This window comes from Variovorax sp. 10N412, assembly GCF_056394985.1.
On the sequence record NZ_JBFTIO010000001.1, the window covers coordinates 883,056 to 938,176 of the forward strand.

Here is a 55,121-nt window from a genome sequence, read left to right on the forward strand (position 1 = left end):
AAGGCGTTGTGAACGGCCAGCGGCGATTCGATGAGCACATGCAGCGGCAGCGTGCCGGCATCGGCCGCATCGAGCGCCGCGACGGCCTGCAACACGTCGGCCACCGACTCGACCTTCGGCACCATCAGGTGGCTCAGGCGCTCGGCGGCACGGCCCGCGATGGTGATCACGTCGCCGACGAATGCCGGGTGGTCGACCGGGTGCACGCGCACGCCGACACGCATGCCGGGCGCGGCGGCCAGCGCCAGTTCGGTGACGAGCGCGGCATGCTCTGCCTCGCCGCCCACGGGGGCGCCGTCTTCGCAGTCGAGGGTGACGTCGAACACGCAGGCGCCGAACTCCTGGGCCATCTCGGCCTGGAGCGCGAGGCTCTTCCTCATGCGCGCCTCGACGCCGCTGTAGTGGTCGCACACGGGCAGCGTCACCGCGCCGGCCTGCGCGCCGAGCAGCACCTGGGCGGGATGGACTGCGTTCGTCATGCCTTGTCGCCCTTTTGCGCCACGATGAACATCCGCGGAAAGGCAAGCAGCCGCTTGCCGTCGGCCCGTGCCGGGTAGGCCTCGTCCACGCGGCGCAGGTACTCGGCCAGGTAGCTGGCCTGCAGGTCTGCCGGCAGGCGGTCGACGAAGGGCTTCAGCCCCGTGCCGCGCACCCATTCGACGATGGATGCGGCATCGGCCATGCGGTGCTGGTAGATGGTGTGCCATACGTCCACGTGGGCCGCGCGCGGCGCCAGCAGGTCGTAGTAGCCGCCCAGGTCGAGCAACAGGGTGCGCAGCCGGTCGGCATCGCCGATGGCCTCGGCCCAGGGGGGTTCGGCGGCCACCGCGCGCATCAGCCGGTGCGTGGGCTCCTGGCGGTTGTCGGGCATCTGGATGGCGAGCACGCCACCCGGGGCCAGCGCGTCGAACAGGCGCGGGATCAGCATTGCGTGATCGGGCACCCATTGCAGGGACGCGTTGGCGTAAATGAGATCGGGCGCTTCTTCCTTGGAACGCGGCGCCCAGGTCGCGATATCGCTCAACTCGAAGGTCGCCTGCGGCAGCCGCTCGCGCGCGCTGGCCAGCATGGCCTCGGAGTTGTCGGTCCCGACGGCCTGCGCCGCCGGGAACCGCCTGACCAGCAGCTCGGTGGAATTGCCCGGTCCGCAGCCGAGGTCGACCACGCGGGCCGCCCCGGTGAGCGGCACCCGCGCCAGGAGTTCCTGTGCGGGCCGGGTGCGCTCGTCCTCGTAGCGACGGTAGAGCGCGGGATTCCAGTCGAGCATGCGGTCGGATTCGCTCAGATCAGGTGAGCGACGCCGGCTTGCTCGCCTTGCAGCTCTTCCAGCGTCTTGTTGATGCGTTCCTGGCTGAATGCGTCGATCTCGAGGCCTTCGACCAGCTTGTACTCACCGTTTTCGCAGGTGACGGGGAAGCCGAACATGGTGTCCTTCGGAATGCCGTACTGGCCGTCCGACGGGATGCCCATGGTGACCCACTTGCCGTTGGTGCCCAGGGCCCAGTCGCGCATGTGGTCGATGGCGGCGTTGGCAGCCGAAGCAGCCGACGACAGGCCGCGGGCCTCGATGATGGCCGCGCCGCGCTTGCCGACGGTCGGCAGGAACGTGTTGGCGTTCCATTCCTGGTCGTTGATCATCTTGGCGACGCTTTCGCCGTTGATGGTGGCGAAACGGTAGTCGGCGTACATCGTGGGCGAGTGGTTGCCCCACACGGTGAGCTTCTCGATGTCGGCCACGGCCTTGCCGGTCTTGGCGGCGATCTGGCTGGCGGCACGGTTGTGGTCCAGGCGCAGCATGGCGGTGAAGTTCTTGCGCGGCAGGTCAGGCGCGCTCTTCATGGCGATGTAGGCGTTGGTGTTGGCCGGGTTGCCGACCACCAGCACCTTGACGTTGCGGCTGGCGACGGCGTTCAGGGCCTTGCCTTGCGCGGTGAAGATGGCGCCGTTGACGGCCAGCAGCTCGGCGCGTTCCATGCCGGGGCCGCGGGGACGCGAGCCGACCAGCAGTGCGTAGTCGGCGTCCTTGAAGGCGGTCATCGGGTCGCCGTGGGCTTCCATGCCGGCCAGCAGCGGGAAGGCGCAGTCGTCGAGCTCCATCATCACGCCCTTGAGCGCCTTCTGGGCCTTCTCGTCGGGGATTTCAAGCAGTTGCAGGATGACCGGCTGGTCTTTGCCGAGCATTTCGCCGGAAGCGATACGGAACAACAGGGCGTAACCGATTTGACCGGCGGCGCCGGTGACGGCAACGCGAACGGGCTTTTTGCTCATGGGAAGACTCCAGAAGGTAATGAAAACGGTGTTGGCGCTCTCGTGGGGCGCCAGGGGTCCTGCGGGACGAAATACCTTCCCGCAGCGCGAGACCCGCAATATTTTAAGCCGATTCAATGAGGGCCGTCTTATGTCTTATATAAGATATCCTCCACGGGCCCGCAAAGGCGCACCCCACCGCTGCCATGAACACGCCCACCACCCTCGACGAGCCCACGACTCCGTCCTTCAGCCCGCTCTACCAGCAGATCAAGACGTTGATCCTGCAGAGCCTGCAGGCGGGCGAGTGGAAGCCGGGCGAGCCCATCCCGAGCGAGATGGACCTGGCGGCGCGCTACCGCGTGAGCCAGGGCACCGTGCGCAAGGCCATCGACGAACTCGCTGCCGAAAACCTGGTGGTGCGCCGCCAGGGCAAGGGCACCTTCGTCGCCACCCATGCCGAACAGCACGTGCAGTACCGGTTCCTGAAGCTCGTGCCCGACGCGGGCGACCCGAGCACCGAAGGCCCCGCCGTGCGCACCATCGTCGACTGCAAGCGCCTGCGCGCCTCGGCCGACGTGGCGCGCGCCCTGGGCCTGCGAACCGGCGATGCGGTGCTGCAGGTGCGCCGCGTGCTGGCCTACGGCGGCGTGCCGACCATCCTCGAAGACCTCTGGCTGCCCGGCACGCCCTTCAAGGGCCTTACCGCGGAGCGGTTGCGCGCCTGGCCCGGCCCGATGTACGCGCTGTTCGAGACCGAATTCGGCGTGCGCATGGTGCGCGCGGAAGAAAGAATTCGCGCCGTGCTGCCCGACGCCGAGCAGGCGCAACTGCTCGACGTGCCCGCGCAGATGCCCCTGCTGAGCGTGGAACGCGTCGCACACACCTACCATGACATGCCGATGGAGCTGCGCCGCGGGCTCTATCGCACCGACACGCACCACTACAGGAACCAGCTGGGCTGAGCCGATGCAAAAGAAGAAAGACGGAATTTGCCACGCCGACTTGCGCACACAAGCTGTGCAGCGTGCTACGAAGTCAATAGCATCCGACTGCAACGGTGCGCTGACTTGGGCGCGTCCGCTGTCCGATGGTGCATTGCAATAGAATTTTGCGTTGTTTGCATTTCCGCATAAGAAACAAAAGCGTTCGCTCTCAGAACAAGCCAACAAGTCTCCAAGCCACGAAAGCACTTCCCCCATGACAGAGCTTGCAACTCCCCCCAGGCCGCCGCGCCGCGAATTCCGCAACATCAACGCCTTCACTGATCTCAGGACCTACCGGCTCCCGCCGGCCGGCATCGTGTCGATCCTGCACCGCGTCAGCGGCGTGATCATGTTCCTGCTGCTGCCGTTCATCATCTGGATGTTCGACACGTCGCTGTCATCCGACTACTCGTTCGCCAGGTTCAAGGGCGCATTCAACGCAGGCATCGGTTTCGCTCCGGGGTGGTTCTTCAAGCTGGTTGCGCTGGCACTCATCTGGGCCTACCTGCATCACTTCATCGCCGGGCTGCGCCACCTCTGGATGGACGTGAGCCACGCCGCGGTCACCAAGGAATTCGGTCACAGCTCCGCCCTGGTCACGCTGTCCCTGAGCATCCTGCTCACCGTGGTGCTCGGCGCCAAGTTGTTCGGCCTGTACTGAGAAGGAGTCACCCCATGTCTGTGAACTACGGCTCCAAGCGCATCGTCGTCGGCGCGCATTACGGTTTGCGCGACTGGCTCAGCCAGCGCATCACGGGCGGCCTGATGGCGCTCTTCACGATCATCCTGCTCGCGCAACTGATCTTCACCCGCGGCCCCATCGGCTACGACCTGTGGGCCGGCATCTTCGCCGCCCAGTGGATGAAGGTGCTGACCTTCTCCGTCATCGTCGCCCTGCTCTATCACGTGTGGGTCGGCATGCGCGACGTGTGGATGGACTACGTCCAGCCCGTCGGCATCCGTCTCGTGCTGCAAATCTTCACGATCGTCTGGCTGGTCGGTTGTGCGGGTTGGGCCATTCAAGTGCTCTGGAAGATCTGACCTGACATCCCCACCATGACCTATACAAAAGAACAAATCACCAAGCGCAAGTTCGACGTCGTGATCGTCGGTGCCGGCGGCTCCGGCATGCGCGCCTCGCTGCAGCTCGCACGCGCCGGCCTCAACGTGGCCGTGCTGTCCAAGGTGTTCCCCACCCGTTCGCACACCGTCGCTGCACAAGGCGGCGTGGGCGCATCGCTGGGCAACATGAGCGAGGACAACTGGCACTACCACTTCTACGACACGATCAAGGGTTCCGACTGGCTCGGCGACCAGGACGCGATTGAGTTCATGTGCCGTGAGGCCCCGAAGGTCGTGTACGAGCTCGAACACTTCGGCATGCCGTTCGACCGCAACCCCGACGGCACCATCTACCAGCGTCCGTTCGGCGGCCACACGGCCAACTACGGCGAGAAGCCCGTGCAACGCGCCTGCGCCGCGGCCGACCGCACCGGCCACGCGATGCTGCACACGCTCTACCAGAAGAACGTCGAAGCACGCACGCAGTTCTTCGTCGAATGGATGGCGCTCGACCTCATCCGCGACGACGACGGCGACGTGGTCGGCGTGACCGCGCTCGAAATGGAAACCGGCGACCTGCACATCCTGCAGGCCAAGACCGTGCTGCTGGCGACCGGCGGCGCAGGCCGCATCTTCGGCGCGTCCACCAACGCCTTCATCAACACCGGCGACGGCCTGGGCATGGCGGCCCGCTCGGGCATTCCGCTGCAGGACATGGAGTTCTGGCAGTTCCACCCCACCGGCGTGGCCGGCGCGGGCGTGCTGCTGACCGAAGGCTGCCGCGGCGAAGGTGCCATCCTGCTGAACAGCAACGGCGAACGCTTCATGGAGCGCTACGCCCCCACCCTGAAGGACCTGGCACCGCGCGACTTCGTGTCGCGCTCGATGGACCAGGAAATCAAGGAAGGTCGCGGCTGCGGTCCCAACAAGGACTACATCCACATGAAGCTGGACCACCTCGGCGCCGACACCATCCACAAGCGTCTGCCGTCGGTCTACGAGATCGGCATCAACTTCGCGAACGTCGACGTCACCAAGGAGCCGATCCCGGTGGTGCCCACCATCCACTACCAGATGGGCGGCATTCCGACCAACATCAACGGCCAGGTCGTCATCCAGCAGGGTGAAGACAACAGCGCCGTGGTGAACGGCCTCTACGCCGTGGGCGAATGCTCCTGCGTGAGCGTGCACGGCGCCAACCGCCTGGGCACCAACTCGCTGCTCGACCTGCTGGTGTTCGGGCGCGCGGCGGGCAACCACATCGTCCAGTTCAACGACAAGCTCAAGGAACACAAGGCGCTGCCGGCCAACGCCGCCGACCGCACGCTGCAACGCCTGAACGAGCTCGAAAACAGCACCGACGGCGAATACGCGCAGGACGTGGCGGGCGAGATCCGCGCCGTCATGCAGCAGCACGCCGCCGTGTTCCGCAAGCAGTCCTCGATGGACGAAGGCGTGGTCAAGATCGCCGCTGTGCGCGAGCGCGTCAAGGCGATTGGCCTGAAGGACAAGTCCAAGGTGTTCAACACCGCGCGCATCGAAGCACTGGAAGTCGACAACCTGATCGAAGTGGCGCAGGCCACCATGGTCTCGGCGGCCGCCCGCAAGGAGTGCCGCGGCGCCCACACGGTGGAAGACTACGAGCGTCCCTCGGACGATCCGGTCGCGCCGCTGGGCCGCGACGACGCCAACTGGATGAAGCACACGCTCTGGTACAGCCAGGGCAACCGCCTCTCGTACAAGCCGGTCAAGCTGCAGCCACTCACCGTGGCCTCGGTTCCCCCGAAGGTCCGCACGTTCTAAGCCACGGCTAACCGTCAGCCAAGTAAAAGCATCACAAGGTCACCACGATGAAGCGCACATTCCAGATCTACCGCTACGACCCGGACAAGGACGCCAAGCCCTACATGCAGACCATCGAGGTCGAACTCGACGGCCACGAACGCATGCTGCTCGACGCGCTCATGAAGCTCAAGGCGCAGGACCCGACGCTGTCGTTCCGCCGCTCGTGCCGTGAAGGTGTCTGCGGTTCCGACGCGATGAACATCAACGGCAAGAACGGTCTGGCCTGCCTGACCAACATGAACACGCTCAAGGGCACCGTCGTGCTCAAGCCGCTGCCGGGCCTGCCCGTCATTCGCGACCTGATCGTGGACATGACGCAGTTCTTCAAGCAGTACAACTCGATCAAGCCGTACCTGCAGAACGACAGCGTGCCGCCCGAGAAGGAGCGCCTGCAGTCGCCCGAAGAGCGCGAAGAGCTCGACGGCCTGTACGAGTGCATCCTGTGCGCGAGCTGCTCCACGAGCTGCCCGAGCTTCTGGTGGAACCCCGACAAGTTCGTGGGCCCGGCCGGCCTGCTGCAGGCCTACCGCTTCATCGCCGACAGCCGCGACGAAGCCACCGCCGAGCGCCTGGACAACCTGGAAGACCCGTACCGCCTGTTCCGCTGCCACACGATCATGAACTGCGTGGACGTGTGCCCGAAGAACCTGAATCCGACCAAGGCCATCGGCAAGATCAAGGAATTGATGGTGCGCCGCGCCATCTAAGCCCTGACTCATTGCCTAGAGACGCCACCATGCAAACCGCCGCCGACTCCGACCAGCCGCTCAGCGAACGTGCGCTGAGCAAGCTGAAATGGCGCTGCCGGCGCGGACTGCTCGAGAACGACCTGTTCATCGCCCGCTTCTTCGAGCGGCACGAATCCCACATGACCAACGGTCAGGCGGGAGCGATGGAGACACTGATGGACCTGTCGGACAACGACCTCCTCGACCTCCTTCTCCGTAGAAAGGAGCCCGAGCCCGAATGGGCCGGGGCCGAGGTGGTCGCATTGCTGCAGCTGATGCGCACCGACGGCGCGCAGCGCCCCGTCATCTCTCCTTCGTCCTGAATCCACCTCTGAAAGTAAACCGAAATGAAAGCATCCGATACCAAGGCCACGCTGTCGTTCAGCAATGGCGGCGACAGCGTCGACCTGCCGATCTACAAGGGCACCGTGGGCCCCGACGTGATCGACATCCGCAAGCTGTACGCACAGACCGGCATGTTCACGTACGACCCGGGCTTCATGTCGACCGCGGCCTGCCAGTCGGCCATCACGTACATCGACGGCGACAAGGGCGAGCTGCTGTACCGCGGCTACCCCATCGAGCAGCTCGCGACCAACTGCGACTTCCTCGAGACCTGTCACCTGCTGCTGTACGGTGAACTGCCGGACCAGGCCAAGAAGGAAGACTTCACCAAGGTCGTGACGAACCACACCATGGTGAACGAGCAGATGCAGTTCTTCCTGCGCGGCTTCCGCCGTGATGCCCACCCGATGGCCATCATGACCGGCCTCGTGGGCGCCCTGTCGGCCTTCTATCACGACAGCACGGACATCAACAATCCGGAGCACCGCGAGATCGCCGCGATCCGCCTGATCGCGAAGATGCCCACGCTCGTGGCCATGGCCTACAAGTACACGATCGGCCAGCCGTACATGTACCCGAAGAACGACCTGAGCTATGCAGGCAACTTCCTGCACATGATGTTCGCCACGCCGTGCGAAGAGTACAAGGTGAATCCGGTGCTCGAGCGCGCGCTCGACCGCATCTTCATCCTGCACGCAGACCACGAGCAGAACGCCTCGACCTCGACGGTGCGCCTGTGCGGCTCGTCGGGCACGAACCCCTTCGCGGCCATTGCGGCCGGCGTGGCCTGCCTCTGGGGCCCGGCCCACGGCGGCGCCAACGAAGCAGCACTCAACATGCTGTACGACATCCAGAAGGAAGGCGGCGTCGAGAAGATCGGCGAGTTCATCAAGAAGGTCAAGGACAAGAACTCGAACGTCAAGCTGATGGGCTTCGGCCACCGCGTGTACAAGAACTACGACCCGCGCGCCAAGCTGATGCAGGAAACCTGCAACGAAGTGCTGACCGAGCTGGGCCTGGAACAAGACCCGCTGTTCAAGCTCGCCAAGGAACTGGAAAAGATCGCCCTGGAAGACGAGTACTTCGTGTCGCGCAAGCTGTACCCGAACGTCGACTTCTACTCGGGCATCGTGCAGCGCGCCATCGGCATCCCGGTGCCGCTGTTCACCGCGATCTTCGCGCTGGCCCGCACGGTCGGCTGGATCGCCCAGCTGAACGAAATGATCGGCGACCCCGAGTACAAGATCGGCCGCCCGCGCCAGCTGTTCGAAGGCTCGCCCAAGCGTGATGTGAAGCCGATCTCGGCCCGCTGATCGATTCGCGAACCTTTCGCACCCCCAAGAAAGCTGCCTCCGGGCAGCTTTTTTATTGCCCGTTCGGCAGACCCCTCTTCGCCAGCGGGCAGCAATGCCATCTCAGATCACGATGGCAATGACATGAAAACAGTAAGAAAATAGCCGGCTCATCGCCAGACGCGATGCCCAAGCCCCGATCCAGCCCCATGAGCACGTCCGAACGCAACTTTGCCCGCCGCATCGACCTCACGTCGCTGCAGCTGTTCGTGGCCGTGTGCGAGCTGGGCAGCATCGGCCGCGCGGCGGAGCGCGAGTTCATTGCGGCGTCGGCCATCAGCAAGCGGCTGTCGGACCTCGAGGCCACGCTGGGCACCACGCTGCTCTACCGCCATGCGCGCGGCGTCGACCTGACACCGGCCGGCGAAAGCCTGCTGCACCATGCGCGCTCGGTGCTCTACAGCCTGGAGAAGATGCAGGGCGAACTCAGCGAATACGCGGACGGCGTGCGCGGCCACGTGCGGGTGCACGCGAACATCTCGGCCATCGTGCAGTTCCTGCCGGAGGACCTGGGCGTGTTCACAAGGGCGCACGAGGCCATCAAGATCGACCTGGAAGAGCACCTCAGCAGCGAGGTGATCCGCGCGGTGCAGGAGGGCGCGGCCGACCTCGGCGTGTGCCACGTGGCCGGCGGCGCGGGCGAGCTGCAGAGCCTGTCGTACCGGCACGACCGCCTCGCGCTGATCGTGCCCACAGGCCATGTGCTGGCCGCGCAGGGCGCGATCGACTTCATCGACTCGCTGGCCTTCGACCACGTCGGCCTGCACACCAACAGCTCGATCTACGTCGCGATGCACGAGGCTGCGCTGAACGCGGGCCGCAGCGTCAAGCTGCGCATCCACGTCACCGGCCTGGACGCCATGTGCCGGATGATCGAGAACGGGCTGGGCATCGGCGTGATGCCGCAGCGCGCCTTCGAGCTCATGCGCAACGGCATCGGCAGAGGCCTCGTGAGCGTGGCCCTCAATGACGCCTGGGCCGCGCGCGAAATCCGCCTGGTGGCCCGCGACTTCTCCACGCTGCCGGTGGCGGCGCGCTCGCTGGTGAACCACCTGCATGCCGCGGCGGACGGCACGGAACAACTTGCGGCTTGAAACCAATTCGAAGCCGCACAGACAAGACAATCCATTTCCCCACGAAAGACAAAGAGACCGACATGGCACGCACGCTCTACGACAAGATCTGGGACGAACACGTCGTCCACACCGAGGAAGACGGCACCGCGATCCTCTACATCGACCGCCACCTGGTGCACGAAGTGACCAGCCCGCAGGCCTTCGAAGGCCTGCGCGAAGCCGGCCGCAAGCTGTGGCGCATCAGCTCGGTCGTGGCCACGGCCGACCACAACACGCCGACCACCGGCTGGGAGCGCGGCTATGCGGGCATCGCCGATCCGACCAGCAAGGAACAGGTCACCACGCTGGACAACAACATCGCGGAATTCGGCGCCGCCGCGTTCTTTCCGTTCCTGAGCAAGCGCCAAGGCATCGTGCACGTGATCGGTCCCGAGAGCGGCGCGACGCTGCCGGGCATGACGGTGGTGTGCGGCGACTCGCACACCTCCACGCACGGCGCGTTCGGTGCGCTGGCGCACGGCATCGGCACCAGCGAGGTCGAGCACGTGATGGCCACGCAGACGCTGCTGGGCAAGAAGGCCAGGAACATGCTCGTGAAGGTCGAAGGCAAGCTGCCCCTGGGCTGCACGGCGAAAGACATCGTGCTGGCCATCATCGGCAAGATCGGCACGGCCGGCGGCACGGGCTACACCATCGAGTTCGCAGGCTCGGCCATTCGCGACCTGAGCATGGAAGGCCGCATGACGGTCTGCAACATGGCCATCGAGGCGGGCGCGCGCGCAGGCCTCGTGGCGGTGGACGAAAAGACCATCAGCTACGTCAAGGGCCGCCCGCTCGCGCCCACCGGCGTGGAATGGGAGCAGGCAGCCGCCTACTGGCGCACGCTGCAGTCGGACCCGGGCGCGAGCTTCGACGCCGTGGTCGAGCTCGACGCCACGCAGATCCCGCCGCAAGTGACCTGGGGCACCTCGCCCGAAATGGTGGTCGACATCAACGGGCGCGTGCCCGATCCGGACAAGGAAAAGGACGCCAGCAAGCGCGGCGCCATCGAGCGCGCGCTGGTCTACATGGGCCTGGAACCCAACAAGGCCATGAACGACATCTTCATCGACAAGGTGTTCATCGGCTCGTGCACCAACAGCCGCATCGAGGACATGCGCGAAGCCGCTGCCGTGGTGAAGAAGCTCGGCCAGAAGGTGGCGAAGAACGTGAAGCTCGCGATGGTCGTGCCCGGCTCGGGCATGGTGAAGGAACAGGCCGAGCGCGAAGGCCTCGACGTGATCTTCAAGGCCGCGGGTTTCGAATGGCGCGAGCCCGGCTGCTCGATGTGCCTGGCGATGAACGCCGACCGGCTCGAGCCGGGCGAGCGCTGCGCCTCCACCAGCAACCGCAACTTCGAAGGCCGCCAGGGCGCGGGCGGGCGCACCCATCTCGTGAGCCCGGCCATGGCCGCCGCCGCCGCGGTGCACGGCCACTTCGTCGACGTCCGTACGTTCGCCTGAACACACAAGAGATTCACATGCAGAAATTCACCGTGCACAAGGGCCTCGTGGCCCCGATGGACCGCGAGAACGTCGACACCGACGCAATCATTCCGAAGCAGTTCCTCAAGTCGATCAAGAAGACCGGCTTCGGCGTGAACCTGTTCGACGAATGGCGCTACCTCGACGCCGGCTTTCCGGGCCAGGACCCGGCCAGCCGCAAGCCGAACCCCGACTTCGTGCTGAACCAGCCGCGCTACGCGGGCGCCTCGGTGCTGCTGGCGCGCAAGAACTTCGGCTGCGGCTCGTCGCGCGAACATGCGCCGTGGGCGCTCGACCAGTACGGCTTTCGCGCGATCATCGCGCCGAGCTACGCCGACATCTTCTTCAACAACAGCTTCAAGAACGGCCTGCTGCCGATCGTGCTGCCCGAAGCCCAGGTGGCGCAGCTGTTCGACGAAGCCTTCGCGTTCCCGGGCTACACCCTGACCATCGACCTGGAACGCCAGGTGGTGGTGAAGCCGGACGGCGGCGAGCTGGCGTTCGACGTGCAGGCGTTCCGCAAGTACTGCCTGATCAACGGGCTGGACGACATCGGCCTCACGCTGCGGCACAAGGACAAGATCAAGGCGTTCGAAGCCGAGCGCCTGGCGCAGAAGCCGTGGCTCGCGCATACGATGCTCGCCAACGCCTGAGCGCGCACTCTTTACTCTCTTCAACACACGACAAAAATGAAAATCGCAGTTCTCCCGGGTGACGGCATCGGCACCGAAATCGTGGCGGAAGCCGTCAAGGTGCTCGAGGTGCTCGACCTGAAGTTCGAGATGGAATCGGCGCTGGTCGGCGGCGCGGCCTACGAGGCGCACGGCCATCCGCTGCCCGAAGCGACGCTCAAGCTCGCCAAGGAATCCGACGCGGTGCTGTTCGGCGCCGTCGGCGACTGGAAGTACGACAAGCTCGACCGGCCGCTGCGGCCCGAGCAGGCCATCCTGGGGCTGCGCAAGAACCTCGGGCTGTTCGCCAATTTCCGTCCGGCGATCTGCTACGAAGAGCTGGTGGACGCCTCGAGCCTGAAGCCCGAGCTGATCGCGGGCCTCGACATCCTGATCATTCGCGAGCTGACCGGCGACATCTACTTCGGCCAGCCGCGCGGCCGCCGCACGGCTGTCGACGGCCACTTCCCGGGCGCCGAAGAGGCCTTCGACACGATGCGCTACTCGCGCCCCGAGGTCGAGCGCATCGCCCGCGTCGCCTTCGAGGCGGCTCGCAAGCGCAGCAAGCGCGTGACCAGCGTGGACAAGAACAACGTGCTGGAAACCTCGCAGCTGTGGAAAGACGTGATGGTCGACATCGCGAAGGAATATCCGGACGTCGAACTCGACCACATGCTGGTCGACAACGCGGCCATGCAACTCGTGAAGGCGCCCAAGAAGTTCGACGTGGTGGTCACCGGCAACATGTTCGGCGACATCCTCTCGGACGAGGCCGCGATGCTCACCGGCTCGATCGGCATGCTGCCCTCGGCGTCGCTCAATGCGAGCAACCAGGGCCTGTACGAGCCCAGCCACGGCAGCGCGCCCGACATTGCCGGCAAAGGGGTTGCCAATCCTTTGGCTACAATCCTGTCCGCTGCCATGATGCTCCGCTTCTCACTCAACCAACCCGAGGCTGCCGACCGAATCGAGTCGGCGGTGAAGCACGTGCTTGCCTCCGGGCTGCGCACGGGCGACATCTGGTCGGAAGGCACGAAGCGCGTCGGCACCCGCGAAATGGGCGACGCGGTCGTAGCAGCGATCACCAAAAAGACGATTACCGGCTAACCGCAGCCCGCTTCGTCACGCCCCTCCCCGGCTCGACGAGTCGGGGGCAAAAAAGACAACTTCTTTCTTTTTTCACAAGGGCAAACTGAAATGGCGAACGCATCCCAACAACCTCTGGTCGGCCTCGTAGGCTGGCGCGGCATGGTCGGCTCGGTCCTGATGGACCGCATGCAGGCCGAAGGCGACTTCGGCCTCATCGAACCGGTGTTCTTCTCGACCTCCAACGCCGGCGGCAAGGCCCCGGCGATGGCCAAGAACGAAACCGCGCTGAAGGATGCGAACGACATCGACGCACTGAAGAAGTGCGACATCGTCATTACCTGCCAGGGCGGCGACTACACCAGCGAGGTGTTCCCCAAGCTGCGCGCCGCCGGCTGGAACGGCCACTGGATCGACGCCGCCTCCACCCTGCGCATGCAGGACGACGCGGTCATCGTGCTGGACCCCGTCAACCTGCCCGTGATCCAGAACGCGCTCACCAACGGCGGCAAGAACTGGATCGGCGGCAACTGCACCGTGAGCTGCATGCTCATGGGTGTGGGCGCCCTCTACAAGGCCGGCCTGGTCGAATGGATGACCAGCATGACCTACCAGGCAGCCTCGGGCGGCGGCGCGCAGCACATGCGTGAGCTGCTGACCCAGTTCGGCACCCTGAACGCCGAAGTGCGCGCCCTGCTGGACGACCCGAAGTCGGCCATCCTCGAAATCGACCGCAAGGTGCTGCACAAGCAGCAGAACCTGAGCGCTGCTGAAACGGCGAACTTCGGCGCACCGCTGGGCGGCTCGCTGATTCCCTGGATCGACAAGGACTTGAGCGACGGAATGTCCAAGGAAGAGTGGAAGGCCGGCGCCGAAACCAACAAGATCCTGGGTCAGGGCGCGGGCTTCGGCACCGCCGCCGTGCCGGTCGACGGCTTCTGCGTGCGCATCGGCGCGATGCGCTGCCACAGCCAGGCGCTGACCTTCAAGCTCAAGAAGGATGTGCCGGTCGCCGACATCGAAGCGCTGATCGCCGCCGACAACCCGTGGGCGAAGGTCGTGCCGAACACCCGCGAAGCGACCGTGAAGGACCTGACGCCGGTGGCGGTGACGGGCACCATGAACATTCCGGTCGGCCGCATCCGCAAGCTGGCAATGGGCCCGGAGTATGTCGGCGCTTTCACCATCGGCGACCAGCTGCTGTGGGGTGCCGCAGAACCGCTGCGCCGCATGCTGCGCATCCTGCTCGAAGCCTGATATGGGGTGCTCAGCGCCTTTTGAAACATGAATTGTTGCTAAATGGCAACGCTTCATGTGATCGTAAGTATGCGCGCACTGGGTAGAACGGGCGCAGTGCCTTGTCAGTGTCCGGTGATGATGCTAACGTCCTCTTACAAATTCTGGGCCTGAGCCGCCCCCTATCAGCATGACACGACATCTGTTGCCCGCGGCCAGCCCTTCGGCCGTTCACCTGCCCCTGCCATCGAGCGGCTGGCGCCTTTCCATCTTGGGCGCGGCGGCCGCCGTAGCCCTGGGAATCGCCAGCGCCGACGCCAGCGCCTTCACGCTGGGTCAGCTGAAGGTGCAATCGGCGCTGGGCGAGCCGTTGCGCGCGGAGATCGACGTGACCGAAATGGCCGCCAACGAGGCGGAAGGTCTGAAGATCAATATCGCGACCGCCGAAGCCTTCAAGAGCGCTGGCGTTCCATACAACGCGGCACTCAGCGACGTCAAGGCGACGCTGCAACGTCGCGCCGGCGGCCAGTACGTGGTGCGCCTGAACGGCAACCGCCCGCTGAACGACCCGTTCATCGATCTGCTGCTGGAAGCCAACGGCTCGTCGGGCCGCATCGTGCGCGACTACACCGTGCTGCTCGATCCGCCGGCCACGCGCCAGGCGGCCACGAGCACGCCGGCCGCGCCCATCGCACCCCAGATTGCCACGCCCGTCGAGCGCGCAGCCCCCGCGCCGCGTGTTCGACGTGAGCGCGCCGCACCGCCGGTTGCGACGGCGCCCTCGGCGCCTGCCGCCGCCCCGGCGGCCGCGCCCGCACCCGTCACCGCAGCCGCACCGGCCCGTGCCGCCAGCGGCGGTGGTGGTAGCGAGCAGGTCACCGTGCAGCGCGGCGACACCGCAAGCAAGATCGCTGGCGCCCACAAGCCGGCCGACGTGTCGCTCGACCAGATGCTGGTGGCACTCCTGCTCGCCAACCCCGACGCATTCGTCGGCGGCAACGTCAACCGCATGCGTGCAGGCGCCGTGCTCGACCTTCCGAGCGCCGCCGAAGCCTCGGCCGTGACGCCTGCCGAAGCGCGCCGCACCGTCACCGCGCAAAGCCGCGACTTCGGGTCGTACCGCCAACGCCTGGCAGAGAACGCACCGACCGCGAACGTTGCGGCTGCCAGCCGCAACGCCTCGGGCAAGCTGCAAGCCAATGTCGAAGACCGCAATGCCGCGGCCAGTGCACCCGACAAGCTCACGATCTCGCAAGGTAACGCCACCACCCGTGCAGCCGACGAAAAAGTCGCGCAGGCACGCCAGGCACAAGACAGCAGCAACCGCGTGGCGGAACTGTCGAAGAACATCGACGACCTGAACAAGCTCAAGGCCGCCACGGGCGCAGGTGCGGGCACGGGCTCGTCGGCACCTGCCGCGGCGTCGACCCCGTCGGCCGCCCCGGGCATCCCGGTGCCAGCGCCCTCCACCAGCGCGACGACGACGACGACGGCGCCCGCCAGCCCGGCACCCGTTGCAGCCCCTGTGGCCGCACCCGCCGCGCCCGCGCCTGAAGCGACAGCCGCTGCGCCTGTGGCCGCTGCTGCCGCGGTCGCCGCGACGCCATCGGCCGCCGACGCCGCTGCCGTGCCCGCAACGGCTGCAGCCAGCGCCGCAGCAGCCGCACCTGTGACACCTGCACCGGCCGCCAAGAAGGTCGTCGCAGCGCCGCCGCCCCCGCCGGAGCCCACTTTCCTCGAGGAACTGCTCGACAACCCGTTGATGCTCGCCGGTGGCGCGCTGATCGCGCTGCTGATCGGCTTCCTGCTGTACCGCGTGCTGGGTCGCCGGCGCGAGGAAATGAGCGAAAGCGTGTTCCTCGAGAGCCGCATCCCCAAGGACTCGTTCTTCGGCGCCAGCGGTGGCGAATCGGTCGACACCAAGAACCGCGGCGACTCCACCGTCTCGTCGCTGTCGTACTCGCCGAGCCAGCTCGACGCGGGCGATGTAGACCCCGTCGCCGAAGCCGACGTCTACTTGGCCTACGGCCGCGACCTGCAGGCCGAGGAAATCCTGCGCGAAGCATTGCGCCTGAACCCAGACCGCACCGCCATTCACCTGAAGCTGCTCGAAATCCACGCCAAGCGTCGCGACGTGCGCGCCTTCGAAAGCCTCGCCACGGAAGTGCACAAGCTGACCGGCGGCGCTGGCTCTGACTGGAACCGTGTGGTCGACATGGGCAAGGACCTCGATCCGGGCAACCCGCTGTACGAATCGGGCGCACCCCGCAGCGGTGGCGCCAGCGCCGCCGAAACGGCCGCTTTCGCAGGTGCGCTCGCCGCAGCGGCCAAGCCGGTCGCCGCACCGCCCGCCACGCCGCCGGCTGCTTCTGCACCGCCCGCGTTCGTGCCTTCGGTCGCCCCGCTGGACTTCGACCTCGACCTGATCGCGCCGCCGCCCCCCGCGCCTGCGCCGGCCCCAATCCAGAACCACGCACCGGTCGGCGCCAGCCTGCCGAAGTCGGCCTACGCACCCGCGCCGACCACGGCACGTCCCGCCGCCCCGCTGTCGAACGGCCACCTTGAAACGCCGGTCGATCTCGAGAACGATTTCGACACCGCTCCCGGCGCACTCACTGCCAACACCCTGCCCGGTTCGTTGAGCGACGTGGACAACACCCGCCCTGCCATGCTGCGCAATGCGCTGCCGGCTGACTCGGGCTTCATCGAGTTCGACATGAGCGCACTGGCCGGCCTGCCCGCGGCGCGCTCGGCCGAGACGACGCGTCCCTCGCCGATCGCCCACGACGACGACAACGGCGACGAGAGCCCGCATGCCGTCAAGCTCTCGCTCGCACGCGAACTGCAGGCCATCGGCGACGTCGAAGGCGCCCGTTCGCTGGTCGAGGAAGTCGAAGCCGAAAGCGCCGGCGAGCTCAAGACGCAGGCGCGTCAACTGCTCGCCGAGCTGCGCTGAGCGCTTGTTGCCGTCCCTGTTCCTGAATTCGTGAGGCTGGCGCTCGGCATCCGCTACAACGGCCAGGCGTACGAGGGCTGGCAGAGTCAGCGCTCGGGCCGCACGGTGCAGGACAAGCTCGAAGCGGCCCTCGCGAAATTCACCGCGCAGCCGCCGGGCACCATCAGCACGCTGTGCGCCGGCCGTACCGATGCCGGCGTGCACGGGCTGATGCAGGTGGTGCACTTCGACACCCTCATCGAGCGCGACCCTTTCTCCTGGATGCGCGGCACCAACCGCTTCCTGCCCGACGACATCGCGGTGCAGTGGGCCCAGCCGGTGCCCGACGAATTCCACTGCCGCGCCAGCGCCCTGGCGCGCCGCTACCTCTACGTGCTCTCCCAATCGCCCGTGCGGCCCAGCCTCGATACGGGCCGGGTCGGCTGGTCCATGCATGCGCTCGACGGCGACGCCATGCGCGCAGCCGCCGCGCTGCTTGTCGGCCGACACGACTTCAGCTCGTTCCGCGCCTCGGCCTGCCAGGCGCGCTCGCCGGTCAAGGACCTGCGGCGCATCGCGATCACGCGCGTCGGCGACGGCGAACGTTGCCGCTGGCATTTCGAGTTCGAGGCCGACGCCTTTCTGCACCACATGATCCGCAACCTGATGGGCTGCCTCGTGCGCATCGGCAGGGGCGACGAAAGCGTCGAGTGGATCGCCGAAGTGCTCGCGGCGCGCAGCCGCAAGGTGGCGGCACCGACCTTTTCGGCGGATGGCCTGTACTTCGTAGGTCCGTTGTACGACGCCAAGTGGGGTCTGCCGGCCGAAGCCACGCTGCAGGCCGGCGGGGCTCCGTATGATGGCCCGCCATGAGCGCGCCCACCCTCCCCCGCACCCGCATCAAGATCTGTGGCCTGACGCGTGAGGCCGACGTCGATGCGGCGGTCGATGCCGGCGCGGACGCCATCGGCTTCGTGCTGTACCAGAAAAGCCCCCGCGCCGTGACGGCCGAACGCGCCGCCGAGCTGGCCGCGCGCCTGCCGCCCTTCGTCACGCCCGTGTTGTTGTTCGTGAATGAAGATGCTCCCAAAGTCATAGCATCGCTTTCATGCGTGAAGGGCGCCATCGCCCAATTCCACGGCGACGAGACGCCCGCAGCTTGCGAAGAAGCGAGCGGCCCGGGCCGCTTTCGCTACATGCGCGCCGCCCGCATTCCGACGGGGGCTGCCGGTGTCGGCTTCGACCTCGTAAAATACGCGTCCGATTACTCCCACGCCCAGGCCATCCTGCTCGACGCCCATGTCGAAAGTTATGGTGGTGGCGGCAAGGCTTTCGATTGGTCACTTCTTCCACCCGCCGTCGACGCTCACCTCGTCTTGAGTGGTGGGCTCACACCTGCAAACGTGAGCGATGGCATTCGCATCCTGCGGACGCGCTGCAAGTCGCTGTCCGTTGATGTGAGCTCGGGCGTCGAAATCGACGGTCCCGGGAACAAGGGCCTCAAGGACGCCGGAAAGATCCGGCAGTTCGTCGCAGCAGTCAGAGCAGCCGACGCGTCCTTCTCCAGCTAGCCGCCGCACCCCGATCGTTGGTCGGGCTGCGGCCCACCGATCGAGAACCATGCAAAGCAACTACCAGCAACCCGATGCCACCGGCCACTTCGGCAACTACGGCGGCACCTTCGCGAGCGAAACGCTCACCCACGCCATCAACGAACTGCGCGATGCGTACGCTAAGTTCAAGGACGATCCGGCGTTTCTGGCCGAATTCCACTACGAGCTGAAGCACTTCGTCGGTCGCCCCTCGCCGGTCTACCACGCTGCGCGCACCAGCCGCGAGATGGGCGGCGCGCAGATCTACCTGAAGCGCGAAGACCTGAACCACACCGGCGCGCACAAGATCAACAACGTGATCGGCCAGGCGATGCTCGCGCGCCGCATGGGCAAGCCCCGCGTCATTGCCGAGACCGGCGCCGGCCAGCATGGCGTGGCGACCGCCACCATCTGCGCGCGCTACGGTCTCGAATGCGTGGTCTACATGGGCAGCCAGGACGTGAAGCGCCAGAGTCCCAACGTCTACCGCATGAACCTGCTCGGCGCGACCGTGGTGCCGGTGGAATCCGGCAGCAAGACGCTGAAGGACGCGCTGAACGAAGCCATGCGCGACTGGGTCACCAATGTGGAGGACACCTTCTACATCATCGGCACCGTCGCCGGCCCGCACCCCTACCCGACCATGGTGCGCGACTTCCAGAGCGTGATCGGCACCGAGTGCATCGCGCAGATGCCGGCCATGCTCGCGGCCGACGGGATCACCGGCGAGGCGGAAGGAAAGCAGCCCGACGTGGTGGTCGCCTGCGTGGGCGGCGGCAGCAACGCGATGGGCATCTTCCACCCCTACATTCCGTTCGCGGGCACGCGCCTGATCGGCGTGGAGGCGGCGGGCGAAGGCCTGGACAGCGGCAAGCACTCGGCCTCGATCCTGCGGGGCAGCCCCGGCGTGCTCCACGGCAACCGCACCTACCTGCTGCAGAACGAGGACGGCCAGATCACCGAGACCCACAGCATCAGCGCCGGCCTCGACTACCCGGGCGTGGGCCCCGAGCATGCGTACCTGGCCGACATCGGTCGCGCCGAGTACGTCGGCGTCACCGACGTGGAGGCGCTCGAGGCCTTCCACTACCTGTGCCGAACCGAGGGCATCATCCCCGCGCTCGAATCGAGCCACGCCGTGGCCTATGCCATGAAGCTCGCCAAGACCATGCGTCCCGACCAATCGATATTGGTCAACCTTTCGGGCCGCGGCGACAAGGACATCGGCACCGTGGCCGACCTGTCGGGCGTCGATTTCTACGACCGCCCCTCGATGCGCGGCCTGAGCGTGAAAGGAGGCAAGTGATGAGCCGCATTGCCGCAACCTTCGCCGCGCTGAAAGACGACGGCCGCCGCGCCCTCATTCCGTACGTCACCGCCGGCTTCCCCTTCGCCGACATCACGCCCGAGCTGATGCACGGCATGGTCGAGGCCGGTGCCGACGTGATCGAACTGGGTGTGCCCTTCTCCGACCCCATGGCCGACGGCCCCGTGATCCAGAAGGCCGGCGAGGCCGCGCTGGCACTGGGCGTGGGCATGACGCAGGTGCTGGCCATGGTGGCCGCCTTCCGCCAGAAGGACACGGCCACGCCCGTGGTGCTGATGGGCTATGCCAACCCGGTCGAGCGCTACGACCTCGTGCACGGCAAGAAGGCCTTCATCCGCGATGCGGCCGCGGCCGGCGTCGACGGCCTGTTGGTGGTCGACTATCCGCCCGAGGAATGCGAGGCCTTCGCCGCCGAACTGAAGGAAGCCGGCATCGACCTGATCTTCCTGCTCGCCCCGACCAGCACCGACGAGCGCATGGCCCAGGTGGCGCGCATTGCCAGCGGCTACGTGTACTACGTATCGCTCAAGGGCGTGACCGGCGCCGGCCACCTCGACACCGAGGCGGTCGGCCGCATGATTCCGCGCATTCGCCAGCACGTGAGCATTCCGGTCGGCGTGGGCTTCGGCATCCGCGACGCGCGCACGGCGCAGGCGGTCGGCTCGGCCGCCGATGCGGTCGTGATCGGCACGAAGATCATTCAACTCGTCGAAGACCAGCCGCGCGAACGCGTGGTGCCGGCGGTGCGCGAGTTCCTGGCGGGCATCCGCGAGGCGCTCGATGCGTTGCCCGCGGCTACCGCCAAGAACGCGGCTGGCCGATAATCGCTGTTGCCTCCGGCCCCTGGGCCGCGTCCCGCACGCGGCACAGGGGAGCTAATCGTCGCGAAGGTCCGCCTGTCGCGAGAACCAAGGATTGCCCATGAGCTGGCTTGAAAAACTGCTACCCGCCAAGATCGCACAAACCGACCCGTCCGAGCGCCGCCAGGTGCCCGAGGGCCTGTGGATCAAATGCCCCGCCTGCGAGACCGTTCTGTACAAGACCGACCTCGAGCACAACCAGAACGTCTGCCCGAGCTGCAGCCACCACCACCGCATCGGCGCGCGCGCGCGGCTCGACGCGTTCCTCGACCCCGAGGGCCGCTACGAACTCGGCCAGGAAGTGCTCCCGGTCGATGCCCTGAAGTTCAAGGACAGCCGCAAGTACCCCGAGCGCCTGAAGGAAGCCCTGGAAAACACCGGCGAGACCGACGCACTGGTCGTGCTCGGCGGCTCGGTCCACAGCATCAACGTGGTCGTGGCCTGCTTCGAGTTCGAATTCATGGGCGGCAGCATGGGCAGCGTGGTCGGCGAGCGCTTCGTGCGCGGCGTGGAGACCGCCATCGAGCAGAAGGTGCCCTTCATCTGCTTCACCGCCACCGGCGGCGCGCGCATGCAGGAAGGCCTGCTCTCGCTGATGCAGATGGCCAAGACCAACGCCGCGCTCACGCGCCTGGCGAAGAAGGGCCTGCCCTACATCAGCGTGCTGACCGACCCGACCATGGGTGGCGTGTCGGCCGGCTTCGCGTTCGTGGGCGACGTGGTGATCGCCGAGCCCAAGGCGCTGATCGGCTTTGCCGGCCCGCGCGTGATCGAATCGACGGTGCGCGTGACGCTGCCAGAGGGCTTCCAGCGCGCCGAGTTCCTGCAGACCAAGGGCGCCATCGACTTCATCAGCGACCGCCGCGAGCTGCGCAAGACCATCGCCAGCACGCTGGCCATGCTGCTGCGCCAGCCGGCCGACGCGGTCAGCTGAGCGAAACGGGCCGCAAGCCAACGCAAAAGGGCTCGGGTGCATTGCACCCGGGCCCTTTTGCTTGTGCGTTCAGCCTCAGAACGTCAGTTGGTAGGCGAACACCAGCAGGTTGCTCAGCACGATCGCAACGATTTGCAGCACGACGATCGCCGCCAGTGGCGACAGGTCGACCCCGCCGATCAGTGGAATGAAGCGGCGAAACGGCCGTACCAGCGGCTCGGCCAGGCGCGATATCAGGTCGAGCAGCATCGGCGAGGCGTTCGGAATCCAGGAGAGCACCGCGTAGACCACCAGCAACGCGGTCAGACCGGACACGGCCAGCTGCATCAGCCCGACCAGCGACACCAGCGGCAGCGTGGCGATGTGACCCAGGTTGCCGATCAGCAGCCACAGAAGCAGGAACTTCACCATCACCAGCAGCCAGGCAGCGATCAGGCTGGCCAGGTCCCAGCGCTTCACCGACGGCACGATGCGCCGCAGCGGCAGCACGATCCAGTCGCTGATGGCGAAGATGAAGCGCCCGAGCGGGTTGCCAAAAGGCACCCGGTGGTACTGCATGTAGAGGCGCAGCAGGCAGGCGCCGCCGAGCAGGCCGACGATCACGTCGAGGAGGAACGAGGGAATCTGATAGAGCATGAGGCGCAGCCGTGAACGGAATGCGATGATAGCGACGCAAGGCTCTCCGATGACGACTCAACCCCTTTTGCATTCACTGCCATTGTTCCCGCTCGGAACGGTCCTGTTCCCGGGTGGCCTTCTTCCATTGCGCATCTTCGAGGTCCGCTACCTCGACATGGTCGGCAAGTGCCGCAAGGCCGATGCGCCCTTCGGCGTGGTCACCCTCACCAGCGGAGCCGAAGTGCGCAAAGCCGGCGCTGAGGCCGAGCGTTTTGCCGCCGTCGGCACGCTGGCTCGGATTCGCGAGTTCGAGTCGCCGCAGAGCGGCCTGCTGCAGATCGAGTGCGTGGGCACGCAACGCTTTCGCATCCGCACCACCGAGCTGCAGAAGCACGGCCTGTGGGTCGCCGAGGTCGACGCCGTGCCCGACGACGTCGCGCTCGAGATCCCCGACGACCTGAAGCACACCGCCACCGCGCTGCGGCGCCTGATCGACACGCTGGAGGAGCGGCGCCACGCACAGGGCGAGTCGGTGCGGCTGCCCATCGAAGCGCCCTACCGGCTCGACGATTGCGGCTGGGTGGCCAACCGCTGGTGCGAGCTGGTGCCGATGCAGGCCGAACTGCGCCAGCGCATGATGGCGCTCGACAGCCCGTTGATGCGGCTGGAGCTGGTCAGCGATCTGCTGGCACGCACGGGCATCACTGAATAGCTTGCTACATTTTTTGTAGCATGTGGCGCAGGATGGACGGGCGCTAGGGGCCGCTTTTATTCAAATTCGATGGGCTAAAATGCCCAGCCCCGCGCACGCTCCCTGTTGCGCGCCATGCGCCACCCGCCTCCCATGTCCGATCACCTGACCCCCCACATCCCCACGCCCGCAGCGGCACCGGCATCCACCGTGCCTGCCGTCGACGACAACAAGCTCATCGCCGAACGCCGCGAGAAGCTCAAGCTGCTGCGCACCGCGCAGGCCGAGGGCAAGGGCGTCGCGTTCCCCAACGACTTCAAGCCGGGCCATCGCGCCGCCGCGCTCGGCGAAGCACACGCCGCCACCGAGGCCGAAGCGCTCGAGGCGCAGGCCGTTGCCGTCAGCGTGGCGGGCCGCATGATGCTCAAGCGCGTGATGGGCAAGGCCAGCTTCGCGACGCTGCAGGACGCCACGGGCCGCATCCAGCTCTACGTCACCCGCGACGCGGTGGGCGAAGAGGCCTATGCCGAATTCAAGCGCTGGGACCTCGGCGACATCCTTGGTGCCGAAGGCACGCTGATGAAGACGAAGACGGACGAACTGTCGGTCAAGGTCACGAAGCTGCGCCTGCTCACCAAGAGCCTGCGCCCCCTGCCCGGCGACTTCTACGGCATGGCCGACCAGGAGCAGAAGTACCGCCAGCGCTATGTCGACCTGATCACCGACGAGTCGGCCCGCGTGCGCTTCACAGCCCGCAGCAAGGCCGTGAGCGCGCTGCGCGAGTTCATGGTGGCCAACGACTTCCTCGAAGTCGAAACGCCCATGCTGCACCCGATTCCGGGCGGAGCGAACGCCAAGCCCTTCAAGACGCACCACAACGCGCTCGACCAGGAAATGTTCCTGCGCATCGCGCCCGAGCTGTACCTGAAGCGCCTGATCGTCGGCGGCTTCGAGCGGGTGTTCGAAATCAACCGGAGCTACCGCAACGAGGGCATCTCGGTGCGGCACAACCCCGAGTTCACGATGATGGAGTTCTACGCGGCCTACTGGAACTACCGCGACCTGATGGACTTCACCGAGACGCTGATCCGCACCATCGCCGACAAGGCCGTGGGCACGCAGCAGCTCACCTACGGCGGCAAGCCCGTCGACTTGACCCAGCCCTTCGAGCGCCTGACGATCCGCGAGGCCATCCTGAAGTACACCGACGCCGGCGAGGGTGTCGACGACAGCGCCTGGCTCATCAGCGCCCTGCGCAAGATCGGCCTGAGCGAAGAAAAGGACAAGCTCTCGCAGCGCAGCCTGGCCAGCCTGCAGGTGATGTACTTCGAGGAAACCGTGGAAGAAAAGCTCTGGCAGCCGACCTTCATCATGGAACACCCGACCGAGATCTCGCCGCTGGCGCGCGCCAACGACGAGCGCCCCGAGGTCACCGAACGCTTCGAGCTCTACATCACCGGCCGCGAGTTCGGCAACGGCTTCAGCGAGCTGAACGACGCCGAAGACCAGGCCGCGCGCTTCAACGCGCAGGTGGCCGCCAAGGACAGCGGCGACGACGAAGCCATGTTCTACGACCACGACTTCGTGCGCGCGCTCGAATACGGCATGCCGCCCACCGGCGGCTGCGGCATCGGCATCGACCGTCTGATGATGCTGCTGACCGATTCGCCGAGCATTCGCGACGTGATCCTGTTCCCCGCGCTGCGCAGGGAATCTTGAGCATGCCGTCACCGTCGTCGCTGCCGACGATCGGCATCGACTTCGGCACCTCCAATTCCGCCGTGGCCTGCCGGGTCGACGGCGTGGCCCGCCTGCTGCCCATCGAAGGCGCGGCCACCACGCTGCCCACCGCGATCTTCTTCAACGCCGAAGACCGCACCACGCATTTCGGCCGCGATGCCGTCGCCCAGTACCTGTCGGGCACCGAAGGCCGGCTGATGCGTTCGCTCAAGAGCCTGCTGGGCAGCGCGCTGATGCAGGAGAAGACGGCCGTCTATGACGGCTTGGTGAGCTTCGAGGACATCATCGCGCGCTTCCTGCGCGAACTGGCCGTGCGCGCCGGCCGCGAGCTCGGCCAGTTGCCCGAACGCGTGGTGATCGGGCGGCCCGTGCACTTCGTGGACGACGACTCGAAGCGCGACGAGCGGGCCGAAGAAAGCCTGCGCATCGCGGCGCGCGCGGCGGGCTTCCGCGAGATCGCCTTCCAGCTCGAACCGATTGCCGCGGCCTTCGACTACGAGCAGCGCATCGTCAAGGAATCGATCGTGCTCATCGTCGACATCGGCGGCGGCACCTCCGACTTCACCGTCGTGCGCGTGGGGCCCGAGCGTGCCGCGCGCGACGACCGCAGCGACGACGTGCTGGCCACCAGCGGCGTGCACATCGGCGGCACCGACTTCGACCAGCGCCTGAACCTCGAGCGCGTGATGCCGCACTTCGGCTTTCGCCACCACGGCCCGCAGGGGCGCGAGGTGCCGAGCAAGGTGTTCTTCGAGCTCTCTTCCTGGCACCTGATCAACTGGCTCTACGCCGCCAAGGCGGTGCGCCAGGCCAAGGACCTGCGCACGAGCTACAGCGACACGCGGCTGCATGACCGGCTGATGGCCGTGCTCGAGGAACGGCACGGGCATCGCATCGCGAGCGCGGTGGAAGCGGCCAAGATCGATGCTTCGGTGAGCGACGCGGAAACGTCCATCGACCTCTCTTGCGCGGAAGCCGGCCTCGTGGCGTCGCTCTCACCCGCCGACATGGCGCAGCAGCTGGCCACCCCGCTAGAGAACGTGATCGCCTGCGCGCACGCCTGTGTCAAGCGCGCGGGTATGCGCAGCGGCGACCTCGACGCCATCTACCTCACCGGTGGTTCGTCCGCGCTGCGGCCCTTCCAGCACGCGCTGCGCAAGAGCTTCGTCGGGGTGAACCTGGTCGAGGGCGACCTGTTCGGCGGCGTGGCCACCGGCCTGGCCTGCGCGGCCCGCACGCAGCGCCGGCCATGAAGTACCTGGCGGGCTATCCGGCGTCCCTGCTGGACCAGGTCCGCCAGCTGGTGGCCGAAGACAAGCTGGCGTCGCTGCTGACCCGCCGCTACCCCGACGGTCCGCACAGCATCCAGACGGACCGCGCGCTCTACGAGTACGTGAGCGAACTCAAGAGCGAGTTCATGCGCAAGGCCGAGCCGCTGTCCAAGGTGATGTTCGACAACAAGCTGCACGTGATCCGCAACGCGCTGGGTACGCACACCACGGTGTCGCGCGTGCAGGGCGGCAAGCTCAAGGCCAAGCGGGAGATCCGCGTGGCCAGCCTGTTCAAGGGCGTGCCGCTGGCGTGGCTGCGGATGATCGTGGTGCACGAACTGGCGCACATGAAGGAGCGCGACCACGACAAGGCGTTCTATGCACTGTGCTCGCACATGGAGCCGAACTACTCGCAGTTCGAGTTCGATCTGCGGCTGTACCTGACCCACCTGGACACGGGCGGCGAGCGCCTCTGGACTGCAGCAAGCTCAGGCATCGAGCCACCTGAACGCCCTCCCCGGCCATAGCCGGGTCGGCGCAGGCGCCTCAGATGTCCATCGTTCGCCTGGCATCGCGATAGGCGCGCGAAGCCACAAGCGACGACCAATCGGTTGCAACATCCCGCGGCAGCAGCGCCTGGCGACGCGCCTCGCTGATCGCGTCCGGCACCCACCGTCCGGCGTGCGCCGCCGCGTCGAAACCATCGAGGAACTCGTCGAGTGCAAGCCCCTCCCCGATGCTCTGGTTGCACAGCATGGCCAGGTCGCAGCCCGCTTCGAGCGCGGCCAGCGCCGCATCGGTATAGCTGAGCAGTTCACCGTCGATGTAGCGCCCGGCCTCCATGCTCAGGTCGTCGCTGAACACCGCGCCGTCGAACGCAAGACGCTGCCGCAGGATCGCCTGGAGCCACTTCGGCGAAAACCCCGCGGGCCGCTTGTCGACCTTCGGATAGATCACATGCGCCGGCATCACCGCGGTGAGCGTGCCGGCGAGCCAGTCGTACGGCCGGGCGTCGTCGGCCAGGATGTCCTTGAGCGCGCGCTTGTCGACCGGAATTTCGACATGCGAGTCGGCGGTGACGAAGCCGTGCCCCGGAAAATGCTTGCCGCAGTTGCGCATGCCCATCTGCAGCATGCCGTGCATGACGCTCTTGGCCAGCAGCGCCACCACGCGCGGGTCGCGGTGAAAGCTGCGGTTGCCGATGACGCTGCTGCCGCCGTAGTCGAGGTCGAGCACGGGCGCAAAGCTGAAGTCGACGCCGCAGGCACGCAACTCGCCGGCCAGCACCTGCCCGGCGGCGGTGGCCGCCTGGGTGGCACGCATGGCGTCGCGCATCCAGAGTTCGCCCAACGCGCGCATCGACGGCAAATGCGTGAAGCCGTCGGTGCGAAAGCGCTGCACGCGCCCGCCTTCATGGTCGACGCAGATCAGCAGGTCGGGCCGGATCGCCTTGATCTCGGCGTTGAGCGCGGTCATCTGCGCGCGGTCCCGCCAGTTGCGGGCGAAATGGATCACGCCGCCCACCCATGGGTTCGCGAGGCGCCGGCGGTCGGCAGCGTCGAGTTCCGTGCCCGCCACGTCGATGATCAGCGGCGAATGCAGGGTCTGGGGGCGGTCGAGCCCGGGGGTCATAGCTTCTCCACCACCACGAAGCTCGCGGCGTATTCGGTTTCGTCGGTCACGGTGACGTGGGCGGTGAGCCCCTGCGCCTCGAACCACGCCTTCAGCTCGCCATGCAGCACGATGACGGGCTTGCCGCTGCGCAGGTTGGCGATTTCGCACAGGCGCCAGCTCATCGGCATGCGCATGCCCATGCCGATGGCCTTGCTGAAGGCCTCCTTGGCGGAAAAGCGGGTGGCGAGGTAGCTCAGGCCGCGCTTGGGCCAGCGCGCGCTCCGGGTCTGCCAGACGGCGAATTCGCCGTCGCTCAGCACCTTGCGGGCAAAGCGTTCGCCCTGGCGCTCGAAGGTGGCGGCGATGCGACGCAGGTCGCAGATGTCGGTGCCAATGCCGTAGATCATGCGGCGCCGGCTTTCACTGCGCCTCGCTGATGCAACGCAGGTAGTCGCGCGTGGCGGCCGTATAGCCCAGCTCGAGCGCATCGGCCACGAAGGCGTGGCCGATCGAGACCTCCTGCACACCGGGCACAGCGCGCAGGAACGCGGTGAGGTTGTCGCGGCTCAGGTCGTGCCCGGCGTTGACGCCCAGGCCCGCGGCCAGCGCCGCGCGCGCCGTTTCCGCATAGCGCGCCAGCACGGCCTGCTCGTTCGGCGTGCCGCGCGAGGCGGCGTAGCCTTCGGTGTAGAGCTCGACGCGGTCGGCGCCCACGGCCTTGGCCGCGGCCATCATCTCGGGGACAGGGTCCATGAACAGGCTGACGCGCACGCCCAGTGCCTTGGCTTCGGCGATCAACGGGCGCAGGCGCTCGGCGTCGTCGGGGAAGGTCCAGCCGTGGTCGCTGGTCGACTGGGTTTCGCTGTCGGGCACGAAGGTGGCCTGGTGCGGCTTCAGCGCGCGCACGAAGTCCATCAGGTTCTGGAAGGGGTTGCCCTCGATGTTGAACTCGACGGCCGGCCAGTCGGTGGCGAGCAGCGCCGAGAGGTCGCTCACGTCGTGCGCGCGGATGTGGCGCGCGTCGGGGCGCGGGTGCACGGTGATGCCCTGCGCGCCGGCCGCCAGGCACGCCTGGGCGGCCGTCACCACGCTCGGAATGCCCAGGTGGCGCGTGTTGCGCACCAGGGCGACCTTGTTGAGGTTGACGGACAGGGCGGTGGTGGTGCCAGCATGGCCGGCGTGGCCTGGAGTGCTCATAGTGCTTGCAGATCTCTCATCATTTGCCGCGTGCGCAGCGTGGACACGCCGCAATGGTAGTTGAGCAAGGCGCGCAGCTGGTTGCGCAGGGCGCTGTTGCTGCCGGCGTTCATGACGGCAATCTCACGCAGCGTGGCGGTGAAGGGCGCACGGTCGTCAAGCACGTCCTGCAGCGCCTGCCAGTCGGCGCCGGCCAGCGCGGGTTCGCCGTCGACCGCTTGGCGCAAGCCGGCCTCGGGCACGAGGCTGTAGCGCGTGGCGGCGTCGAGCGGCTCCAGCGTCAGGGTCTGCACGTCGAGCGATGGCAGCAGGCCCACGCCGCGAAGCAGCAGCAGCTCGAAAGCCCGCAGCGCGGCCGCCTGCGTGGCCGCCTGGGCGCCGGCATGGTCGCCCGCCAGCACCTGCACGACGCCCGCATAGGCGTCGAACAGCGCCTCGTGCGCGTCGTCGCGCGCCAGCAGGCGCAGCAGCAATTCGTTGACGTAGTAGCCCGACAGCAGCGCCTCGCCGGTCGGCATGACATGCCCGCCCATCCATTCGGCGCCCTTGAGCGTGCGGATCTCGGCGTCGCCGCCGTAGTTGAGCTGCAAGGGCTGCAGCGGCAGCAGCACCGGGCGGAAGTTGGAACTCGGCCGCTTCGCCCCCTTGGCCACCAGCGCGATGCGCCCGTGGTGGCGGGTGAAGACCTCCAGGATCAGGCTCGACTCGCTCCAGTCGTAGCGATGGAGCACATAGGCCGGTTCGTGCGAAACGCGGTGGGCGGCGGCCACTTCATTCGTAGCCGAAGGAGCGCACGCGGGCCTCGTCGTCCGCCCAGCCGGAGCGCACCTTCACCCACAGTTCGAGGAACACCTTGGCGTCGGCCAGCTTCTCGAGCTCGACACGCGTTTCCATGCCGATGCGCTTGATGCGCTCGCCCTTGTCGCCGATCACCATGGCCTTGTGGCTGTCGCGCTCCACCACGATGGTGGCGGCAATGCGCAGCAGGCGCTTGTGGCCCTTCTTCTGGGGCGGCTCTTCCTCGAACTTGTCGATGATGACAGTCGAGGTGTAGGGAAGTTCGTCGCCGGTCAGGCGGAACAGCTTCTCGCGCACCAGTTCGCCGGCGAGGAACTTCTCGCTGCGGTCGGTGAGTTCGTCCTCGGCATAGAACCAGGGCTGCTCGGGCAGGTACTTCTCGCAGATGCCGAACACGCGCTCGACGTCCTTGGCGTTCTTGGCGGACATCGGCACGAACTCGGCGAAGGCGTGCTTCTCCTGCATGGTCTGCAGCCAGGGCGCGATGTCGCCGCGGCGGTGCACGTTGTCCAGCTTGTTGGCCAACAGCACCGTCGGAATGCCCTTGCCGAGCAGCTTGAGCACGCGTTCGTCGGCCGGCGTAAAGCTGCCGGCCTCGACCACGAACAGGATCAGGTCCACGTCGCCGACCGCGCCCTGCACGGTCTTGTTGAGCGACTTGTTCAGGGCGTTGGCATGCAGGGTCTGGAAGCCCGGCGTGTCGACGAACACGAACTGCGTGGCGCCGCGCGTGCGCATGCCGGTGATGCGGTGACGCGTGGTCTGCGCCTTGCGCGAGGTGATGCTGATCTTCTGGCCGACCAGCGCATTGAGCAGCGTCGACTTGCCCACATTGGGCTTGCCGACGATGGCGATGAGGCCGCAATGTTGAGGGCCGTTTGCGGCTGCATCGCCTGCGGTGTCTTCGGGTCCCGCTACGGGATTAATAGCATCGTTCATTCTGATTTCACGCGGCGCCGCGTGCCTTGATGCGGATCAACATGGCGGCGGCTGCCGCCTGCTCGCCAGCGCGGCGTGACCCGCCGATGCCGCGTTCGCGAAGGCCCAACTCGGACACTTCGCACTCGACATCGAAAGTCTGCTTGTGCGCGGCGCCCAGTGTGGCGGCCACGCGGTACAACGGCAGCTTCATTTTGTGACCCTGCAGCCATTCCTGCAATTCGGTCTTGGGGTCCTTGGCCGCCGCGTCCATGCGCGGGTTGATCTCGACCGCCTCGTAGAGCCGGCGAACCAGCGCCTCGGCGGCTGAGAAGCCGGCGTCGAGGTAGACCGCGCCGATCAGCGCCTCGAGCGCATCGGCCAGGATCGACGGACGGCTGGGCCCGCCTGAACGTGCCTCGCCTTCGCCGAGTTTCAGCAGCGGCGACAGCGCCAGCCCGACCGCCAGGCGGTGCAGGGTGTCCTGCTTGACCAGGTTGGCCCGCACGCGCGACAGGTCGCCCTCGGGCAAGGCCGAGAGCCGGATGTAGAGCAGGTGCGACACCGCCAGGTTCAACACCGAGTCGCCGAGAAACTCGAGGCGCTCGTTGTGGTCGGACGAAAAGCTGCGGTGCGTGAGCGCGAGCTGGAGCAGCCGCGGGTCGGAGAAGGTGTGCTGGAGACGCGCCTGCAGCGCGACGAGGCTGCCGTCCACCTTTTTAAGCGCCGCGTTCAGCGGGACGCGCCCTTGTACTTGAGGGTCAGGTAGGCCGGGCCGAACAGGGGAATCTCGCGCTCGTACGCATACGAAACGACGACCTTGTCGCCGACCTTCTTGATATCAAGGTCCTTGCCGCTGACCGACTTGAAGTCGTCGATGGCCTGGGCCCGGTCGAAGATGGCGCGCACTTCGGGCACGGTCGTGCCCTCCTTGGCCTTGTTGGCGGCCTTGTCGATCGCCTGCCATTCGATCAGCGTCGGAATGACCTGCGCGACGACGACGCCCACGCAAGCGAGCACCACCGCGACGAACACCAACCCGATGAACGAAATGCCGCGCTGCTGCGCAGCCCTGCTGCGAACTGACCGATGTGTTCTCATGCCCTCTTACCCCTCGAACAATGCTGGTGATTGTTTATTGAAACGGACCGATGCGACCCAGATCGCCGAAGTTCATCCAGACAAAGAACGCCCTGCCGACGATGTTGCCGTCCGGCACGAAACCCCAGAAACGCGAGTCGGCCGAATTATCGCGGTTGTCGCCCATCATGAAGTAGCTTCCGGCGGGCACCTTGCAGACCACGCCCTCCACCGAGTAGCGGCAGTTTTCGCGGCCCGGGAAATCACTGGCGCCGGGCACGAAGGATGGTGCGGCGTCGTCGTTCAGGATCTTGTGCTGCTTCTCGCCCAGCTTCTCGTCGAACTGCTTGAGCAGGCGCATCGATTCGCTGTCGAGGTAGTCGGCATCGGGCTGCTTGGACACCGGCTGGCCGTTGATGGTGAGCTTCTTGTTCAGGTAGGCCACCTCGTCTCCGGGAAGGCCGACCACGCGCTTGATGTAGTCCATGCTCGGCTTGGGCGGGTAGCGGAACACCACCACGTCGCCGTGCGCCAGCGGCGTGCCGTCGGTGATCTTGGTGTTGATGACCGGCAGGCGCAGGCCGTAAGTGAACTTGTTGACCAGGATCAGGTCGCCGGTCAGCAGCGTGGGCATCATCGAGCCCGACGGGATCTTGAAGGGCTCGTACAGGAACGAGCGCAGCAGGAACACCACCAGGATCACGGGGAACAGCCCGGCTGTCCAGTCGAGCCACCAGGGCTGCATCAGCAGCCGTTCGCTGGCCTTCGCGTCGGCGGTGTCCACCTGCTTGATGCCCTGCTCAGCCAGGCGCGCGTTGCGCTCGGCCAGGGAGGCTTCCAGCCTGGCGGCCGCGTGCAGCCGCTTCGGCAGGAAGTAGAAGCGCTCGGCCACCCAGTAGAGGCCGGTGATCACCGTGGCCAGGAACAGCAGCAATGCGAAGTTGCCTTCGATCGCGCCGAAATACCACGAACCGACATAGGCAGCGAAAGCCGCAAGGACCAGGGAGGTGATGAATGCCATTTTTTGATCAGTCTTCGACTTGCAGAATCGCGAGGAAGGCCTCTTGCGGGACCTCGACAGAGCCGATCTGCTTCATTCTTTTCTTGCCCGCCTTCTGCTTCTCGAGCAGCTTCTTCTTGCGGGAGATGTCGCCGCCGTAGCACTTGGCCAGCACGTTCTTGCGAAGCGCCTTGATTGTCTCACGCGCAATGATGGTGACCCCGATGGCCGCCTGGATCGCCACGTCGTACATCTGGCGTGAAATGATCTCGCGCATCTTCGCCACCACGGCCCGGCCGCGGTACTGCGACTGGCTGCGGTGCACGATGATGGACAGCGCATCGACCTTCTCGCCATTCAGCAGGATGTCGACCTTGACCACATCGGACGCGCGGTACTCCTTGAACTCGTAGTCCATCGAGGCGTAGCCGCGGCTCACCGACTTCAGCTTGTCGAAGAAGTCGAGCACGATCTCGCCCAGCGGCATCTCGTAGGTCAGCATGACCTGGCGGCCGTGGTAGGCCATGTTCAGCTGCACGCCGCGTTTCTGGTTGGCCAGCGTCATCACCGAGCCTACGTACTCCTGCGGCATGTAGAGATGCACCGTGACGATGGGCTCGCGGATTTCCGACATCCGGCCGACGTCGGGCATCTTGGACGGGTTCTCGACCATGATCACTTCGCCGTCGTTCCTGACCACCTGGTAGACCACGCTGGGGGCGGTGGTGATGAGGTCCTGGTCGAACTCGCGCTCCAGGCGCTCCTGCACGATTTCCATGTGCAGCAGGCCGAGGAAGCCGCAGCGGAAGCCGAAGCCGAGCGCCTGGCTCACCTCGGGCTCGTAGCGCAGCGAGGAATCGTTGAGCTTGAGCTTTTCGAGCGCGTCGCGCAGCGAGTCGTACTCGCTCGCTTCGGTCGGGTACAGGCCCGCGAACACCTGCGGCTGGATTTCCTTGAAGCCGGGCAACGCCTCGGTGGCCGTGGCCGCTGCGCCACCGGTGCCGGGCCTGATCAGCGTGACGGTGTCCCCGACCTTGGCCGCCTGCAACTCCTTGATGCCCGCGATGATGTAGCCCACCTCGCCGGCCTCGAGCGAAGGGCGCGGTTCGTTGCCGGGAGTGAACACACCGATGCTGTCGGCGTTGTACATCGCGCCGGACGCCATCATCTTGATGCGCTCGCCCTTGACGAGCCGTCCGTCGACCACGCGCACTAGCATGACGACGCCGACGTACGCGTCGAACCAGCTGTCGACGATCATGGCGCGCAGCGGCCCGTCGGGGTTGCCGCGCGGCGCGGGCATGCGGGCAATGATGGCCTCGAGAATCTCGTCGATGCCGACGCCGGTCTTCGCCGAGCAAGGAATCGCGTCGGTCGCGTCGATGCCGATCACGTCTTCGATTTCGGTGCGCGCGTTGTCGAGATCCGCATTCGGCAGATCGATCTTGTTGAGCACCGGCACCACCTCGACGCCGAGGTCGAGCGCGGTGTAGCAGTTGGCGACCGTCTGCGCTTCGACGCCTTGCGATGCGTCGACGACGAGCAGCGCGCCCTCGCATGCAGACAGCGAACGACTCACTTCATACGAGAAGTCGACATGACCCGGCGTATCGATCAGATTGAGGTTGTAGACCTGCCCATCGAGGGCCTTGTAGTGCAGTGCGGCGGTCTGTGCCTTGATGGTTATCCCACGCTCTTTTTCGATGTCCATCGAATCGAGCACCTGCGCTTCCATGTCGCGTTCCGCGAGGCCGCCGCAACGCTGGATCAAACGGTCTGCGAGCGTCGACTTGCCGTGGTCGATGTGCGCAATGATCGAAAAATTTCTGATGTGATTCATCAACGGGAACGTTTAAGTACTTGAATTGGCTCAGCCGCAGAGTGCGACGGGCAAGAAAAAAGGGCGCGTCTTCTGGAGACGCGCCCTGAACCAACAAGCAATGGCAACTGCAGTAGTTGGAACTTCATTGTAGGCAAAAAGGGAGACGCGTACATCCGGGAACAGGGTCCAAAGGGGTCGTTGCAGGTCCACAACATCAAAGATATAAACAGGTTATCAACAGGATCGGTGGAGCACTTGCTGAACAACTTGTGGGCGATCTGTGGAGCACCGGTGGACTGCTGTCTAACATCTCGCATCGTGAAGGTCCGGGCGCTCCTTATGCGCTGACCGACCATCGCGAGCGCCCTATTCTACCGAAATCCGTCCTTAGCCTATATATAAGTTAGTTTTCACTAACAATTACCAGTGCTTTCAGCCCCCAAGATTTTTTTCACGGGCTGCCGCAGAACGTCGTAAACACCTCAAAAAAACGGCCCCAAACCCGACTGCGGGGTGGGGCCACTTGACGCGAGCGCCAGATCAGCGTGCGGGCCTGATCAGTGCGTACTGCGCCCAATCGCCTCGCCGGAACAGCACGCTGAGCGCCTTGCTCTTGTCCGCCTTGCCGACCACGGACTCGAAGTCCCGCGCGTTCGATACCTCGGCGTTGCCCACGGCCAGGATGATGTCGCCCTCGCGCAGACCGGCACGGGCTGCAGCTTCACTGGCGGCGTCGACCTTCACACCGCCCTTGATCTTGAGCTCCTTCTTCTGCGCATCGGTCAGGTCGCTCACAGCCAGGCCCAGCGACTTCGCTGCGGCAGACGCCGGCGGCTTGGGTGCAGGCTCGTCGCGATCGCTCGCGCGCTTGGCAGGCTTGTCGGCTTCTATCTCGGCGATGGTCACGCTCAGGTCGCGCGAGGCGCCGCGTCGGAACACCGTGAGCGTGCTCTTGGTGCCTGGCTTGGTGTTGCCCACCAGGCGCGGCAGGTCACTCGGCTTCTCGATGGCCTTGCCGTCGAACTTGGTGATCACGTCGCCCGGCTCCACGCCGGCCTTCTCGCCCGGCGAACCCGCTTCGACACCGCGCACCAGCGCGCCCTGCGCCTTGCCCAGGCCGATGGCCTCGGCCACATCCTTGGTGACCTGGTCGATCTGCACGCCGATGCGCCCGCGCGAAACACGTCCCGAGGTGCGCAACTGGTCGCTCACGCGAATCGCCTCGTCGATCGGGATCGAGAACGAGATGCCCATGAAGCCACCCGAGCGCGAATAGATCTGGCTGTTGATGCCCACCACCTCGCCGCGCATGTTGATCAGGGGCCCGCCAGAGTTGCCGGGATTGATGGCCACGTCGGTCTGGATGAACGGCAGGTACTCGCCCGTGTCGCGCTGCTTGGCGCTCACGATACCGGCCGTGACGGTGTTCTCGAGGCCGAACGGCGAACCGATGGCCATCACCCACTCGCCGACGCGCAGCTTGGAGATGTCACCGACCTTCACGGCAGGCAGGCCCGTGGCCTCGATCTTCACCACCGCCACGTCGGTGCGCTTGTCGGCACCGACGATCTTGGCCTTGAACTCGCGCTTGTCCGGCAGCGTGACCATCACCTCGGAGGCGTCTTCCACGACGTGCGCATTGGTCATCACGTACCCATCCGCCGTCAGGATGAAACCGGAGCCGACACCGCGCGGGCGCTCCTCTTCCTGCGGCTGGGCAGGCTTGTTCGGCCTCGGGCCCGAACGTGGCTGGCCCTGCTGCCCCGGCTGACCCGGAATAGGCTGTCCGAAGAAGCGGCGGAAGAACTCCTGCATTTCCTCGTCCATCTCGCCGTTGCCGCCGCGTTGCGCGACCTTCTCCACAGTGCGAATGTTGACCACGGACGGGCCGACCTGATCGACCAGGTCGGTGAAATCGGGCAGCGTGCGCGTCTGCGCCTGGGCCGACTCCACCGGCAGGAAACTCGCGCTCGCTGTCAGCGCAAGTGCGACAGCCAGCAGGCCGGAACGAAGCTTGTGTCCCTCGACTTTGAAGATCATCGGTTTTCTTTCAAAAGAACAGAGCGGCTGGAAACAATGTTTGTGAGTCTGCGCTGCGTGCTTGGTTCAGCGCAATCGGCGATGGATGCTCAATGGGCGATTGTCCGCAACCCTGCCGCCATCAACGCGTGCGCGCAAGACTCTGGGCGAATGCGTTGAGCGTCTGCTGAGGCACTTCGCCGACGGCCGTCAGCCACCAGTCGCTGGCCGGCTCGGGCAGGCGCCGGCGGATGGCATTCGTCGCGCCGATCGTCAACACGCCGTCGCGCGGGGCGCGCGCCGCGTCGTAACGCTCGATGAAAAGCGACACCGAGGCCAGGCCATCGGAGAAGGTCCACTGGACGGTGGTCGCATCCTGCTTGGGCTTGTCGCTGCTGTCGCCGGCCGCCGTCGGTCGGCGGAAGAAGCTGCGGGGCTTGAAACCCGCCACGGGCGCCTTGAGCATCCAGCCCTCGTCCTGTGCGTTGCTGCGCTCGAGCTCCAGCTTTTCGACGCGGTAGCCCGAGGTGTTGGCCATCATCTGCGAGAGCGCCTGCGCCTTGACGGGTGCGTCGAGCTGCAGCTCGGAGAATGCCGACTGCTCCACCACGCGTGAATCGCTGTCGAGGGTCTGCAGCTTCACCACGAGACCCGAACGGCGCTCGCTCCAGATGCGATAGCCGAAACGCAGCCCGTCGTGCGGTACGAGCTGCACCACGTCGGCGTCGAAGCCGGCCACGCGATCCTTGCCGACGGCACGCACGTCGTAGAAGTCGCCGATCGACAGATCGGGCTTGTCCGGCAGATTGGGGAACAGATCGAGGTTCTCGCGCTTCTCGACCTTGACGACCTTCGCTTCCGGCAGGAAGGTCATGACGCTGCGATTGCGCCGGAAGGTAGAGCGCTGCGGCCCCGACAGGGCCTCGATGCGCTCGATCTGGTGCTCGCCGTCACGCACATGCCAGATCCGCGCGCTCGAGAGGTCACCGCCCGGCGCCGACACCACGAAGGTGCCGATGTAGTTGCGCTGGCGAGCGCCCGCATGCATGCGCTGCAGCCATTCGGTGACGCTCATTGCCGGTGGTTCGTCGGTCTGGGTCGTTGCCGCAGGGCTCTTCGCATTCACGGCACCCGAGCGGGTTTGCGCGGTCGAGGTCTGCGCCAGGCACAAGGCAGCAAACACGAGCACGCAGGCACGTGCGGAGATCGGCATCTGAACGGTCATTGCGGGCGGCTGCGGGCGCGCGCGGTCAGCGCGTCGGCCCCTCGAAGGTCGCGTTGCGCAGGAAACCGGAAGGCATCTGCGATGCGCCGCCGGCTTGCTGGTGGGCCTCGAGCAACTGGTCCAGCCGCGGATCGCGCAGCATGACCTGCGGGTTGCCGTTGCCGACGATCACGCGGGTCGGAGTAAGTGTGTTGGCAGCAGGCTGGTCGCTCCCGAAGGCCGCCGCAGCCAGCACCGAATTCACCGCCGGTTGCTGTTGTTGCTGCACCGACGCCACCTGGGCACCGGCTTGCGGCACAGGGGCACCATTGCCGACCAGCGTCCAGCTGATGGCGGCCACAGCCATCAGCGACGCGGCGCCAGCCACCAGCTTCCAGCGGAACACCGGTTCGTTCGCCGCTTCCGCCCTGGGCTGAACCGGCAGCGCCAGCGGCGCGACAACTGGCACCGCGGCGGGCACGGACACCACAGGCTCCGCCGCCAGCCGCTGCTGGAAACGCGCGAGAAACGCCGAGCTGTCGCTGCACGGCGCGTGGGAACCCGAGCGCAGCACGTCGCCCGCCACGTGGTACGCCTGCCATGCCGCGCGCGCCTCGCCACCGGCACAGACCGATTCGATCGCCTGCGCGAACGCCTCGCCCTGCAAATGACCATCCGCAAGTGCGGACACCTGTTCACGAACCGTCATCGTCTGATTCATTTCATTCACCTGCTTGCTTACCAACGCTTGCCGGACTGGTTGTCCAACATCGGTTTGACCCTGGCCGAAATGGCCTCACGCGCGCGGAAAATACGCGAACGCACCGTGCCGATCGGACAATCCATGACCTCGGCGATCTCTTCGTAACTCATGCCCTCGATTTCACGCAGCGTCACCGCTTGCCGCAATTCGGCAGGCAGGGCGTCCATGGCAGCCTCGACGGCGCTGGCGATTTCATTCGCCGCCAGGATGGATTCAGGGGTTTCGTCGGTGGTTGGTTCGTTTCCAGGACGGTAAGTTTCATCGTCGTCATCAGAAGACGGCCTCAATGCCGCTTCGGAGACAGTCGGATCGCGCTTCATGTCCACGAGCGCCTTCTTGGCGGTGTTGACGGCGATCCGATAAAGCCAGGTGTAGAACTGCGCATCGCCGCGGAACTGGTGCAGCGCGCGGTAGGCCCGAATGAAGGTCTCCTGGGCGATGTCTTCGACCAGGTCGACATCGCGCACCATCCGCCCGATCAGGCGCTCGATGCGGCGCTGGTACTTGATGACCAGGAGTTCGAAGGCCTTCTGATCACCTGCGACCGTGCGCTGGACCAGTTGAAAGTCGACCTCGCCCGGGCGAGGCGCCCCTTCGGGCGCCTCGGTCAGGCCGGAATCCGGCGGCACGGGCGGCGGAGAAGTGGTCATCGACGAAAGTTCAGGGCGCGTCGGCAGGGGCCGTCGCGCGCCAGGTGTCGCCCGCAGGCGCGGCGGACGGGGGGCGCGAATATACCGCACGGCGCACATCGCGCCAGCGCTCGGGCAAGGCGCGCTGTTCGGCCCAGACCCAACGGCGCGCACGCCCCGGCTCGCTGAGCCGAAGCAGCATCAAGGACTGGAAGTCGAGCGCCACCAGCACCCGCGCGGCATGCACGCCCCGGGACGCATGAGCCCCCGTCAGCGACCAGTGCAGCCCGTCGAAATGCAGCACGCCCACGCCATCACGCCGCAAACCGAAGCCCGCGGCAACGCCGGAGAAAACGACACTGAAAACCAGCAGCAGCTGGCGCCATCCGCTGCTATCGATCAGATAACAGGACGCGCCCGCGCAACATGCGCCCAGGGCCCAAAGGACAAGGAGAATCCGGGTTGCGCCCCGCGAGCGCCCCACCGGATAAGTCACCGACGGTGCGCTGTGCATGAAAAAGCAATGCTCAAGCGCGCTTGAACACCAGCGTGCCGTTGGTGCCGCCGAAGCCGAAGTTGTTCTTGACCGCGACATCGATCTTCAGATCGCGCGCCTCGTTGGCGCAGTAGTCGAGATCGCACTCCGGATCCTGGTTGAAGATGTTGATGGTCGGCGGGCTCTTCTGCTCGTGCAGCGCAAGCACCGTGAACACCGATTCAATGCCGCCCGCGCCGCCCAGCAGGTGGCCGGTCATGGACTTGGTCGAATTCACGACGAGCTTCTTCGCGTGATCGCCGAACGCCAGCTTGACCGCATTGGTCTCGTTGAGGTCGCCGATCTGCGTGGAAGTGCCGTGCGCGTTGAGGTACTGAACCTCGTCGGCATTGACGCCGGCGTTGGACAGCGCCATGGCCATCGAACGGCGGGGACCGTCGACGTCGGGCGCAGTCATGTGATAAGCATCGCCGGTCAGGCCGAAGCCCGCGACTTCCGCGTAGATCTTGGCGCCGCGCGCCTTGGCGTGTTCGTACTCCTCGAGCACCAGCACGCCGGCGCCCTCGCCAAGCACGAAACCATCGCGGTCCTTGTCCCAGGGACGCGAAGCCGTGGCGGGATCATCGTTGCGGGTGCTCAACGCGCGAGGCGCGGTGAAGCCGCCGATGCCGAGCGGAGAGATGGTCGACTCGGCACCGCCGGCGATCATGACGTCGGCGTCGCCGTACTCGATCATGCGAGCTGACGTGCCGATGGCATGAAGGCCCGTGGTGCAGGCAGTGACGACCGCGATGTTCGGGCCCTTGAAGCCGTACTTGATCGAGACGTGGCCGGAGATCATGTTGATGATCGACGCCGGCACGAAGAACGGCGACACGCGGCGCGGGCCGCGAGCAACCAGTTCGCCGTGCGTCTGTTCGATCATCGGCAGACCGCCGATGCCCGAGCCGATGTTGCAACCGATGCGCACGGCTTTTTCATAGGGCAGCGCTTCGCCGGTGGGCAGTCCGCTGTCCTGCACCGCCTGGATGGCGGCGGCGAGACCCAGATGAATGAAGCGGTCCATGTGACGCGCTTCTTTCTCCGAGATGTATTGGGTGATGTCGAAACCCTTGACCTCACCTGCGAACTTGCAGGCGAAGGCGCTTGCATCGAACGCGGTGATGTTCGCAATGCCCGACTTCCCGGCCAACAGGTTGGCCCAGGATTCGGTTGCGGTGTTTCCGACAGGAGCGATGCAACCGAGCCCGGTCACGACGACGCGGCGTTTGGTCATGCCGGCAAACCTTTCTGGAAGCGCTGAACAGTTGCCTGTCGGCGCGAGCGGTTTAAAGAAAAGCCGCCGGCCGCAGTTGCAGTGTGCTCAGCTGGCCTGTCAGGCCTTTTGATTCTTGGTGGCGTAGTCGACGGCGTTTTGCACCGTGGTGATCTTCTCGGCATCTTCGTCGGGGATCTCGATGCCGAACTCGTCTTCGAGTGCCATCACGAGTTCGACCGTGTCGAGCGAGTCAGCGCCGAGGTCGGCCACGAAGGCCTTTTCATTCGTCACTTGAGACTCTTCCACGCCGAGTTGCTCGGCGATGATTTTCTTGACACGTGCTTCGATATCGCTCATTTGGTTCCCTCTGAGGGTTGTAGGTAATCTGTGGATTTTAGCCGGGCGCATTGTGGCATTTGCCGTGCACCCGGTGCGGGAAAAGATTGCGCCTTGCGGCTACATGTGCATGCCGCCGTTGACGTGCAGCTCCTGCCCCGTGACGTAGGACGCCTGGGGCGATGCGAGGTAGGCCACTGCGTGCGCGATGTCCGCCGGCTTGCCCAGGTGCCCCAGGGGGATCTGCTGGAGCAGCGCCTGTTGCTGGGCTTCGGGAAGGCTGGCCGTCATGTCCGTCTCGATGAAACCGGGTGCGACGCAGTTGACCGTGATGTTTCGGCTGCCGAGCTCGCGGGCCAGCGCACGGGTCATGCCCGCGACACCGGCCTTGGCGGCGGCGTAGTTGGCCTGTCCGGCATTGCCGGATGCGCCGACAACGCTGGTGATGCTGATGATTCGGCCATAGCGCTGCTTCATCATCGGACGGATCACGGCGCGCGAAAGGCAAAAGACCGCCTTGAGGTTGGTGTCGAGCACCGAATCCCAGTCGCTGTCCTTCATGCGCATGGCGAGGGTGTCGCGCGTGATGCCGGCGTTGTTGACCAGCACGTGGATTGCGCCGTAGGCCTTCACGATCTCGTCGATCAGGGCTTCGACGGCGGCGCCGTCATTCACGTCGAGCGCACGGCCGCGTCCGTCGAAGGCACTGAGCGCCGATGTGATCTTGGCGGCGCCATCGTCGGTGGTGCCGGTGCCCACGACCTTGAGGCCGCGTTGGGCCAGTTCCAGCGCAATGGCCGCACCGATCCCGCGCGTTGCGCCGGTGACCAGGGCGACTTGCCCTTCGAATTTGGGAATGCTCATAAAGAAAAAAGTGTCGAGGCCTTGGCGCCGTTCAGCCGGCGAGCGATTGTCGGGTGTCCGCGAGCGTGGCCGGGTCGTACACCGACGCGGACTCCAGATCGGGGGCGATGCGCTTCACCATGCCGGCCAGCACCTTGCCGGGGCCGCACTCGATGATGGAGGCTACACCGCGCAGTTTCAAGGCCTGCACGCTCTCGACCCAACGAACCGGGCCGGCCGCCTGGCGCACCAAGGCGTCGCGGATGCGATCCGCATCGGTCTCGACAGCGACGTCGATGTTGTTCAGCACGGGAATCCGAGGCGCGGCCAGCGCGATCGAGGCCAATTTTTCGCGCAGCGCTTGCGCCGCGGGCTTCATGAGGCTCGAATGGAAAGGCGCCGACACCGGCAACAACAGCGCTCGCTTGGCACCATTGGCCTTGAGCAGTTCGCAGGCCTTGTCGACCGCGGCCTTGCTGCCGGCGATCACGGTTTGCATCGGGTCGTTGAAATTCACGGCCTCGACGATTTCGGCGCTGCCGGCACCAAAGCTGGCCGTGGCTTCGGCGCACCCCGCCACCACCTTGCCCGACTCCATGCCGAGCACCGCCGCCATCGCGCCGACACCCACAGGCACAGCCTGTTGCATCGCTTGCGCGCGGAAACGCACGAGCGGCGCCGCCTGCGAGAGCGTCAGCACGCCCGAAGCCACCAGCGCCGAGTACTCGCCGAGCGAATGACCGGCCACGACAGAAGGCGTCGCCCCGCCTTCGGCAAGCCAGGCGCGCCACGCGGCGATGCCTGCCACCAGCATCACGGGCTGGGTGTTGGTCGTGAGCGCCAGCTCTTCCTTCGGGCCGTTCTTGATCAGCGCGCCGATGTCTTCATCCAGCGCATCGGAGGCTTCACGCAGCGTTTCGGCCACGGCGGGGTGATCGCCCCAGGCGTCGAGCATGCCGACCGCTTGCGAGCCTTGACCCGGAAAGACAAAAGCAAAGGATTTCATTTTGGATGTGTCGTCTGGAATGCAGCAGCCCCATTCGGGCCGCCGCAACACACTACAGATTCAGGAGCACTGCGCCCCAGGTGAAGCCGCCGCCCACGCCTTCGAGCATGAGGGTTTCGCCTTTCTTCACCTTGCCGGAACGCACGGCTTCGTCGAGCGCCAGCGGAATCGAGGCGGCCGAGGTGTTGCCGTGCTCGTTGACCGTGACGATCAGCTTTTCGCGCGGCAGCTTGAGCTTCTTGGCCGTGCCTTCCATGATGCGGATGTTGGCCTGGTGAGGAATGAGCCAGTCGATGTCGGCCTCCGTCTTTCCAGCCTTCGCCAGCGTGGCACGCGCCGCTTCTTCGAGCACGCGAACCGCGAGCTTGAAGACGGCTTGGCCGTCCATGTGCAGCAGCGGCGTGCCCAGCACGTTGCCGCCGGACACATGGCCCGGCACACAAAGAATGCCGACGTGCTTGCCGTCCGCATGCAGGTCGCTGGCCAGGATGCCGGGCTGCTCGCTGGCTTCAAGCACCACCGCGCCCGCGCCGTCACCGAACAGCACGCAGGTCGTGCGGTCGTTGAAGTCGAGGATGCGGGAGAACACTTCAGCGCCGACCACAAGCGCACAGCGCGCGGTGCCGGTGCGGATCATCGCGTCGGCGACGGTCAACGCATAGACGAAACCGCTGCAGACCGCCTGGACGTCGAACGCCGGGCACCCCGCGATACCGAGCTTGTGCTGAAGAATCGCGGCCGACGACGGAAACACCATATCGGGCGTCGAGGTCGCGACGATGATCAGGTCGATGTCACTGGCCTTGCGGCCCGCGGACTCCAGGGCATGCCTGGCAGCCTCGAAGCCGAGATCGCTGCTGGTGACGTCCGGCGCGGCGAAATGCCGTGCGTGGATGCCAGTGCGCTCGATGATCCACTGATCGGAGGTCTCGATGCCGCGCGTCGCCAATTCCTTGGCGAGGTCGTCGTTGGTCACGCGGCGTGGGGGCAGATAGCTGCCGGTGCCGGTAATGCGTGAATAAGGAGTCATCAAACGTGAAGGGCCGTCGCGTCGACCGGCGCCGCCGGTTCCTGCCGCGCGAGCAAAGGCGCGGCGTGGGCGATGCGGGCCCGCACGCGATCGAGCAGGTTGTTGCGAGCGGCATCATAAGCGCGATCCAGCGCGTGCCCAAAAGCCACTTCGTCCGCAGAACCATGGCTCTTGAACACCAGGCCGCGCAACCCCAACAATGCCGCGCCGTTGTATCGACGATGATCCAGGCGGCTTTTAAAGGCTTTTAGCACCGGATAAGCCACGATCGCAGCCGCTTTGGTGAAGATGTTTCGCGAAAACTCGACGCGAATGAATTCACCAATCATCGAAGCAACGCCTTCGCTGGCCTTCAGCGCCACATTTCCAACGAAGCCGTCGCAGACGACGATATCGGTCGTTCCCTTGAAGATGTCATTGCCTTCCACGTTGCCGAAGAAGTTGAGATCCTTGGAGTTGGCCGCCGTACGCAGCAGTTGACTCGCTTTTTTGATCGTTTCACTGCCCTTGATGGCCTCTTCGCCAATATTGAGCAAACCGACTGACGGCGACTCGTTGCCCGTCAAAGCAGAGACCAACGCCGAGCCGAGCACGGCAAATTGAAGCAGGTCTTCTGCGTCGCAATCGACGTTCGCACCCAGGTCGAGCACGGTCGTCGCCCCGCCCTTGGCGTTGGGGAGCTGCGGGGCAATCGCGGGGCGATCGATGCCGTCGAGCGTCTTGAGCAGGTAGCGCGCGATCGCCATGAGCGCACCGGTGTTGCCGGCCGAGATGGCGGCCTGAGCAGCGCCATCCTTGACCTGCTGGATCGCGACGCGCATCGAAGAGTCTTTCTTCTTGCGCAGCGCAATCTCGATCGGGTCGTCCATGCCCACCACTTCGCTGGCAGCGACGATGCGGGCACGCGGATGCGCGGCAAAGCCCGCCAGTGCGGCCGGCGCACCGACCAGCAACAGCGAGGCCTCGCTATGCCGCTCAAGAAACGCGCGGCAGGCCGCGAGCGTGACGCGCGGCCCATGGTCGCCCCCCATGCAATCCACGGCGAGCGTGATTGCGGAAGGCGCAGCAGTGATTTCGGGGGAAGAAGGCGTAGCCATCAAAACAAAGGCCCGACGCTACGGCAGAAGTAGCTTCGGGCCTTGGCCTTGGGATGCGAGATCAGGCTTCGGACTTGTTCTTGAGCACCTGACGGCCACGGTAGAAACCGTTGGGGCTGATGTGGTGACGCAGGTGCGTTTCGCCGGTGGTCGGTTCCACGGCGATGCCGGGCACGACCAGCGCATTGTGGGAACGGTGCATGCCGCGCTTGGAAGGCGACTTCTTGTTTTGCTGGACGGCCATGATGGCTCCTGGACTGTGATGTGAGTGAAAGGATGCGGGCTCAAGCGGTGGCAATGCAGCGACATGTATGGAATGTCCTTGTCTGCATTGCTGCTCACGGCGGCGCGCGCGAAGCCCATGATTATAGCCCAGCCTGAGCGAAAGGGCTACTTGCCCTCTTTCGAACCATCTTCCGGCCTGCGCCCGCGCAATCCGTCGAGCACGGCAAAGGGGTTCGGCTTGGCTTCTTCGGCGGCCTTGAAGTCCTCGTCGCTGGACGACAGCTGGACCGGGACCGGGCAGACGTCATGGACGGGCATGACGGGTATTTCCATCAGCAGCTCGTCCTCGATCAGCGTGTGGAGATCGAAATCCCGGCTCAGCACGAGCAAATCTTCATCGGAATCGTCGTCTTCCGCCTCCGCAGTGGCCTCGTCCGCCACGAAACGGAACCAGCGGTCCGCGAAGATCTCGGTGTCGACCGGTGACAGGCAGCGCTGGCAGACCAGCGGCACCACAGCTTCGGCCTCCACGTGCATCCAGGCCACGGGCTTGCCGTCCGCGCCGGGGCGCTCTTCCCCGCTGGCCGTCCAGCGGACCAGGGCATCGGGCGCCGGAGCCGCCAGTTCAGCGACCAGGCGTGCATAGTTGGGAACCGGGTCGGCGGCTTCCAGGGTGGCTGCGGCGGCGGTGAAACCGGGCACATTGAGCCGTTCGGGGGCAAATTCTCTCTTCATCCGCGCCAGTCTATCGCGCCTGCCGCCTCACCGGTTCGGGACAAGCCAGAGGAGCCAGGCGGGCTCACGCACAATCGTGGCCATGCAACGCACTGTGATCCTCGCCTCGACCTCGCGCTATCGTCGCGAACTGCTGAACCGACTGCGACTGCCCTTCGACGTGCAGTCGCCGGAAGTCGACGAAACACCCCTGCCCGGCGAAACGCCGCACGACCTGGCCGTGCGTCTGGCGCTGGCAAAGGCCAACGCCGTGGCCGCCCGCTTTCCGCAAGCCGTGGTCATCGGCTCCGACCAGGTGGCCGACCTGGCCGGCGAGGCGCTCGGCAAACCCGGCGACCATGCCCGCGCCACCGCCCAACTGCGCCGGATGCGCGGCCAGACGCTGGTCTTCCAGACGGCCGTGGCCGTCGTGTGCCATGCCACAGGCTTTGTCCAGCGCGACATCGCTCCCGTGCGCGTGGTGTTCCGCGACTTGCCCGACGCCGCCATCGAACACTATTTGCAAGCCGAGCAACCCTACGACTGCGCCGGCAGCGCCAAGAGCGAAGGCCTCGGCATCGCGCTGTTGAGCGCGATCGACAGCGACGACCCGACCGCGCTGGTCGGCCTGCCGTTGATCCGCACCTGCCGGATGCTGCGCGCCGCGGGAGTCGACCTGCTGTGACACAAGCCAAAGGAAAGCTCTACCTCGTGCCCGCGCCGCTCGATTTCGGCTGCGACGTCCAAGCCCCGCTGCAGGACGCCCTGCCGCTGGGCACGCTGCAGACCGCCGCCGGCATCACGCATTGGATCTGCGAGAACGCGAAGTCCGCGCGCGCCTATCTGAAGCGCATCGACGCCGTCGCGCCGCTGGCCGCACCCCTGCAGGCGCAGACCATCCAGGAACTGCCGCGCGAAGTGCACAAGAAAGGCGACCACGCTGGCCAGTTCGACGCCCGCCCCTTGATGGCCGCCGCGCTCGAAGGCCACGACATCGGCCTGCTCAGCGAAGCCGGCATGCCGGCGGTGGCCGACCCCGGCTCTTCGGTGGCACGCGCCGCGCATGAACTGGGCATCGAGGTGGTGCCGCTGACCGGCCCGGTCTCGCTGCTGCTGGCGCTGGCCGCCAGCGGACTGAACGGCCAGAACTTCGCTTTCGTCGGCTACCTGCCGCAGGACGCGGTCGAGCGCCAGACGCGCATCCGCGAGCTCGAGGCGCTTGCGCTCAAGTCGGGCCAGACGCAGCTGTTCATCGAAACCCCCTATCGCAACGCGGCGCTGCTCCAAGCGCTCGTGCAGACCTTGCAGCACAACACCCGGCTCGCGGTGGCGCGCGGACTGACGCTCTCGAGCGCCCACGTGCGCAGCGAGACCGTGAAATCCTGGCGCGCCAAGCCGCAAGGCACCACGGACGAGCGCCTGCCCGCCGTGTTCGCGATCGGCCGCTGAACATGCTGGCCGTCACCGCAACCACGCGCTGGGCGTCGCGCGCGCAGTTCTTTTCCGCCGGCTTCATCTTCGCAACCTGGGGCGTGCACGTGCCCACGGTCAAGGCGCACTACGGCATCGACGAGGCGCAACTCGGCCTGGCGATGCTCGCGGCTGGCGCAGGCGCGATGATCGGGCTGACCAGCGCGGGCCGCTGGCTCGGCCGCTACGGGCCACGCCGCGTGGCCGGCCTGTGCGGCTGCATCTACGCACTGCTGCTGGCCGGCCTGATCGCAATGCCCGGCTACGCCGCACTGCTCGGCCTGCTGGCCGCCTTCGGCCTCGTGACCAGCGTGTTCGACGTGTCGATCAATACCGAGGCGGCGCAGCTCGAACTGCACGGTGGAACCCCGCTGATGAGCGGCATGCATGGCATGTTCAGCCTGGGCGGCATGGCCGGCGCTGCGAGCGGCAGCGCGGCGCTCGCCGCCGGGCTCGGCGCGCAGGCGCACCTGCTGATCGTCTCCGCGGTGATGGTGCTGGTGGTTGCCGTCGCCTCGACGCGCATGCTGCCCTGGCCCGCCACCAGCGGCGCCACCGAAGCCAACCATGGCTTTCTGGTGCCGCGCGGCGTGCTCGCCGTGCTGGGCGTGCTCGCCGCGCTGGGGCTGATCGCCGAAGGCGCCATCTACGACTGGAGCGTGCTCTACATGCAGCAGGAAGTCGGCAGCCCGCAGCAGCAGGCCGCGCTGGCCTACGCGAGCTTCTCGGCGGCGATGGCGGCGGCGCGCTTCGGCGGCGACGCCATGCGCGCGCGCTTCGCACCGACCTCGCTGCTGCTCGGCAGCGGCCTGTTGGCGGCCGCGGCCATGACGCTGGTGCTGAACACCGACCTTCCGTGGCTGGCGCTGGTCGGCTTCGCGGGCGTGGGCGTGGGTTTCGCGAACGTGGTGCCCATCCTGTTCTCCGCCTCGGCGAAGGTGCCGGGCGTGGCGCCGGCGCGTGGCATCGCTTCCGTGTCGGCCGTGGCCTATGTGGGCTTCATGGCAGGCCCGGCGGTGATCGGGCTGCTGGCGCGGGCGACCTCGTTGACCGCCGCGCTCTATGTGGTCGTGGTCTTCGCCGCGGCGCTGGCAGCCTCCGCGCGCTACACCGCCAGCGGCGAAGACAAGTAAGCGATCAACGCAGCGCGGGCGCGGTGTGCATCAGGCGCACCGTGGTTTCGGCCATGGCGGCGCCGAACTTCTTGGCCAGCTTCTCGGCCACGTTGTCACGCCGCGTGTAGTCGATCACCTCTTCGGCCTTGATCACTTCGCGGGCCACGTAGTCGACATTGCCCAGTTGGTCGGCCAGGCCGTATTCAACCGCTTGCTCGCCGCTCCAGAACAGGCCGCTGAACAGGCCGGGCGTGTCCAGCTTCAGGCGGTCGCCGCGGCCGGTCTTCACCACGTTGATGAACTGCGCGTGGATCTGGTTGAGCATCGTCTGCGCATGGGCACGCTGTGCGTCGCTCATGGGGCTGAACGGGTCGAGGAATCCCTTGTTCTCGCCGGCCGTCAGCAGGCGGCGCTCGACGCCGACCTTTTCCATCACGCCGGTGAAGCCGAAGCCGTCCATCAGCACGCCGATGCTGCCGACGATGCTGGCCTTGTCGACGAAGATCTTGTCGGCAGAGGCGGCAATGTAATAGGCCGCCGAGGCGCAGGTTTCTTCGACCACCGCGTAGACCGGCTTCTTGTACTTGGCCTTCAGGCGCTTGATTTCATCGTTGATGATGCCGGCCTGCACCGGGCTGCCGCCGGGCGAGTTGATCAGCAGGATCACGCCCTTGGCGCCCTCGTCCTCGAAGGCCGTCTTCATGGCGGCCACCACGAACTCGGCGCTCGCGTCCCCGCCATTGGCGATTTCGCCCTTGATCTCGACGACGGCCGTATGGGCCGTGGTCTTGGCCGTGCTCGGCGCGCTGCGCGACAGCGCGAGCCAGGCCAGGAAGATGAAGAAGGCGAGCCAGGACACCCGCACGAAGGTCTTCCAGCGGCGCGAGGCCTTCTGTTCGTTCAGTGCGGCGAAAGCCAGCTTTTCGAGCGTGGCGCGCTCCCAGCCGGGACGTTGCGTGGGATCTTTGGCCATGTTCTTGGGGGGCACCGGCTCAAATGGTTCGAACCCTTCGGGTTCTGTTCGGGTCGGGTCGGTCATGTCAGAAGCTCAGGGGGTGGAGGTTCCAGTCAGTATGCCAGTGCACCACGCCGTCATGCTCGCTCAAGGCGATCTTCACAAGCCCCCCGCGGCAAGGGCCGCCCGCGCATTCGCCGGTGTCGGGCCTGTAGACCGCGCCGTGCGTGGCGCACAGCAGCCATTGCCCCGTGTCGTCGAAGAAGCGGTCGGGCTGGAAGTCCATCTCCATCGCGACATGGCTGCACCGGTTGAGAAACGCATGCGCCTGCCCCTCGAAACGCACCGCGAAGGCGCGGCAGGTTTCGCCGCCGTGGACCACATCGAAAGGCACGGCCCGGCCGCCTTCGACCAGGTCGGCGGCATTGCACAGCGGGATGCGTTCTTCGCTCATGACGCAATTCTCAGGCGTTGTCGAGGAGCCACGCCTGGAGGTCGGCAATCGAGTGCGCGACATGCAGCGGCTTGAATTCGTCGAAGCTGGCGGGCTCATGCGCACCGTAGCTCACGCCCACGCCGGCGGCGCCAGCGTTCTGTGCGAGCTGCAGGTCGTGCGTGGTGTCGCCGATCATCAGCGTGCGTTCCGCGGTCACGTCGAGTTCTTCCATCAGCTCCAGCAGCATGCGCGGATGCGGCTTGCCGAAGGTTTCGTCGGCGGTGCGCGAGGCCTCGAAGCGGTCGCGCAGCGCCACCGACTTGAGCGCTTCATTGAGCCCGCGGCGCGACTTGCCCGTGGCCACCGCCAGCTTGTGACCACGTGCGCGCAAGGCATCTAGCATCTGCAGCACGCCGTCGAACAGCACGAGGTCGTCCTGGTGCTGCAGGTAGTGGTAGCGGTAGCGCGCGCCGAGCTCAGGGTATTTTTCCTTCGGCACATCGGGCGCCGCGCGCGCGAGCGCCTCGGCCAGGCCCAGGCCGATGACCCAGGCGGCGTCGTTCTCGCTCGGTTTGGCGCCGCCGACGTCGACCACCGCGGCCTGGATGCAGCGCACGATCAGGCGCGTGGAGTCGTAGAGGGTGCCGTCCCAGTCGAAGGCGATCAGGTCGAAGCGAAGAGGTCTGGAAGATTCAGTCATGGGCCGTGGAAGTGGGGTGTTGGGCCAGCGCCTCGAGGGCGGCGGGCGGCATCAGCGCGAGGAGTTCGGGCGGCAGGTCGGCCTGCAGTGCCACGCGCTCGCCGCTGGCGGGATGGTTGAACTGCAGTCGCCAGGCGTGCAGGAACATGCGTTTGAGCCCGAGCTTTTGCAGCGCGCGCTGCCGCTCGAACTCACCGTACTTGTCGTCGCCGGCAATCGGATGGCCGGCCGACGCGAGGTGAACGCGGATCTGGTGCGTGCGGCCGGTCTTGATGGTGACCGCCAGCAGCGACAGCGGGCCGGCATCGCCCGGCAGCGTGAGCCGCGCCAGCACCCGCACCAGCGTGATGGCGCGCATGGCGTCCGGGTGGTCCTTGGCGACCACGCGCACGCGGCGCTCGCCGGCGCCCGCACCGGAACCGTCTGGCAGCAAATACTTGGCGAGCGGCGCGTCCAGCACCTTCTTGTTGGCGGGCCAGGCGCCCTCGACCAGCGCCAGGTAGGTCTTGCCGGTCTCGCGCTCGCGAAACTGCTCCTGCAACGCGACCAGCGCGCTGCGCTTCTTGGCGACCAGCAGGATGCCGGAGGTTTCACGGTCCAGCCGGTGCACCAGTTCCAGAAACCTGGCGCCCGGGCGTGCCGTGCGCAGCTGCTCGATCACGCCGAAGCTCACGCCGCTGCCGCCATGCACGGCCACGCCGGCCGGCTTGTCGAGGGCCAGCACGGCATCGTCTTCCAGCAAAACGGGGAACTCGCGCGCCGGCGCGGGCGGGGTGGCGCCCTCTTCCGCGCGCGCCGAAATCCGGATCGGCGGCAGCCGCAGCACGTCGCCGGCCTCGATGCGGGTGTCGGCGTGCACCCGGCCCTTGTTGATGCGCACCTCGCCCGACCGGATGATCCGGTAGACGTGCGTCTTCGGCACGCCTTTCAGATGGCGGAACAGGAAGTTGTCGAGCCGCTGCCCGGCGGATTCGGCGTCGACCGTGAGGAACTGGATGGCCGAAGCGGGCGCTGCGGCGTCATCCGGGGCTTTTCGGTCTGCGGGATTTGGAGCAGCCGTGGGGCCCTGCTTCGCACCTATAATGTTTTTCACCAGCGCGGTCATTTAAGTGCTTGATTAGACAGAAGTTTAGTCCACTGCCATCAAACACCCAGGACCACGCTGTGAGGTCGATGCCGCTTCGGCGCCCAGCTGCAAACCCCGCGCAATTGCGCAAAGTGGCAGAGCAGGCGCCCAAGTCAAGCCGACACCCACGAAACACCGATACGGAATACCCAGCCTGCAGCTGATCCAGCTGCAGGCGGATCGAAGCGAGTCCCTTGTTGTGTTGATGCTGCTGATTCAAATTTGCCTGCGCTGGCCCGCCTGGTTTCGACCAGCGGCCTCAGGCATTGAACTATCGGTAGCGCGCGCCACCCTTGCGCAACCGGCTATCAAAAAGATAGCTACTCAACACCGAACCTGGCTCGCGCCCATCCACGCGCCCCCACCCCGGCTGTCTTCTTGAGTTAACGCTCGAGAGGCCTGCTCGCGCCTGGCGCGGCAGTGACAGCATCCGGGGCCCAAGCGGCAATTCCCTGGTTTCGCGGGCGTCGTCCGTGCATCGTTGGCCCTTCACGGGCCGGTAGAACGATACATATAAGGACAACGCATCATGAAGCGGATGCTGATCAATGCCACGCAAGCTGAAGAGCGGCGCCTGGCCATCGTCGACGGGCAGAAACTGCTCGACTACGAAATCGAAATCGAAGGGCGCGAACAGCGCAAGGGCAACATCTACAAAGCGGTCGTGACCCGCGTCGAGCCTTCGCTCGAAGCCTGTTTCGTCGACTACGGCGAAGACCGCCACGGCTTCCTGCCGTTCAAGGAAATCTCCAAGCAGTACTTCGCCGAAGGCGTGTCGGCCAGCCAGGCCCGCATCCAGGACGCGATCCGCGAAGGCCAGGAACTCACCGTCCAGGTCGAAAAGGAAGAACGCGGCAACAAGGGCGCGGCTCTCACCACGTTCATCTCGCTGGCCGGCCGCTATGTGGTGCTGATGCCCAACAACCCTCGCGGCGGCGGCGTTTCGCGCCGCATCGAGGGCGAAGACCGGGCCGACCTCAAGGAGGCGATGGACCAGCTCGAATACCCGAAGGGCATGAGCATCATCGCGCGCACCGCCGGCATCGGCCGCTCGGCGCCCGAACTCCAGTGGGACCTGAACTACCTGCTCAAGCTCTGGGGCGCCATCGACGGCGCGGGCAAGGGCGGCAAGGGAGCCTTCCTGATCTACCAGGAATCGTCGCTCGTCATCCGTGCCATTCGTGACTACTTCAATCACGACATCGGCGACATCCTGATCGACACCGACGACATCTACGAACAGGCGCAGCAGTTCATGGCGCACGTCATGCCCGAGCATGCCGCCCGCGTGAAGCGCTATCGCGACGACGCGGCGCTGTTCAGCCGCTTCCAGATCGAGCACCAGATCGAGTCGGCCTACGCCCGCACCGTGCAGCTGCCCTCGGGCGGCGCCATCGTGATCGACCACACCGAAGCACTGGTCTCGGTCGACGTGAACTCGGCCCGCGCCATCAAGGGCGGCGACATCGAGGAAACCGCGACCCGCACCAACCTCGAAGCCGCCGACGAAGTGGCCCGCCAGATGCGCCTGCGCGACCTGGGCGGCCTGATCGTCATCGACTTCATCGACATGGACGAGTCGAAGAACCGCCGCGAAGTCGAAAGCCGCCTGCGCGACGCGCTGCGCCAGGACCGCGCCCGCGTGCAGTTCGGCTCGATCAGCAAGTTCGGCCTGATGGAAATGAGCCGCCAGCGCCTGAAGCCGGCGCTGAGCGAAGGTTCGTCGATCCCCTGCCCCCGTTGCGGCGGCTCGGGCCACATCCGCGACACCGAATCGAGCGCGCTGCAGATCCTGCGCATCATTCAGGAAGAGTGCCTGAAGGACAACACGGCCGCCGTGCACGTCCAGGTGCCGGTCGAGGTGGCGTCGTTCCTGCTGAACGAAAAGCGCCCCGAGATCGCCAAGATCGAGCTCAAGCAGCGCGTCACCGTGCTGATGGTGCCCAACAAGACGCTCGAAACGCCGAACTACAAGCTCGAGCGCCTGAAGCACGACGATCCTCGCCTCGACCACATCGAAGCCAGCTACAAGATGGCCGACGAGATCGAAGACCCGACGGCCGTCACGCGCCGCTCGCAGGAACCCACCAACAAGCAGACGCCGGTCATCAAGGGCGTGCTGCCCGACGCACCCGCGCCGGTGGTGCCGCCCAAGCCGGAAGCCGTGCGCGCGCCTGTCGCAGCCGCACCCGCACCGGTCGTCGCGCCGCCCGTGGTGAGCGCACCGGTGCCGGCACAGACCGGCTTCATGGGCTGGATCAAGAGCCTGTTCGGCGGCACGCCGGCACCTGCCCCGGCACCCGCGCCGGCGGTGATTCCGGTCGAGCCGCCCAAGCCCCGCCGCGACGGTCGCCCGGGCCGCGATGGCGAAGCACGCGGCGCACGTGACGGCGAACAGCGCCGTGGCGGACGCGGCGAAGGCCGCGGCGGCGAGAGCCGTGGTGGTGAAGGTCGTGGCGAAAACGGCGCACGTTCGGGCGGTCGCGACGGTGAACGCCGTGGCGGACGCGGCGGCGAGCGCCGTGAAGGACGCGAAGGCCGTGAGGGTCGCGAAGGCCGCACCGCAGAACTGCGCGCCGACGGCACCAGCGCGCCGCGTGAACAACGCGAGCCACGCGAACAGCGCGAACCCCGCGAGCCGCGTGAAGCGCGCGCACCGCGCGAATCGCGCGAAGGCGAGCAACGCCGCGGTGGTCGCGGCGAGCGCCGCGAAGGCGAAGGCCGTGAAGGCCGCAACCTGCCGGCGGAAGCACTCGACGGCAACGTGAACCCCGAAGCCCAGCAACTGGCTCCCGGCGCAGGCGAAGAAGGCAACGTGACCGAGCGCGCACCCCGTGCCCGCCGTGAACGTGGCGAGCGCGGCGACCGCGCAGAACGTGGCGGCGAACGCAACGGCGACAGCAGTGCGCCGCGCGAACGCAGCGCCGAAGCCGGCGAAGGCGCCGCGCAGGGCGAACGTGCGCCGCGCAACGGCCGCGACGAGCCGCGCGCACCGCGTGGCGACCGCAACGACGGCCGCCGCGAACGCCGCGACGAGGCACCGCAAGCCGAAGCCGACGCCCGTGGCGCCGAAGCCGCGGCAGCCGATGTCGATCAAGGCAACGACGCCGCCAACGGCAACAACGACCAGGCACCGCGCCGCGAC

At 66.3% G+C, this 55,121-nt stretch carries 56 protein-coding genes (2 of these 56 cut by a window edge); 26 read left to right on the forward strand and 30 right to left on the reverse strand.

Translation table 11 applies throughout. From position 1 onward, the window contains the following. The 3 genes in view from AC1DJH_RS04430 to AC1DJH_RS04440 are tightly spaced (at most 14 nt apart) and all read right to left on the reverse strand, a layout consistent with a single transcriptional unit that may run on beyond the window. Positions 1-479, reverse strand: partial view of an HpcH/HpaI aldolase/citrate lyase family protein gene (locus AC1DJH_RS04430; RefSeq protein ID WP_472116632.1) — the 5' end (the start) only. The gene continues 520 nt to the left of window position 1, outside the view; the window shows 479 of its 999 coding nt (coding positions 1-479); its start codon is at positions 477-479; the stop codon falls past the left edge of the window. After that, positions 476-1,267, reverse strand: coding sequence for a trans-aconitate 2-methyltransferase (tam, locus tag AC1DJH_RS04435; RefSeq protein ID WP_478184842.1), 792 nt, complete (start codon positions 1,265-1,267; stop codon positions 476-478). The genes AC1DJH_RS04430 and tam overlap by 4 nt, the downstream gene beginning before the upstream one ends. 14 nt (positions 1,268-1,281) lie before the next feature. After that, positions 1,282-2,268, reverse strand: a complete 987-nt coding sequence (locus tag AC1DJH_RS04440; RefSeq protein WP_296780172.1) for a malate dehydrogenase — start codon at positions 2,266-2,268, stop codon at positions 1,282-1,284. Between the two features lie 185 nt (positions 2,269-2,453). On the opposite strand from AC1DJH_RS04440, the gene AC1DJH_RS04445 reads away from it, so the two are divergent. The 18 genes from AC1DJH_RS04445 to accD all read left to right on the forward strand — a co-directional run bounded on the left by AC1DJH_RS04445 (position 2,454) and on the right by accD (position 21,805). Then, entirely contained in the window at positions 2,454-3,212 is a 759-nt protein-coding gene (locus tag AC1DJH_RS04445) for a GntR family transcriptional regulator (protein ID WP_472116627.1), read from the forward strand. Positions 3,213-3,447: 235 nt separating this feature from the next. Continuing rightward, on the forward strand, positions 3,448-3,894 hold the full coding sequence (gene sdhC / locus AC1DJH_RS04450; protein WP_435483081.1) for a succinate dehydrogenase, cytochrome b556 subunit: 447 nt from the start codon (positions 3,448-3,450) through the stop codon (positions 3,892-3,894). A 14-nt stretch (positions 3,895-3,908) separates the two neighbouring features. Then, positions 3,909-4,274: a succinate dehydrogenase, hydrophobic membrane anchor protein gene (sdhD, locus tag AC1DJH_RS04455; protein WP_206177819.1), complete on the forward strand. Its 366-nt coding sequence runs from the start codon at positions 3,909-3,911 to the stop codon at positions 4,272-4,274. A gap of 15 nt (positions 4,275-4,289) precedes the next feature. Then, complete coding sequence (sdhA, locus tag AC1DJH_RS04460) at positions 4,290-6,098, forward strand: succinate dehydrogenase flavoprotein subunit (RefSeq protein WP_472116623.1); 1,809 nt, start codon at positions 4,290-4,292, stop codon at positions 6,096-6,098. Between the two features lie 47 nt (positions 6,099-6,145). Beyond that, on the forward strand, positions 6,146-6,847 hold the full coding sequence (locus AC1DJH_RS04465; protein ID WP_435435287.1) for a succinate dehydrogenase iron-sulfur subunit: 702 nt from the start codon (positions 6,146-6,148) through the stop codon (positions 6,845-6,847). Between the two features lie 29 nt (positions 6,848-6,876). Further along, positions 6,877-7,191, forward strand: a complete 315-nt coding sequence (locus AC1DJH_RS04470; protein ID WP_478184843.1) for an FAD assembly factor SdhE — start codon at positions 6,877-6,879, stop codon at positions 7,189-7,191. A gap of 24 nt (positions 7,192-7,215) precedes the next feature. Further along, entirely contained in the window at positions 7,216-8,526 is a 1,311-nt protein-coding gene (gltA, locus tag AC1DJH_RS04475; protein ID WP_435443190.1) for a citrate synthase, read from the forward strand. 188 nt (positions 8,527-8,714) lie between these two features. Then, the gene (locus tag AC1DJH_RS04480; RefSeq protein WP_435483078.1) at positions 8,715-9,659 is read left to right on the forward strand and encodes a LysR substrate-binding domain-containing protein; all 945 of its coding nucleotides are present in this window, start codon (positions 8,715-8,717) and stop codon (positions 9,657-9,659) included. Positions 9,660-9,721: 62 nt separating this feature from the next. After that, positions 9,722-11,143: a 3-isopropylmalate dehydratase large subunit gene (gene leuC, locus AC1DJH_RS04485; protein ID WP_472116620.1), complete on the forward strand. Its 1,422-nt coding sequence runs from the start codon at positions 9,722-9,724 to the stop codon at positions 11,141-11,143. A gap of 17 nt (positions 11,144-11,160) precedes the next feature. Continuing rightward, positions 11,161-11,817, forward strand: a complete 657-nt coding sequence (leuD, locus tag AC1DJH_RS04490; protein ID WP_435483076.1) for a 3-isopropylmalate dehydratase small subunit — start codon at positions 11,161-11,163, stop codon at positions 11,815-11,817. Between the two features lie 36 nt (positions 11,818-11,853). Continuing rightward, a complete protein-coding gene (leuB, locus tag AC1DJH_RS04495) occupies positions 11,854-12,942 on the forward strand; it encodes a 3-isopropylmalate dehydrogenase (RefSeq protein WP_478184844.1) in 1,089 nt (362 codons plus the stop codon). Positions 12,943-13,032: 90 nt separating this feature from the next. Further along, positions 13,033-14,178, forward strand: coding sequence for an aspartate-semialdehyde dehydrogenase (asd, locus tag AC1DJH_RS04500; RefSeq protein ID WP_478184845.1), 1,146 nt, complete (start codon positions 13,033-13,035; stop codon positions 14,176-14,178). A 169-nt stretch (positions 14,179-14,347) separates the two neighbouring features. Further along, positions 14,348-17,113, forward strand: a complete 2,766-nt coding sequence (locus tag AC1DJH_RS04505; protein ID WP_478184846.1) for a FimV/HubP family polar landmark protein — start codon at positions 14,348-14,350, stop codon at positions 17,111-17,113. A 30-nt stretch (positions 17,114-17,143) separates the two neighbouring features. Beyond that, a complete protein-coding gene (truA, locus tag AC1DJH_RS04510; protein WP_472116608.1) occupies positions 17,144-17,965 on the forward strand; it encodes a tRNA pseudouridine(38-40) synthase TruA in 822 nt (273 codons plus the stop codon). After that, positions 17,962-18,663 (forward strand): phosphoribosylanthranilate isomerase, encoded by a 702-nt coding sequence (locus AC1DJH_RS04515; RefSeq protein WP_478184847.1) that lies wholly within the window; start codon positions 17,962-17,964, stop codon positions 18,661-18,663. Before truA ends, AC1DJH_RS04515 begins: the two co-directional genes overlap by 4 nt. A gap of 49 nt (positions 18,664-18,712) precedes the next feature. Further along, on the forward strand, positions 18,713-19,990 hold the full coding sequence (trpB, locus tag AC1DJH_RS04520) for a tryptophan synthase subunit beta (RefSeq protein WP_435435277.1): 1,278 nt from the start codon (positions 18,713-18,715) through the stop codon (positions 19,988-19,990). Further along, entirely contained in the window at positions 19,990-20,835 is an 846-nt protein-coding gene (trpA, locus tag AC1DJH_RS04525) for a tryptophan synthase subunit alpha (RefSeq protein ID WP_478184848.1), read from the forward strand. Before trpB ends, trpA begins: the two co-directional genes overlap by 1 nt. 97 nt (positions 20,836-20,932) lie before the next feature. Then, positions 20,933-21,805: an acetyl-CoA carboxylase, carboxyltransferase subunit beta gene (gene accD / locus AC1DJH_RS04530; RefSeq protein ID WP_435435275.1), complete on the forward strand. Its 873-nt coding sequence runs from the start codon at positions 20,933-20,935 to the stop codon at positions 21,803-21,805. Positions 21,806-21,880: 75 nt separating this feature from the next. On the opposite strand, the gene AC1DJH_RS04535 is transcribed toward accD, so the two are convergent. After that, positions 21,881-22,441: a YggT family protein gene (locus AC1DJH_RS04535; RefSeq protein ID WP_435435274.1), complete on the reverse strand. Its 561-nt coding sequence runs from the start codon at positions 22,439-22,441 to the stop codon at positions 21,881-21,883. A gap of 49 nt (positions 22,442-22,490) precedes the next feature. On the opposite strand from AC1DJH_RS04535, the gene AC1DJH_RS04540 reads away from it, so the two are divergent. The 4 genes from AC1DJH_RS04540 (at position 22,491) to AC1DJH_RS04555 (ending at position 26,652) form a co-directional block, all read left to right on the forward strand. After that, positions 22,491-23,135 carry an LON peptidase substrate-binding domain-containing protein gene (locus AC1DJH_RS04540; RefSeq protein WP_478184849.1) on the forward strand — a complete coding sequence of 215 codons (645 nt, stop codon included), beginning with the start codon at positions 22,491-22,493 and terminating at the stop codon, positions 23,133-23,135. Positions 23,136-23,267: 132 nt separating this feature from the next. Continuing rightward, the gene (gene lysS / locus AC1DJH_RS04545; RefSeq protein WP_478184850.1) at positions 23,268-24,833 is read left to right on the forward strand and encodes a lysine--tRNA ligase; all 1,566 of its coding nucleotides are present in this window, start codon (positions 23,268-23,270) and stop codon (positions 24,831-24,833) included. A 2-nt stretch (positions 24,834-24,835) separates the two neighbouring features. Further along, positions 24,836-26,107: an Hsp70 family protein gene (locus AC1DJH_RS04550; RefSeq protein ID WP_478184851.1), complete on the forward strand. Its 1,272-nt coding sequence runs from the start codon at positions 24,836-24,838 to the stop codon at positions 26,105-26,107. Continuing rightward, positions 26,104-26,652, forward strand: coding sequence for a M48 metallopeptidase family protein (locus AC1DJH_RS04555; protein WP_478184852.1), 549 nt, complete (start codon positions 26,104-26,106; stop codon positions 26,650-26,652). The genes AC1DJH_RS04550 and AC1DJH_RS04555 overlap by 4 nt, the downstream gene beginning before the upstream one ends. Before the next feature lie 19 nt (positions 26,653-26,671). Here the strand turns inward: AC1DJH_RS04555 and nagZ are convergent, their stop codons facing one another. The 22 genes from nagZ to AC1DJH_RS04665 all read right to left on the reverse strand — a co-directional run bounded on the left by nagZ (position 26,672) and on the right by AC1DJH_RS04665 (position 46,195). Continuing rightward, complete coding sequence (nagZ, locus tag AC1DJH_RS04560) at positions 26,672-27,757, reverse strand: beta-N-acetylhexosaminidase (RefSeq protein WP_478184853.1); 1,086 nt, start codon at positions 27,755-27,757, stop codon at positions 26,672-26,674. Further along, the gene (gene acpS, locus AC1DJH_RS04565) at positions 27,754-28,146 is read right to left on the reverse strand and encodes a holo-ACP synthase (protein ID WP_478184854.1); all 393 of its coding nucleotides are present in this window, start codon (positions 28,144-28,146) and stop codon (positions 27,754-27,756) included. Before acpS ends, nagZ begins: the two co-directional genes overlap by 4 nt. A 13-nt stretch (positions 28,147-28,159) precedes the next feature. Then, entirely contained in the window at positions 28,160-28,936 is a 777-nt protein-coding gene (locus AC1DJH_RS04570; protein ID WP_478184855.1) for a pyridoxine 5'-phosphate synthase, read from the reverse strand. Continuing rightward, complete coding sequence (recO, locus tag AC1DJH_RS04575; protein ID WP_435483062.1) at positions 28,933-29,706, reverse strand: DNA repair protein RecO; 774 nt, start codon at positions 29,704-29,706, stop codon at positions 28,933-28,935. Before recO ends, AC1DJH_RS04570 begins: the two co-directional genes overlap by 4 nt. Before the next feature lies 1 nt (position 29,707). After that, positions 29,708-30,673: a GTPase Era gene (gene era / locus AC1DJH_RS04580; protein ID WP_472116587.1), complete on the reverse strand. Its 966-nt coding sequence runs from the start codon at positions 30,671-30,673 to the stop codon at positions 29,708-29,710. 7 nt (positions 30,674-30,680) lie between these two features. After that, positions 30,681-31,367: a ribonuclease III gene (gene rnc / locus AC1DJH_RS04585; protein ID WP_472116584.1), complete on the reverse strand. Its 687-nt coding sequence runs from the start codon at positions 31,365-31,367 to the stop codon at positions 30,681-30,683. Between the two features lie 17 nt (positions 31,368-31,384). Then, complete coding sequence (locus AC1DJH_RS04590) at positions 31,385-31,753, reverse strand: DUF4845 domain-containing protein (RefSeq protein ID WP_435435263.1); 369 nt, start codon at positions 31,751-31,753, stop codon at positions 31,385-31,387. 34 nt (positions 31,754-31,787) lie between these two features. Next, positions 31,788-32,753 (reverse strand): signal peptidase I, encoded by a 966-nt coding sequence (lepB, locus tag AC1DJH_RS04595; protein ID WP_472116581.1) that lies wholly within the window; start codon positions 32,751-32,753, stop codon positions 31,788-31,790. Between the two features lie 7 nt (positions 32,754-32,760). Continuing rightward, positions 32,761-34,572 carry a translation elongation factor 4 gene (gene lepA / locus AC1DJH_RS04600; RefSeq protein WP_435435261.1) on the reverse strand — a complete coding sequence of 604 codons (1,812 nt, stop codon included), beginning with the start codon at positions 34,570-34,572 and terminating at the stop codon, positions 32,761-32,763. A 522-nt stretch (positions 34,573-35,094) separates the two neighbouring features. Then, positions 35,095-36,594, reverse strand: coding sequence for a DegQ family serine endoprotease (locus AC1DJH_RS04605; protein WP_478184856.1), 1,500 nt, complete (start codon positions 36,592-36,594; stop codon positions 35,095-35,097). A gap of 121 nt (positions 36,595-36,715) precedes the next feature. Further along, positions 36,716-37,798 (reverse strand): MucB/RseB C-terminal domain-containing protein, encoded by a 1,083-nt coding sequence (locus AC1DJH_RS04610; protein ID WP_472116576.1) that lies wholly within the window; start codon positions 37,796-37,798, stop codon positions 36,716-36,718. A gap of 25 nt (positions 37,799-37,823) precedes the next feature. Further along, positions 37,824-38,498, reverse strand: a complete 675-nt coding sequence (locus tag AC1DJH_RS04615) for a sigma-E factor negative regulatory protein (RefSeq protein WP_478184857.1) — start codon at positions 38,496-38,498, stop codon at positions 37,824-37,826. A gap of 17 nt (positions 38,499-38,515) precedes the next feature. After that, on the reverse strand, positions 38,516-39,190 hold the full coding sequence (gene rpoE, locus AC1DJH_RS04620; RefSeq protein ID WP_478184858.1) for an RNA polymerase sigma factor RpoE: 675 nt from the start codon (positions 39,188-39,190) through the stop codon (positions 38,516-38,518). 10 nt (positions 39,191-39,200) lie between these two features. Then, complete coding sequence (locus AC1DJH_RS04625; protein ID WP_435435256.1) at positions 39,201-39,683, reverse strand: hypothetical protein; 483 nt, start codon at positions 39,681-39,683, stop codon at positions 39,201-39,203. 13 nt (positions 39,684-39,696) lie between these two features. Further along, complete coding sequence (gene fabF, locus AC1DJH_RS04630; protein ID WP_435435255.1) at positions 39,697-40,941, reverse strand: beta-ketoacyl-ACP synthase II; 1,245 nt, start codon at positions 40,939-40,941, stop codon at positions 39,697-39,699. Between the two features lie 99 nt (positions 40,942-41,040). Then, entirely contained in the window at positions 41,041-41,280 is a 240-nt protein-coding gene (gene acpP, locus AC1DJH_RS04635) for an acyl carrier protein (RefSeq protein ID WP_007830471.1), read from the reverse strand. A 99-nt stretch (positions 41,281-41,379) separates the two neighbouring features. Further along, complete coding sequence (gene fabG, locus AC1DJH_RS04640; protein ID WP_435483052.1) at positions 41,380-42,123, reverse strand: 3-oxoacyl-ACP reductase FabG; 744 nt, start codon at positions 42,121-42,123, stop codon at positions 41,380-41,382. Between the two features lie 31 nt (positions 42,124-42,154). Continuing rightward, positions 42,155-43,108, reverse strand: coding sequence for an ACP S-malonyltransferase (gene fabD, locus AC1DJH_RS04645; RefSeq protein WP_478184859.1), 954 nt, complete (start codon positions 43,106-43,108; stop codon positions 42,155-42,157). A gap of 52 nt (positions 43,109-43,160) precedes the next feature. Continuing rightward, positions 43,161-44,138 (reverse strand): beta-ketoacyl-ACP synthase III, encoded by a 978-nt coding sequence (locus AC1DJH_RS04650; RefSeq protein WP_472116566.1) that lies wholly within the window; start codon positions 44,136-44,138, stop codon positions 43,161-43,163. Next, positions 44,138-45,235, reverse strand: a complete 1,098-nt coding sequence (gene plsX, locus AC1DJH_RS04655; RefSeq protein WP_472116563.1) for a phosphate acyltransferase PlsX — start codon at positions 45,233-45,235, stop codon at positions 44,138-44,140. The genes AC1DJH_RS04650 and plsX overlap by 1 nt, the downstream gene beginning before the upstream one ends. 61 nt (positions 45,236-45,296) lie before the next feature. After that, positions 45,297-45,479 (reverse strand): 50S ribosomal protein L32, encoded by a 183-nt coding sequence (gene rpmF, locus AC1DJH_RS04660; RefSeq protein ID WP_007830466.1) that lies wholly within the window; start codon positions 45,477-45,479, stop codon positions 45,297-45,299. A 146-nt stretch (positions 45,480-45,625) separates the two neighbouring features. Beyond that, positions 45,626-46,195 carry a YceD family protein gene (locus AC1DJH_RS04665; protein WP_478184860.1) on the reverse strand — a complete coding sequence of 190 codons (570 nt, stop codon included), beginning with the start codon at positions 46,193-46,195 and terminating at the stop codon, positions 45,626-45,628. Positions 46,196-46,277: 82 nt separating this feature from the next. Here AC1DJH_RS04665 and AC1DJH_RS04670 point away from each other — a divergent pair, with 82 nt between their 5' ends. The 3 genes from AC1DJH_RS04670 to AC1DJH_RS04680 are packed head-to-tail and all read left to right on the forward strand — an operon-like array spanning position 46,278 to position 48,777. After that, the gene (locus tag AC1DJH_RS04670; protein WP_478184861.1) at positions 46,278-46,859 is read left to right on the forward strand and encodes a Maf family nucleotide pyrophosphatase; all 582 of its coding nucleotides are present in this window, start codon (positions 46,278-46,280) and stop codon (positions 46,857-46,859) included. Next, entirely contained in the window at positions 46,856-47,623 is a 768-nt protein-coding gene (locus AC1DJH_RS04675; protein ID WP_472116554.1) for an SAM-dependent methyltransferase, read from the forward strand. The genes AC1DJH_RS04670 and AC1DJH_RS04675 overlap by 4 nt, the downstream gene beginning before the upstream one ends. Before the next feature lie 2 nt (positions 47,624-47,625). After that, entirely contained in the window at positions 47,626-48,777 is a 1,152-nt protein-coding gene (locus AC1DJH_RS04680) for an MFS transporter (protein ID WP_478184862.1), read from the forward strand. Between the two features lie 4 nt (positions 48,778-48,781). On the opposite strand, the gene AC1DJH_RS04685 is transcribed toward AC1DJH_RS04680, so the two are convergent. Genes AC1DJH_RS04685 through AC1DJH_RS04700 form a run of 4 tightly spaced genes read right to left on the reverse strand, consistent with a single transcriptional unit; the run spans position 48,782 to position 51,943 of the window. After that, positions 48,782-49,798 (reverse strand): S49 family peptidase, encoded by a 1,017-nt coding sequence (locus AC1DJH_RS04685; RefSeq protein WP_435435246.1) that lies wholly within the window; start codon positions 49,796-49,798, stop codon positions 48,782-48,784. A gap of 1 nt (position 49,799) precedes the next feature. Continuing rightward, positions 49,800-50,168, reverse strand: coding sequence for a Rieske (2Fe-2S) protein (locus AC1DJH_RS04690; RefSeq protein WP_435493734.1), 369 nt, complete (start codon positions 50,166-50,168; stop codon positions 49,800-49,802). Positions 50,169-50,178: 10 nt separating this feature from the next. After that, on the reverse strand, positions 50,179-50,850 hold the full coding sequence (locus tag AC1DJH_RS04695) for an HAD family hydrolase (protein WP_472116546.1): 672 nt from the start codon (positions 50,848-50,850) through the stop codon (positions 50,179-50,181). Beyond that, positions 50,843-51,943, reverse strand: a complete 1,101-nt coding sequence (locus AC1DJH_RS04700; protein ID WP_478184863.1) for an RluA family pseudouridine synthase — start codon at positions 51,941-51,943, stop codon at positions 50,843-50,845. The genes AC1DJH_RS04695 and AC1DJH_RS04700 overlap by 8 nt, the downstream gene beginning before the upstream one ends. A gap of 562 nt (positions 51,944-52,505) precedes the next feature. On the opposite strand from AC1DJH_RS04700, the gene AC1DJH_RS04705 reads away from it, so the two are divergent. Continuing rightward, positions 52,506-55,121, forward strand: the 5' portion of a protein-coding gene (locus AC1DJH_RS04705; protein WP_478184864.1) for an Rne/Rng family ribonuclease. 660 nt of this gene lie beyond the right edge of the window; the window shows 2,616 of its 3,276 coding nt (coding positions 1-2,616); it begins with the start codon at positions 52,506-52,508; the stop codon falls past the right edge of the window.

What these genes read in the sequence shown, in the direction of transcription:
- tam (WP_478184842.1), bottom strand. Translation starts at nt 1,267, where the DNA reads ATGCTCGACTGGAATCCCGCGCTCTACCGTCGCTACGAGGACGAGCGC.
- AC1DJH_RS04440 (WP_296780172.1), bottom strand. Translation starts at nt 2,268, where the DNA reads ATGAGCAAAAAGCCCGTTCGCGTTGCCGTCACCGGCGCCGCCGGTCAA.
- AC1DJH_RS04445 (WP_472116627.1), top strand. Translation starts at nt 2,454, where the DNA reads ATGAACACGCCCACCACCCTCGACGAGCCCACGACTCCGTCCTTCAGC.
- sdhC (WP_435483081.1), top strand. Translation starts at nt 3,448, where the DNA reads ATGACAGAGCTTGCAACTCCCCCCAGGCCGCCGCGCCGCGAATTCCGC.
- sdhD (WP_206177819.1), top strand. Translation starts at nt 3,909, where the DNA reads ATGTCTGTGAACTACGGCTCCAAGCGCATCGTCGTCGGCGCGCATTAC.
- sdhA (WP_472116623.1), top strand. Translation starts at nt 4,290, where the DNA reads ATGACCTATACAAAAGAACAAATCACCAAGCGCAAGTTCGACGTCGTG.
- AC1DJH_RS04465 (WP_435435287.1), top strand. Translation starts at nt 6,146, where the DNA reads ATGAAGCGCACATTCCAGATCTACCGCTACGACCCGGACAAGGACGCC.
- AC1DJH_RS04470 (WP_478184843.1), top strand. Translation starts at nt 6,877, where the DNA reads ATGCAAACCGCCGCCGACTCCGACCAGCCGCTCAGCGAACGTGCGCTG.
- gltA (WP_435443190.1), top strand. Translation starts at nt 7,216, where the DNA reads ATGAAAGCATCCGATACCAAGGCCACGCTGTCGTTCAGCAATGGCGGC.
- AC1DJH_RS04480 (WP_435483078.1), top strand. Translation starts at nt 8,715, where the DNA reads ATGAGCACGTCCGAACGCAACTTTGCCCGCCGCATCGACCTCACGTCG.
- leuC (WP_472116620.1), top strand. Translation starts at nt 9,722, where the DNA reads ATGGCACGCACGCTCTACGACAAGATCTGGGACGAACACGTCGTCCAC.
- leuD (WP_435483076.1), top strand. Translation starts at nt 11,161, where the DNA reads ATGCAGAAATTCACCGTGCACAAGGGCCTCGTGGCCCCGATGGACCGC.
- leuB (WP_478184844.1), top strand. Translation starts at nt 11,854, where the DNA reads ATGAAAATCGCAGTTCTCCCGGGTGACGGCATCGGCACCGAAATCGTG.
- asd (WP_478184845.1), top strand. Translation starts at nt 13,033, where the DNA reads ATGGCGAACGCATCCCAACAACCTCTGGTCGGCCTCGTAGGCTGGCGC.
- AC1DJH_RS04505 (WP_478184846.1), top strand. Translation starts at nt 14,348, where the DNA reads ATGACACGACATCTGTTGCCCGCGGCCAGCCCTTCGGCCGTTCACCTG.
- AC1DJH_RS04515 (WP_478184847.1), top strand. Translation starts at nt 17,962, where the DNA reads ATGAGCGCGCCCACCCTCCCCCGCACCCGCATCAAGATCTGTGGCCTG.
- trpB (WP_435435277.1), top strand. Translation starts at nt 18,713, where the DNA reads ATGCAAAGCAACTACCAGCAACCCGATGCCACCGGCCACTTCGGCAAC.
- trpA (WP_478184848.1), top strand. Translation starts at nt 19,990, where the DNA reads ATGAGCCGCATTGCCGCAACCTTCGCCGCGCTGAAAGACGACGGCCGC.
- accD (WP_435435275.1), top strand. Translation starts at nt 20,933, where the DNA reads ATGAGCTGGCTTGAAAAACTGCTACCCGCCAAGATCGCACAAACCGAC.
- AC1DJH_RS04535 (WP_435435274.1), bottom strand. Translation starts at nt 22,441, where the DNA reads ATGCTCTATCAGATTCCCTCGTTCCTCCTCGACGTGATCGTCGGCCTG.
- AC1DJH_RS04540 (WP_478184849.1), top strand. Translation starts at nt 22,491, where the DNA reads ATGACGACTCAACCCCTTTTGCATTCACTGCCATTGTTCCCGCTCGGA.
- lysS (WP_478184850.1), top strand. Translation starts at nt 23,268, where the DNA reads ATGTCCGATCACCTGACCCCCCACATCCCCACGCCCGCAGCGGCACCG.
- AC1DJH_RS04550 (WP_478184851.1), top strand. Translation starts at nt 24,836, where the DNA reads ATGCCGTCACCGTCGTCGCTGCCGACGATCGGCATCGACTTCGGCACC.
- AC1DJH_RS04555 (WP_478184852.1), top strand. Translation starts at nt 26,104, where the DNA reads ATGAAGTACCTGGCGGGCTATCCGGCGTCCCTGCTGGACCAGGTCCGC.
- nagZ (WP_478184853.1), bottom strand. Translation starts at nt 27,757, where the DNA reads ATGACCCCCGGGCTCGACCGCCCCCAGACCCTGCATTCGCCGCTGATC.
- acpS (WP_478184854.1), bottom strand. Translation starts at nt 28,146, where the DNA reads ATGATCTACGGCATTGGCACCGACATCTGCGACCTGCGTCGCATCGCC.
- AC1DJH_RS04570 (WP_478184855.1), bottom strand. Translation starts at nt 28,936, where the DNA reads ATGAGCACTCCAGGCCACGCCGGCCATGCTGGCACCACCACCGCCCTG.
- era (WP_472116587.1), bottom strand. Translation starts at nt 30,673, where the DNA reads ATGAACGATGCTATTAATCCCGTAGCGGGACCCGAAGACACCGCAGGC.
- AC1DJH_RS04590 (WP_435435263.1), bottom strand. Translation starts at nt 31,753, where the DNA reads ATGAGAACACATCGGTCAGTTCGCAGCAGGGCTGCGCAGCAGCGCGGC.
- lepB (WP_472116581.1), bottom strand. Translation starts at nt 32,753, where the DNA reads ATGGCATTCATCACCTCCCTGGTCCTTGCGGCTTTCGCTGCCTATGTC.
- lepA (WP_435435261.1), bottom strand. Translation starts at nt 34,572, where the DNA reads ATGAATCACATCAGAAATTTTTCGATCATTGCGCACATCGACCACGGC.
- AC1DJH_RS04605 (WP_478184856.1), bottom strand. Translation starts at nt 36,594, where the DNA reads ATGATCTTCAAAGTCGAGGGACACAAGCTTCGTTCCGGCCTGCTGGCT.
- AC1DJH_RS04610 (WP_472116576.1), bottom strand. Translation starts at nt 37,798, where the DNA reads ATGACCGTTCAGATGCCGATCTCCGCACGTGCCTGCGTGCTCGTGTTT.
- AC1DJH_RS04615 (WP_478184857.1), bottom strand. Translation starts at nt 38,498, where the DNA reads ATGAATCAGACGATGACGGTTCGTGAACAGGTGTCCGCACTTGCGGAT.
- rpoE (WP_478184858.1), bottom strand. Translation starts at nt 39,190, where the DNA reads ATGACCACTTCTCCGCCGCCCGTGCCGCCGGATTCCGGCCTGACCGAG.
- AC1DJH_RS04625 (WP_435435256.1), bottom strand. Translation starts at nt 39,683, where the DNA reads ATGCACAGCGCACCGTCGGTGACTTATCCGGTGGGGCGCTCGCGGGGC.
- fabF (WP_435435255.1), bottom strand. Translation starts at nt 40,941, where the DNA reads ATGACCAAACGCCGCGTCGTCGTGACCGGGCTCGGTTGCATCGCTCCT.
- acpP (WP_007830471.1), bottom strand. Translation starts at nt 41,280, where the DNA reads ATGAGCGATATCGAAGCACGTGTCAAGAAAATCATCGCCGAGCAACTC.
- fabG (WP_435483052.1), bottom strand. Translation starts at nt 42,123, where the DNA reads ATGAGCATTCCCAAATTCGAAGGGCAAGTCGCCCTGGTCACCGGCGCA.
- fabD (WP_478184859.1), bottom strand. Translation starts at nt 43,108, where the DNA reads ATGAAATCCTTTGCTTTTGTCTTTCCGGGTCAAGGCTCGCAAGCGGTC.
- AC1DJH_RS04650 (WP_472116566.1), bottom strand. Translation starts at nt 44,138, where the DNA reads ATGACTCCTTATTCACGCATTACCGGCACCGGCAGCTATCTGCCCCCA.
- plsX (WP_472116563.1), bottom strand. Translation starts at nt 45,235, where the DNA reads ATGGCTACGCCTTCTTCCCCCGAAATCACTGCTGCGCCTTCCGCAATC.
- rpmF (WP_007830466.1), bottom strand. Translation starts at nt 45,479, where the DNA reads ATGGCCGTCCAGCAAAACAAGAAGTCGCCTTCCAAGCGCGGCATGCAC.
- AC1DJH_RS04665 (WP_478184860.1), bottom strand. Translation starts at nt 46,195, where the DNA reads ATGAAGAGAGAATTTGCCCCCGAACGGCTCAATGTGCCCGGTTTCACC.
- AC1DJH_RS04670 (WP_478184861.1), top strand. Translation starts at nt 46,278, where the DNA reads ATGCAACGCACTGTGATCCTCGCCTCGACCTCGCGCTATCGTCGCGAA.
- AC1DJH_RS04680 (WP_478184862.1), top strand. Translation starts at nt 47,626, where the DNA reads ATGCTGGCCGTCACCGCAACCACGCGCTGGGCGTCGCGCGCGCAGTTC.
- AC1DJH_RS04685 (WP_435435246.1), bottom strand. Translation starts at nt 49,798, where the DNA reads ATGACCGACCCGACCCGAACAGAACCCGAAGGGTTCGAACCATTTGAG.
- AC1DJH_RS04690 (WP_435493734.1), bottom strand. Translation starts at nt 50,168, where the DNA reads ATGAGCGAAGAACGCATCCCGCTGTGCAATGCCGCCGACCTGGTCGAA.
- AC1DJH_RS04695 (WP_472116546.1), bottom strand. Translation starts at nt 50,850, where the DNA reads ATGACTGAATCTTCCAGACCTCTTCGCTTCGACCTGATCGCCTTCGAC.